46 protein-coding genes (2 of these 46 only partly in view) are annotated in these 56,931 nt (G+C 73.9%); 30 read left to right on the top strand and 16 right to left on the bottom strand.

Annotation, left to right across the window (positions count from 1 at the left end; all coding sequences use genetic code 11):
- Together ACZ6JS_RS08475 and ACZ6JS_RS08470 are read left to right on the top strand one after the other, a co-directional pair.
- On the top strand, window positions 1-2,396 hold the 3' portion of the coding sequence (locus ACZ6JS_RS08475; RefSeq protein WP_469296838.1) for an ATP-binding protein. It extends 427 nt beyond the left edge of the window; the window shows 2,396 of its 2,823 coding nt (coding positions 428-2,823); its start codon lies off the left edge, out of view; it ends in the stop codon at window positions 2,394-2,396.
- 841 nt (window positions 2,397-3,237) lie between these two features.
- The gene (locus tag ACZ6JS_RS08470) at window positions 3,238-3,738 is read left to right on the top strand and encodes a hypothetical protein (protein WP_030030746.1); all 501 of its coding nucleotides are present in this window, start codon (window positions 3,238-3,240) and stop codon (window positions 3,736-3,738) included.
- 70 nt (window positions 3,739-3,808) lie between these two features.
- Here ACZ6JS_RS08470 and kstD read toward each other — a convergent pair whose 3' ends face one another.
- The 3 genes from kstD to ACZ6JS_RS08455 all read right to left on the bottom strand — a co-directional run bounded on the left by kstD (window position 3,809) and on the right by ACZ6JS_RS08455 (window position 7,379).
- Entirely contained in the window at window positions 3,809-5,602 is a 1,794-nt protein-coding gene (kstD, locus tag ACZ6JS_RS08465) for a 3-oxosteroid 1-dehydrogenase (RefSeq protein ID WP_469296836.1), read from the bottom strand.
- Between the two features lie 123 nt (window positions 5,603-5,725).
- Window positions 5,726-6,118, bottom strand: coding sequence for an MmcQ/YjbR family DNA-binding protein (locus ACZ6JS_RS08460; RefSeq protein WP_469296834.1), 393 nt, complete (start codon window positions 6,116-6,118; stop codon window positions 5,726-5,728).
- A 136-nt stretch (window positions 6,119-6,254) separates the two neighbouring features.
- Complete coding sequence (locus ACZ6JS_RS08455) at window positions 6,255-7,379, bottom strand: aminoglycoside phosphotransferase family protein (RefSeq protein ID WP_469296833.1); 1,125 nt, start codon at window positions 7,377-7,379, stop codon at window positions 6,255-6,257.
- 229 nt (window positions 7,380-7,608) lie between these two features.
- On the opposite strand from ACZ6JS_RS08455, the gene ACZ6JS_RS08450 reads away from it, so the two are divergent.
- On the top strand, window positions 7,609-9,108 hold the full coding sequence (locus tag ACZ6JS_RS08450; RefSeq protein ID WP_469296831.1) for a DNA-binding protein NsdB: 1,500 nt from the start codon (window positions 7,609-7,611) through the stop codon (window positions 9,106-9,108).
- 231 nt (window positions 9,109-9,339) lie between these two features.
- On the opposite strand, the gene ACZ6JS_RS08445 is transcribed toward ACZ6JS_RS08450, so the two are convergent.
- Window positions 9,340-10,761 carry a PP2C family protein-serine/threonine phosphatase gene (locus tag ACZ6JS_RS08445; protein ID WP_469296830.1) on the bottom strand — a complete coding sequence of 474 codons (1,422 nt, stop codon included), beginning with the start codon at window positions 10,759-10,761 and terminating at the stop codon, window positions 9,340-9,342.
- A gap of 490 nt (window positions 10,762-11,251) precedes the next feature.
- On the opposite strand from ACZ6JS_RS08445, the gene ACZ6JS_RS08440 reads away from it, so the two are divergent.
- From ACZ6JS_RS08440 to ACZ6JS_RS08380, 13 genes are all read left to right on the top strand, one after another.
- Window positions 11,252-13,480: a xanthine dehydrogenase family protein molybdopterin-binding subunit gene (locus ACZ6JS_RS08440; protein ID WP_469296828.1), complete on the top strand. Its 2,229-nt coding sequence runs from the start codon at window positions 11,252-11,254 to the stop codon at window positions 13,478-13,480.
- 21 nt (window positions 13,481-13,501) lie between these two features.
- The gene (locus tag ACZ6JS_RS08435) at window positions 13,502-13,957 is read left to right on the top strand and encodes a (2Fe-2S)-binding protein (protein WP_469296826.1); all 456 of its coding nucleotides are present in this window, start codon (window positions 13,502-13,504) and stop codon (window positions 13,955-13,957) included.
- Between the two features lie 211 nt (window positions 13,958-14,168).
- Window positions 14,169-15,179, top strand: coding sequence for a helix-turn-helix domain-containing protein (locus tag ACZ6JS_RS08430; RefSeq protein WP_469296825.1), 1,011 nt, complete (start codon window positions 14,169-14,171; stop codon window positions 15,177-15,179).
- Window positions 15,180-15,230: 51 nt separating this feature from the next.
- Window positions 15,231-17,180 carry an APC family permease gene (locus ACZ6JS_RS08425; protein ID WP_469296823.1) on the top strand — a complete coding sequence of 650 codons (1,950 nt, stop codon included), beginning with the start codon at window positions 15,231-15,233 and terminating at the stop codon, window positions 17,178-17,180.
- A 359-nt stretch (window positions 17,181-17,539) separates the two neighbouring features.
- Window positions 17,540-18,103 (top strand): TetR/AcrR family transcriptional regulator, encoded by a 564-nt coding sequence (locus tag ACZ6JS_RS08420; protein ID WP_469296821.1) that lies wholly within the window; start codon window positions 17,540-17,542, stop codon window positions 18,101-18,103.
- 57 nt (window positions 18,104-18,160) lie between these two features.
- Complete coding sequence (locus tag ACZ6JS_RS08415; protein ID WP_469296820.1) at window positions 18,161-18,469, top strand: hypothetical protein; 309 nt, start codon at window positions 18,161-18,163, stop codon at window positions 18,467-18,469.
- 50 nt (window positions 18,470-18,519) lie between these two features.
- The gene (locus tag ACZ6JS_RS08410) at window positions 18,520-18,762 is read left to right on the top strand and encodes a helix-turn-helix domain-containing protein (protein WP_469296818.1); all 243 of its coding nucleotides are present in this window, start codon (window positions 18,520-18,522) and stop codon (window positions 18,760-18,762) included.
- Window positions 18,763-18,922: 160 nt separating this feature from the next.
- A complete protein-coding gene (locus tag ACZ6JS_RS08405) occupies window positions 18,923-19,336 on the top strand; it encodes a hypothetical protein (RefSeq protein WP_469296817.1) in 414 nt (137 codons plus the stop codon).
- Window positions 19,333-20,124 carry a transcriptional regulator gene (locus ACZ6JS_RS08400; protein ID WP_469296815.1) on the top strand — a complete coding sequence of 264 codons (792 nt, stop codon included), beginning with the start codon at window positions 19,333-19,335 and terminating at the stop codon, window positions 20,122-20,124. The genes ACZ6JS_RS08405 and ACZ6JS_RS08400 overlap by 4 nt, the downstream gene beginning before the upstream one ends.
- A 71-nt stretch (window positions 20,125-20,195) precedes the next feature.
- Window positions 20,196-20,615, top strand: coding sequence for a roadblock/LC7 domain-containing protein (locus ACZ6JS_RS08395; protein ID WP_469296813.1), 420 nt, complete (start codon window positions 20,196-20,198; stop codon window positions 20,613-20,615).
- A 109-nt stretch (window positions 20,616-20,724) separates the two neighbouring features.
- A complete protein-coding gene (locus tag ACZ6JS_RS08390; protein ID WP_469296812.1) occupies window positions 20,725-21,099 on the top strand; it encodes a hypothetical protein in 375 nt (124 codons plus the stop codon).
- Window positions 21,100-21,288: 189 nt separating this feature from the next.
- Window positions 21,289-24,864, top strand: coding sequence for a bifunctional glycosyltransferase/CDP-glycerol:glycerophosphate glycerophosphotransferase (locus ACZ6JS_RS08385; RefSeq protein ID WP_469296811.1), 3,576 nt, complete (start codon window positions 21,289-21,291; stop codon window positions 24,862-24,864).
- Window positions 24,865-24,989: 125 nt separating this feature from the next.
- Entirely contained in the window at window positions 24,990-25,472 is a 483-nt protein-coding gene (locus tag ACZ6JS_RS08380; RefSeq protein ID WP_469296809.1) for a VOC family protein, read from the top strand.
- Window positions 25,473-25,634: 162 nt separating this feature from the next.
- Here the strand turns inward: ACZ6JS_RS08380 and ACZ6JS_RS08375 are convergent, their stop codons facing one another.
- Window positions 25,635-26,372 carry an SIR2 family NAD-dependent protein deacylase gene (locus ACZ6JS_RS08375; RefSeq protein WP_469296808.1) on the bottom strand — a complete coding sequence of 246 codons (738 nt, stop codon included), beginning with the start codon at window positions 26,370-26,372 and terminating at the stop codon, window positions 25,635-25,637.
- Between the two features lie 163 nt (window positions 26,373-26,535).
- Between ACZ6JS_RS08375 and ACZ6JS_RS08370 the strand changes: the two genes are divergently transcribed.
- Entirely contained in the window at window positions 26,536-26,976 is a 441-nt protein-coding gene (locus tag ACZ6JS_RS08370; RefSeq protein ID WP_469296806.1) for a hypothetical protein, read from the top strand.
- Between the two features lie 266 nt (window positions 26,977-27,242).
- A complete protein-coding gene (locus ACZ6JS_RS08365) occupies window positions 27,243-28,097 on the top strand; it encodes a GNAT family N-acetyltransferase (protein ID WP_469297160.1) in 855 nt (284 codons plus the stop codon).
- A 71-nt stretch (window positions 28,098-28,168) separates the two neighbouring features.
- On the opposite strand, the gene ACZ6JS_RS08360 is transcribed toward ACZ6JS_RS08365, so the two are convergent.
- Entirely contained in the window at window positions 28,169-28,612 is a 444-nt protein-coding gene (locus ACZ6JS_RS08360; protein WP_469296804.1) for a subtilase-type protease inhibitor, read from the bottom strand.
- Between the two features lie 327 nt (window positions 28,613-28,939).
- Here ACZ6JS_RS08360 and ACZ6JS_RS08355 point away from each other — a divergent pair, with 327 nt between their 5' ends.
- Window positions 28,940-29,677 (top strand): ABC transporter ATP-binding protein, encoded by a 738-nt coding sequence (locus tag ACZ6JS_RS08355; RefSeq protein WP_469296803.1) that lies wholly within the window; start codon window positions 28,940-28,942, stop codon window positions 29,675-29,677.
- Window positions 29,671-32,121 (top strand): ABC transporter permease, encoded by a 2,451-nt coding sequence (locus tag ACZ6JS_RS08350; protein ID WP_469296801.1) that lies wholly within the window; start codon window positions 29,671-29,673, stop codon window positions 32,119-32,121. The genes ACZ6JS_RS08355 and ACZ6JS_RS08350 overlap by 7 nt, the downstream gene beginning before the upstream one ends.
- A 17-nt stretch (window positions 32,122-32,138) precedes the next feature.
- Here the strand turns inward: ACZ6JS_RS08350 and ACZ6JS_RS08345 are convergent, their stop codons facing one another.
- Both ACZ6JS_RS08345 and ACZ6JS_RS08340 read right to left on the bottom strand, forming a co-directional pair.
- On the bottom strand, window positions 32,139-32,600 hold the full coding sequence (locus tag ACZ6JS_RS08345) for a Crp/Fnr family transcriptional regulator (protein WP_469296800.1): 462 nt from the start codon (window positions 32,598-32,600) through the stop codon (window positions 32,139-32,141).
- Between the two features lie 348 nt (window positions 32,601-32,948).
- Window positions 32,949-33,251, bottom strand: coding sequence for a hypothetical protein (locus ACZ6JS_RS08340; RefSeq protein ID WP_030848599.1), 303 nt, complete (start codon window positions 33,249-33,251; stop codon window positions 32,949-32,951).
- A gap of 259 nt (window positions 33,252-33,510) precedes the next feature.
- On the opposite strand from ACZ6JS_RS08340, the gene ACZ6JS_RS08335 reads away from it, so the two are divergent.
- Window positions 33,511-35,454, top strand: a complete 1,944-nt coding sequence (locus ACZ6JS_RS08335; RefSeq protein ID WP_469296799.1) for a glycoside hydrolase family 5 protein — start codon at window positions 33,511-33,513, stop codon at window positions 35,452-35,454.
- On the opposite strand, the gene ACZ6JS_RS08330 is transcribed toward ACZ6JS_RS08335, so the two are convergent.
- Window positions 35,378-36,886: an MFS transporter gene (locus ACZ6JS_RS08330; RefSeq protein WP_469296797.1), complete on the bottom strand. Its 1,509-nt coding sequence runs from the start codon at window positions 36,884-36,886 to the stop codon at window positions 35,378-35,380. The genes ACZ6JS_RS08335 and ACZ6JS_RS08330 overlap by 77 nt on opposite strands.
- Window positions 36,887-36,965: 79 nt before the next feature.
- Here ACZ6JS_RS08330 and ACZ6JS_RS08325 point away from each other — a divergent pair, with 79 nt between their 5' ends.
- Entirely contained in the window at window positions 36,966-37,553 is a 588-nt protein-coding gene (locus ACZ6JS_RS08325) for a helix-turn-helix domain-containing protein (RefSeq protein ID WP_469296796.1), read from the top strand.
- A 193-nt stretch (window positions 37,554-37,746) separates the two neighbouring features.
- Complete coding sequence (locus ACZ6JS_RS08320; RefSeq protein ID WP_469296794.1) at window positions 37,747-40,485, top strand: DNRLRE domain-containing protein; 2,739 nt, start codon at window positions 37,747-37,749, stop codon at window positions 40,483-40,485.
- Between the two features lie 230 nt (window positions 40,486-40,715).
- Here ACZ6JS_RS08320 and ACZ6JS_RS08315 read toward each other — a convergent pair whose 3' ends face one another.
- The gene (locus ACZ6JS_RS08315) at window positions 40,716-41,288 is read right to left on the bottom strand and encodes a GNAT family N-acetyltransferase (protein WP_469296793.1); all 573 of its coding nucleotides are present in this window, start codon (window positions 41,286-41,288) and stop codon (window positions 40,716-40,718) included.
- A gap of 2 nt (window positions 41,289-41,290) precedes the next feature.
- The gene (locus tag ACZ6JS_RS08310; RefSeq protein WP_469296790.1) at window positions 41,291-41,746 is read right to left on the bottom strand and encodes a hypothetical protein; all 456 of its coding nucleotides are present in this window, start codon (window positions 41,744-41,746) and stop codon (window positions 41,291-41,293) included.
- A 90-nt stretch (window positions 41,747-41,836) separates the two neighbouring features.
- Here ACZ6JS_RS08310 and ACZ6JS_RS08305 point away from each other — a divergent pair, with 90 nt between their 5' ends.
- Entirely contained in the window at window positions 41,837-42,148 is a 312-nt protein-coding gene (locus tag ACZ6JS_RS08305) for a hypothetical protein (protein ID WP_469296788.1), read from the top strand.
- Between the two features lie 10 nt (window positions 42,149-42,158).
- Here ACZ6JS_RS08305 and ACZ6JS_RS08300 read toward each other — a convergent pair whose 3' ends face one another.
- Window positions 42,159-42,593, bottom strand: a complete 435-nt coding sequence (locus tag ACZ6JS_RS08300) for a hypothetical protein (protein WP_469296787.1) — start codon at window positions 42,591-42,593, stop codon at window positions 42,159-42,161.
- A 211-nt stretch (window positions 42,594-42,804) separates the two neighbouring features.
- On the opposite strand from ACZ6JS_RS08300, the gene ACZ6JS_RS08295 reads away from it, so the two are divergent.
- Together ACZ6JS_RS08295 and ACZ6JS_RS08290 are read left to right on the top strand one after the other, a co-directional pair.
- Window positions 42,805-44,076, top strand: coding sequence for an MFS transporter (locus tag ACZ6JS_RS08295; protein WP_469296785.1), 1,272 nt, complete (start codon window positions 42,805-42,807; stop codon window positions 44,074-44,076).
- Window positions 44,077-44,383: 307 nt separating this feature from the next.
- Window positions 44,384-45,163 (top strand): peptidoglycan-binding domain-containing protein, encoded by a 780-nt coding sequence (locus ACZ6JS_RS08290; protein WP_469296783.1) that lies wholly within the window; start codon window positions 44,384-44,386, stop codon window positions 45,161-45,163.
- A gap of 21 nt (window positions 45,164-45,184) precedes the next feature.
- Here the strand turns inward: ACZ6JS_RS08290 and ACZ6JS_RS08285 are convergent, their stop codons facing one another.
- Entirely contained in the window at window positions 45,185-45,928 is a 744-nt protein-coding gene (locus ACZ6JS_RS08285) for an SDR family oxidoreductase (protein WP_469296782.1), read from the bottom strand.
- 222 nt (window positions 45,929-46,150) lie between these two features.
- Here ACZ6JS_RS08285 and ACZ6JS_RS08280 point away from each other — a divergent pair, with 222 nt between their 5' ends.
- Together ACZ6JS_RS08280 and ACZ6JS_RS08275 are read left to right on the top strand one after the other, a co-directional pair.
- Window positions 46,151-47,227, top strand: coding sequence for an RNA ligase (ATP) (locus ACZ6JS_RS08280; protein ID WP_469296781.1), 1,077 nt, complete (start codon window positions 46,151-46,153; stop codon window positions 47,225-47,227).
- A gap of 561 nt (window positions 47,228-47,788) precedes the next feature.
- On the top strand, window positions 47,789-48,706 hold the full coding sequence (locus tag ACZ6JS_RS08275) for an NADP-dependent oxidoreductase (protein WP_469297159.1): 918 nt from the start codon (window positions 47,789-47,791) through the stop codon (window positions 48,704-48,706).
- A gap of 54 nt (window positions 48,707-48,760) precedes the next feature.
- On the opposite strand, the gene ACZ6JS_RS08270 is transcribed toward ACZ6JS_RS08275, so the two are convergent.
- The 3 genes from ACZ6JS_RS08270 to ACZ6JS_RS08260 form a co-directional block, all read right to left on the bottom strand.
- On the bottom strand, window positions 48,761-51,598 hold the full coding sequence (locus ACZ6JS_RS08270) for a poly(A) polymerase (protein WP_469296779.1): 2,838 nt from the start codon (window positions 51,596-51,598) through the stop codon (window positions 48,761-48,763).
- A complete protein-coding gene (locus tag ACZ6JS_RS08265) occupies window positions 51,585-53,369 on the bottom strand; it encodes an RNA ligase family protein (protein ID WP_469297158.1) in 1,785 nt (594 codons plus the stop codon). Before ACZ6JS_RS08265 ends, ACZ6JS_RS08270 begins: the two co-directional genes overlap by 14 nt.
- A gap of 70 nt (window positions 53,370-53,439) precedes the next feature.
- Window positions 53,440-53,589, bottom strand: a complete 150-nt coding sequence (locus ACZ6JS_RS08260; RefSeq protein ID WP_469296777.1) for a hypothetical protein — start codon at window positions 53,587-53,589, stop codon at window positions 53,440-53,442.
- Between the two features lie 584 nt (window positions 53,590-54,173).
- Between ACZ6JS_RS08260 and ACZ6JS_RS08255 the strand changes: the two genes are divergently transcribed.
- Both ACZ6JS_RS08255 and ACZ6JS_RS08250 read left to right on the top strand, forming a co-directional pair.
- Window positions 54,174-55,850 (top strand): NAD(P)/FAD-dependent oxidoreductase, encoded by a 1,677-nt coding sequence (locus ACZ6JS_RS08255; protein WP_469296776.1) that lies wholly within the window; start codon window positions 54,174-54,176, stop codon window positions 55,848-55,850.
- On the top strand, window positions 55,847-56,931 hold the 5' portion of the coding sequence (locus ACZ6JS_RS08250; RefSeq protein WP_469296775.1) for an ATP-binding protein. Its footprint extends 409 nt past the window's final position; 1,085 of the gene's 1,494 nt are visible here — the first part of the coding sequence; the start codon lies at window positions 55,847-55,849; its stop codon lies beyond the right edge, outside the window. The genes ACZ6JS_RS08255 and ACZ6JS_RS08250 overlap by 4 nt, the downstream gene beginning before the upstream one ends.

The following is a 56,931-nucleotide window of genomic DNA, read 5'->3' as shown; positions in this document are numbered from 1 at the left end:
TCCTCGACGACGCGCACTGGGCCGACCCCGAGTCCCTGAGCTGGCTCGCCGCCTTCGCCCCCCGTGCCGAACACCTCCCGCTGCTCCTCGTCGTCGCCTACCGCCCCGACGAACTGCCCGCGCACGCCGACGCCTTCCGCACGCTGCCGGGCCGGGCGGGACAACGTCCGCTGCCCCTCTCCCCGCTCACCCCGGCCGCCGTCGCCGCGCTCGTCCGCGAGGCCATCGGCGAGCACCCCGACGACGCCTTCTGCCACGAGGCCTGGACCGTCACCGCCGGCAACCCCTTCGAAGCCGTCGAACTCACCGCCAAGGTCCGGGGCAGGGGGCTGCGGCCCGTCGAGGAGAACGCACCGCAGCTGGCCGACCTCGCCGCCGCCCAGCGCGGCAGCGGCCTCGTCGCCCGCCTCGAACGCCTCGGCCCCTCCACCGTCCGCTTCGCCTGGGCCTGCGCCGTCCTCGGCACCGCCATCCCGCAGGACATAGCCGCCCGGGTCGCCGCCCTCGGCACCGAGGAGGCCGCCGACGCCACCGCACGCCTGCGGGACGCCCGCATCCTGTCGGCCGCCGGCTCCACGACGAACCGGGAACCGGAGACGGGGCTGGAGTTCGTCCACCCCCTCATCGCCACCGCCATCTACCGCGCCATCCCCGACGCGCTGCGCGTCGCCCTGCACGGGAAGGCCGCCGCGGCCGTCGTCGACGCGGGCCTCGGCTCCTCCGCAGCCGCCCGCCACCTCCTGGAGACCCACCCCGAGAACGACCCCTGGGTGGTGCGCACCCTGCGCGAGGCGGCCGGCGAGAACCTCCGCGCCGGCGCCCCCGACGCCGCCCGCCGCCAGCTCGCCCGCGCCCTGCGCGAGCCACCCGACTTCGGCGAACGCGCCGCCGTGCTGTACGAACTGGGCTGTGCCTCCCTGCTGACCGAGCCCGCCAACACCGTCAACCACCTGCGGGCGGCCCTCGCCGAACCCTTCGACGACCCCGCCCTGCGCCAGGGCATCGTCATCCGGCTCGCGCAGGTCCTCGCACACAGCGACCGCCTCGCCGAGGCATCGGAGACCCTCGCGCGCGAGATCGCGCAGACCCCGGACGTCCGGGCCCGACTGCGCCTGCAGTCAGAGCAGTTCATGTGGGACGCCTTCAACGCCGCCGAGACCGACTCCCCGGCCCGCTCCCGGCGTCTCACCCGGCTCGCCGACCGCCTCACCGGCCGCGACCTCACCGAGCGGTACGTGATCGCGCTGCGCGCCTGGGACGCCTGCCTGCGGGGCGAACCCGTCGACGTGGTGCTGCACCATGCGGGCCGGGTACTGGAGCGGCCCTTCAGCTGGGCGTACGAGGACCGCGGCTTCGAAGTCCCCGTGCTGACCGCCATGGTCCACATGTACGCCGACCGGCCCGGCCGCGCGGAGGAGCTGTTCGAGGCGGGCACCGCCGAGTTCGAGCGCCAGGGCTGGCGCGGAGCCCACCTGTCCTTCGCATACAGCCTGCGCGCCTACATCCGCTACCGGCGCGGACGTCTCGCCGATGCCGAGGAACTGGCCCGGTCCGGCCTGCGCCTCGCCGAACGCGTGGGCCGGCGCACCCCCGTCCACTGGTACGCCATAGCGATCCTCCTCACGACACTGCTCGCACGCGGCCGCGTCGACGAGGCCTGGGAGCTGGCCCAGGAGCACGAGTTCGGCGCTCCCTTCCCGGCAGCCGTGGTCTTCCCCGACTCGCAGACCGTCTACGCCGAACTGCTGCTCGCCCGGGGCGAGGTGAGGGCGGCCGCCGGTGAACTGGAGGCGGTGGAGCGGCGGCTGACGCCGCGCGGCATCCAGAATCCCGCCTGGTGCCCCTGGCAGCTGCACCTCGCGCGGGCCGTCGCCGCCGACGATCCGCAGCGGGCCCGCGCCCTCGCCGCCGACGCCGTCCGGCGGGCCAGGGCCTTCGGCGCCCCCTCCGCCATCGGCCAGGCCCTCAGGGTGGCGGCGGAGGTCGCCGAGCCACAGGACCGCACGGAGCTGCTCCGCGAGGCGGTCACCCTGCTCTCGGCGTCACCCGCCGGCTACGAACTCGCCCGCGCCCTGAACGCGCTCGGCTACCGGCTGCGCGACGCGGACCTGCTCACCGCGGCCGTGGTCACGGCCCGGGAATGCGGCGCGGACGCCCTGGTGGAGGAGGCCACCGAGACCCTGCTGGGCCTCGGCGGCGCGCTGCCCGGCGGATCGCCCCGGGTGGACCGGGTCACGGAGGAGGAGATCCGGGCCGCGGACCAGGCCGTGCGCAGCGAGAAGGAGCCCGAGCCGGCATCCCCCGACTGGGTGCTCTCCTCGGCCTGCCGCAAGCTGGGCACCGACCGGTCCGGGCTGCGCGCCGCACTGGAGTCGTTCGCCCGTAGCTCAACGTGATCGCGCGGCCGCCTCCCGGCGGGCAGGGCGGCCGCATGGACCACATCGACACAGTCCCCTTTTCCGGAAGCAGGCGGCTTTCGATCAGGGGGTCCGCCGGGCCTGCGACCGGGTGAGCCGGTGCCGCCGGCCCCGTCGTGTCCCGGCAGGACGGTCACCGAACCGGTCCACCACCTCGGCGGAGGGCACCCCTTCCGCGCGCGCGTCCCGCGCGAACGGCTCACGACCCCGCCGTTCCGCCCGCCCCGCCCTCCCGGGGTCCCGACGGCCCGACGCGCTGACCCAATGGTTCGCCCGCGGGCGCCGGGGAGCTCCCGCGCGAGCTGAGGCCGGACACCCGTCGGCACGTGGTCGACGGAGCGGACATCGGGCTTCTGGCTGCGGATGCGGCTGATCGAGCCGGACGTCCACCGCTGGGACGCCGAGTCCGCGACCGGCACCCCCGCCCCCTCGACCCCACCGTCGCCGTGGACGCCGTCACCCGGACCGCCGACACGATGGCCCCGGACCGCCACACCCGGCAGAAGGCACCGCCGGATACGGGGAGAGGTACCGCTTCCGGCGTACGGACGGCCCGGAATCCCGGACGGTCCTCTTCCCGGGTGACCAGGTGCTGCTGGGGACCGGCGCCGACGGCCGCCGAGGCCGCCGGCTCCGCCCCGGACCCGGCGCCCTTCCCGCGGCGCCGCCTCCGCCCGCCGCCCGGCACGGCACGGGGACACCCGCCTGCTCCCGCACGGGTTCACCCTGGTCCCACCCGTCTGACGGGCCCGCCCGCGCGCGGGGGTGGGATCAGGGGCCCCCGGGCCGTAAAACTCCTGCGGCCACGTACCATGGCCGCATGTCCTTCCTCCGCCGCCACCGCGCCGCCACACCCGCCGGCCCGGACTTCGATGTCCTGGCCATGGACCCGGGGGACTGGCCGGGCAATCTCGGGGCCGGGCTGCTGCCCGCGCCCGACGGCAGCTGCCAGGGGGTCTTCCTCCGCTACGACCTGTTCGGCGGACGCGGCCCCGCGATGATCATCGGAAACCTTCCCGAGGGATCCCCGGCCCGCGACCTCACCGACGGCCAGGTGCCCTTCGAGGTGGCCCAGCTCCTCGACGCGCTGGAGAACGACGAGGACGTCGAGGTCACGGGCGTCGAGGACTGCCCCGTCATGCAGGGCGACAACCTCCTCATCGTCCGGAAGATCAAGCTGTCGGAGTCCCGCATCTCCTGCGTCCAGTTCGACCGCAGCGACAACGTGCTGGTCACCATTGCCAGCTGGGACCGTCCGATCACCGACGACCTCTACGCCCTCCTGAAGCCGCTCCCCGCCGAGCTCTTCCAGCAGGGCTGACCCACCGGGTCGCCCGGACCGACCCCTCCCGGTCGCTCCGGGACGAACCCGCGCGGTCAGTCCCGCCCGGTCACGCGTCCGCGATGTCGTTCGCCGCCACGTAGCCGAACGTCATCGCGGGGCCGATGGTCGACCCGGCCCCCGCGTAGCTGTGGCCCATCACCGCGGCGCTGGCGTTGCCCGCCGCGTACAGGCCACGGATCACCGAGCCGTCCGCGCGCAGTGCCCGGGCCCGCGCGTCCGTGACGATGCCGCCCTTCGTACCGAGATCCCCGGGCACGATCTTGAACGCGTAGAACGGCGGCACCCAGATCGGGGCCAGACACGAGTTCGGCTGCACGTTCGGGTCCGTGTAGTAGTGGTCGTACGCGGTGTCGCCCCGGTGGAAGTCGGAGTCGGTCCCGCTCCACGCCTGCGCGTTGAACCGGCCCAGCGTCGCCCGCAGCGCCGCCGCCGGTACGCCGATCTGCCCCGCCAGCGCGTCCCACGTCCACGCCTTCTTCGCCGCACCCGCCCGGTACCACGCGTCCGGGAAGGGCAGCGTCGGCAGGATGTCCTTGAACAGGTACTTGTTGCGGTAGTTCTGATCCACGATCAGCCACGCCGGTATGTGCGAACCCGTCGCGCCGCGGTCCCTCTCGTACATCACGTGCACCACATCGCTGTACGGCGCCGCCTCGTTGACGAACCGTGTCCCGAGGGCGTTGACGATCAGCCCGCCCGGCAGGGTCCGTTCGGCCAGGCAGAAGTACGGCTCCCCGGGCAGCGGGATCGACGGCCCCCACCACGCGTCGTCCATCAACGCCAGCGACGCCCCGGCCCGCTGGCCCGCCAGGATGCCGTCACCCGTGTTCTCCTTCGCGCCCACCGACCACTGGGTGCCGATCGGCTGCTGCTGGTACTGCGCCCGCATCGCCGCGTTGTGCTCGAAGCCGCCCGAGCCGACGATCACCCCCTTGCGGGCCCGCACGACGCCCCGCACGCCCTCCTTGTCCACCACCACGCCGGTGACGGCGCCGCCCTCCTGGACCAGGTCCACCAAGGGGCTGTTCAGCCACAGCGGTACCCCGGCCCGCTGCAGTCCGGCCCGCAGCCCGGCCGCCAGGGCCTGGCCCATCGTCAGCGGCTTCTCCCCACGCAGTGCTGCCTCCGTACCGCGCGCCAGGCACTCGGTGGACACGGCCAGACCCCTGGCGCTGACCGCCGCGAGGTTCAGCCACTTGTAGTCCTGGCTGAAGACCACCATCCCGGCGGGCACCGGCATGTACGCCGGGTTCAGGCGGGCCAGTTCGCCGCCGAGGACGTTCCCGTCGATCTGGTCCGGCTCGATGGAGCGGCCGTTCGGCAGACCGCCCGGCAGGTTGGGGTAGTAGTCGCTGTACCCCTCCATGAAGCGGAAGCCCAGCGGGCTGTTGGCCATCACGAAGTCCAGCATGCGGGGGCCGTTGGCCAGGAACGCGGCCTGGCGGTCGGCCGGCACCTCGGGTCCGACGACGGCCGACAGGTACGTCGCCGCCTTCTCGGGGGTGTCGGGCACCCCGGCGGCCAGGATCACCGAATTGTTGGGCAGCCAGATGCCGGCGCCCGAGCGTGCGGCCGACCCGCCGAAGGTGGGGGCCTTCTCGATCACCAGGACGCTCAGCCCGCGCTTCGCGGCGGTGAGCGCGGCCGTCATCCCGGCCGCCCCGGAACCGACCACGACCACGTCGTACTCGCCGAGGGGAGGCCCGGCCCGGCCGGCGTCGGCCCGTGCGGTGCCGGACGGCAGCACCGCCGCGGCGAGCACACCGGCCCCCGTACCGGCGAGGACGGCGCGTCTGGACGGGAGGGGGGCGGTGGACGTGCGTGAAGCGCTTGCGGACATGGGCAGGCTCCAGCGGAGAGGGAAAGGAGGGTGACTCCAGCATGTCTGATACTGAGTCAGAAAAGGTGTTCGGGGGATCATGTGATGTCAAGCCATCCGACACCCGAGCACACGACCGTCGGCTCAGCCCTCCGGCCCCATCCGGGCGTCCAGCTCCTTCACGTGCCGCTTGAGGGCCACCGTGCGATAGCTCTCCTCCACCCACTCGCACAGCACCTGCACCGAGGGCGCACCCTCGTCCGCCAGCGGGACCGACACCCAGCCGGACCGGCCGAGGCCGTACCCGGTGGGCTCCGCCCCCGGCACGGTCATCGCGTGCCCGTGCAGCGCCTCGTCCTGGAGCTTGACGGACAGCCCGGGCTGTTGCGGCCCTTCGACGTTGCCCAGGAACACGAAGATCTTCTTGTTCACCTTCATCACGCAGTCCTCGGGCCCCCACGGATGGTCCTCGACGGCCTCCGGGAGCCCGAGGGCGAACTCCCGTACCGCCTCCCACTTGCGCACTCCGGACTTCATCAACGCCTCCTGTCGGGCCTCCGCCGCTCGTCGCTCCCACGCTAGCGGAGCCCGGCGCCGCGCTCGGCGGACCGCGAACGAGCGAAGTCCCGTGGCGGTGGGCGCCACGGGACTCGCGTCCGGGGGAGAGGCAGGGTCAGCGCGTGCCCACGGCCGCGCGGACCGCCCTGCGTGCCATACCCGCGTCGTCGTGCAGGCGGCGGAGCAGCAGTCGCTGCTCCTCACCGGAGGACAGCGCACCCGTCGGCAGCGGCTGGGCCGGGGTGGTCGCCAGCATCGAACGCTGCACCGCCGTCTCCGACATCCGGATCTCCCGGGTCAGCACCAGCATCAGATTGATCAGGAAGGCGTCCCGGGCCACCGGTCCGGCAGACTGGGCGAGCCGGCTGATCTGGGCGCGGGCGGCGGGGGCGTCACCGAGTACCGTCCACAGCGTGGCGAGGTCGTAGCCCGGCAGGTACCAGCCCGCGTGCTCCCAGTCGAGCAGCACCGGGCCGGCCGGGGACAGCAGCAGGTTCGACAGCAGCGCGTCGCCGTGGTTGAACTGCAGCGCCGTCCCCGACACCTTGACGCCGTGGAGCAGCTTCTGCAGGTCGCCGAGGTCCCGGTCGGTGAGCAGCCCCAACTCGTAGTCGCGGGCGATCCGCCGTGCGTAGTTCATCGGGGTCCCGAACAACTCCGTCGGCGGCTGCCACTGGTTGACCCGGCACACCGCGCCCAGCGCGGCGCGGAGGTCCACCCGCGGCGGCGGCTCCACAGGGTGCCGCTGAAGTGCCGCGACCCGGCCCGCCATCCGCTCCACCACCAGCGTGCAGTTCTCCGGGTCGGCGGCGATCAGCCGCGGCACCCGGACCGGGGGGCGGTGCCGGACGAACGCCCGGTAGGCCGCTATTTCGTGCCGGTAGCGCTCACGCCACTCCGGCGAGTGGTCCAGTAAAACCTTCGCGACGGCGGTCATGCGTCCGGTGGTGCCCACCAGGAGGACCGAGCGGCCGCTGCGCCTCAGCACCTGCACCGGCGCGAACTCCGGACAGATCCGCTGCACCGACGCCAGCGCGGTGCGCAGTTGCGCTCCCTGCGGCCCCGAGAGGTCGATTCTTCCGCTGACGGGCTGCGATCCCGCACTCGGCATCCGCCGCGCCCGGACGGTGCCCTGCGCCGGGGCCGCCTGGCGGCCGGGGTCGAGGTAGGGGCCGCCGCCCGCCGGGAGCGTGCGGTGCGACCGGACCGGTGCGGACACGGAGGACGTTGCTGCGTACATGGTGATACGGATCCCTTCGTGCGCCGACGAGTTGCGAACGCCGCCCCGCCGATCCCGTGCTTCACCCTGGGGAGTTCCGCCGGTGACCGGGGCGGGGAGGCGCATTCCTACCTGACACCCGGCGCAAGGTGGCGAACCATCGGGCGTGCCCTGGCGAAGCCTGGCGAATAGTCGCTGGGCATCTGACGGCGGGCTACTGTCAACTCAGCCGAGAACCTGGGGGCTTGACGTGAGCAAAGGTCCAAACACCCGCTTGAACGACCTGTTCGGCCTGGCCGGCTGGTCGAAGGGCGAACTGGCGAGGATGGTGAACCGGCAGGCGGCGGCCATGGGCCACCCCCAGCTGGCCACCGACACCTCGCGGGTGCGGCGCTGGATCGACATGGGGGAGAGTCCCCGCGAACCGGTGCCCACGGTACTGGCAGCACTGTTCACCGAGCGGCTCGGTCGTGTCGTGACCATCGAGGACCTCGGGTTCGTACGACAGCGGCGCACCTCCAGACGGCAGCCGGACGGGGTTCGCGAGAACCCCGAAGGCATGCCCTGGGCGCCCGAACGCACAGCCGCGGTCCTCACCGAATTCACGGGAATGGACCTCATGCTCAACCGTCGCGGTCTGATGGGCGCGGGCGCCGTGCTCACCGCCGGCTCCGCCCTCACCAACGCCATGTACGACTGGCTGCACACCGACCCCTCCCCGGCGAAGCGGACCCCCGGGCACTTCGGGGACTCCTTCCAGGCCGACCCGGCGGGATACGACCGCTACGAGGCCGCCCCGATCGGCTCCCAGGAGATCGAGGCGCTGGAGCGCTCCGTCGAGGTGTTCCGGGCCTGGGACGCCTCCAGAGGCGGCGGACTGCAGCGCAAGGCCGTGGTCGGCCAGCTCAACGAGGTGGGCGGGATGCTCGCCTACCACCACCCCGACCACCTCCAGCGGCGGCTGTGGGGCGTGGCGGCCAACCTGGCGGTCCTCGCGGGCTGGATGTCCCACGACGTGGGCCTCGAACCCACCGCGCAGAAGTACTTCGTCATCGCCGCGCACGCGGCCCGCGAGGGCGGCGACCGCCCTCGCGCGGGGGAGGCGCTGTCCCGCGCCGCCCGCCAGATGGTCCACCTCGGCAAGCCGAACGAGGCACTGGACCTGATGAAGCTCGCAAAGTCCGGCTCCGGCGAGCAGACCCTGCCGCGAACCCGCGCCATGCTGCACACCATCGAGGCCTGGGCACAGGCCGCCATGGGCAAGGGCCAGGCGATGCGCCGCACCCTGGGCGAGGCGGAGGAGCTCTTCGTCTCGGACAAGGGCGATGTGCCGCCGCCGAGTTGGATGCAGCACTTCGACGAGGCGGACCTGCACGGCATGCAGGCCCTCGCCTACCGGACCCTCGCCGACCACGATGCCACGGCGGCGCCGATCGCCGCGCGCCACGCCAAGGAGGCCCTGCGGCTGCGCGGCGAGGGCTACCAGCGCTCGCAGATCTTCGACTACATCTCCATGGCCTCCGCCTGCTTCATCGCCGACGAGCCGGAACAGGCCGACCGCTATGCGCGGCTCGCCCTCGTCTCGATGAACGAGACCTCTTCGCACCGGACCTGGGACCGTCTGCGCGAGATGTACCGGCTCACCGGCCAGTACGCCGGTTACGCGCGCATCGAGGATCTGCGGCAGGAGATCGAGCTGGCCCTCCCGGACTCCCCGGCACCGAGTGGCCTGCCGGCCACGGGAGTCTAGTCCCCCCAGCGCGGCCCCGCGGGTTCCGCACGGCATGCACGCCTCTCCCGCGGCCGGCACGAGGGCGAGGACCGGCACGTCGGGACCTGGTACCCCGACGACAGCCACAGACGAGAGCCGTCAGCCCACAGACGAGAAAGGCCGCGCCCTCCGGCGCGGCCCTGAAGTCCGTGCGACTGTTCGTGCGACTGTCCGTACGACCGGCCCTGTGGCCGGCCGTGACCGTCGTTGCTATCCGCCGACGCGGGCGACCAGCACGCAGGCGTCGTCCTCCCGCTCGCTGTCCCCGAACTCCTCGACCACGAGCCGTACGCAGTCCTGTGCCGACCGCGCCGCCGAGAACCGCGGCGCGAGTGCCAGCAGCCGCTCGGTGCCGTCCGCCCGGCTGAACTCGATGCTGCGCGGCGTCAGACCGTCGGTGTGCAGCACCAGCAGGTCGCCCACCTCCAGCCGCTCCTCGGCCTGCCCGTACGAAGCCCCGGAGGTCGCGCCCAGCAGGACGCCCTCCGGCGGGGTCAGGGCACGGCCCGACCCGCGGCGGAACAGCAAGGGGGCCGGGTGGCCCGCCTGGGCCCAGGACAACACCCGGCGCACCGGGTCGTAGCGGCAGCACACGGCCGAGCCGAGCGCGGGCTGGACGGAGGTCTCGAGGAGCTGGTTGAGCCACCCCATGAGCGGCCCCGGCGCGATCCCGGCCATGGCCATGCCGCGCAGGGCGCCCAGCATCATGGCCATCCCGGAGGTGGCGGTCACGCCGTGCCCGGTCAGGTCGCCGACCGTCAGCATCGAGCAGCCGTCTGGCAGTTCGAGCGCGTCGTACCAGTCCCCGCCGATCAGTGCGCTGGTCGCGGAGGGCAGGTAGTGCGCGGCCACGTCGAGCGTGCCGGCGTCGCTGTGCGGGAACCGCAGGGAGCCGCGCCACGGGGGGAGCACGGCTTCCTGCAGCTCGACCGCGAGCCGGTGCTCGGTCTGCGCGATCTCCCGCTGGCGCTGCAGCGAGTCACGGGACTCGCGCACCGCCCGCTGGCTCCGCCGCAGTTCACTCACGTCCCGCAGTACGGCCCACATGGACGCCGTGCAGCCGTCGGGGTCGAGTACCGGCTCGCCCCTCATGTGCAGCGTCCGGACCCGGCCGTCGGCACGGACGATGCGGAACTCGCCGTCGATCGGCCTGCCGTCCACCAGGCAGGCGGTGACCCACGCGGTGAGCAGCGGCTGGTCCTCGGAGAACAGGGTGGAGCCCAGCTCGTCGAGGGGGAGCGCACCCGCCTCGGGGGACCGGCCGAAGATCTGGAACAGCTCGTCGGACCAGCTGACCTCGTCGGTCAGGAGGTTCCACTCGGCGCTGCCGACCCGTGTCTGGACCTCGGGCGCCACCTCGGGGGCCGCCTGCGGGAAGGCGACGGCCTCGGGTACCGGGGGCAGGCCCTCCTTGAGCTGGCCGAGGTGCTCGCGGAGGTCGTCGAGGTGGTGCACGGCGAGGTCGCACAGCGCGCGCTGCCAGCGGCCCTGGGCGTCGTCGTCATCCACGACGGTGTCGCGGCGGACCGCGTCCACGTCTCCCCGAAGGCGCCGGGTCTGGGAGATCAGCGCGTCCACCGACCCCGGCTCGGGCGGCTGCGCGGGACGGTCCGCGAACAGGTGGGACGGCATGAGAACTCCGATACAGGCGCGGCACGGCCAGGTCTGAAGGAAGGACCGGTAACGACTGTTGCACAGGCAGCGACACTGTGTAAGGCGTTTGGCAACATCCGCCACGTTCTTGCTTCGGGCATATGCCGCCGTCCTGCCGGGGCCTTCGCCGCGTGCGAACGAATCCGGTCAGAGAGGGTTCGGCGGCTCGCAACGCATCCCAGCCGGTGGGGCGCGTGGTGCGTCCGGGGCGGGTGACCGGAATCCGGCCATCCAGCCTCCTGTGACTCGATCAAACGCCCGATGCGTACGAGGTGTTCACGCGGACGCATTCGCGCGGTACCCGGTTCAGCGCCCTCCCCGAGATACCCCCGAACGGATGACCCGGGGAGGGCGAGGCGGCGAAATCGAGGCTTCCCCCCAGAGCCCCTGGTCGCTACCGTACGTGCCGGTAATAAAACGGGGGAGGTCCGCACGGGCGGGCCCGCGCAGCGCTGGGGACACAACGACATTGAGCGGGCAGCACCACGCCACCGGCCGGAGCCGGCGTTCCTTCCTCACCTACCTCGTGGCGGCGCCGACCCTCGCGCTGGTCACCCGCGCCGGAGCCGATGCCGCGGCCCCCCAGGCCGCCCAGGCGGTGGTGCCGTCCCTGCCGGCCATCGCCGACGTGGTCGACCTGGGCGACCTCTTCATCCTGGCGGGCGCCCCCACCTCCGCCCTGCTCGCCCTCGCCGTGGAGACGGACGGCACCATCCGCTTCCGGCTGCCGCGCGAGGAGGTCGGCCAGGGACTCACCACCGCGGTGGCCATGCTGGTCGCCGAGGAGCTTGACGCGCCCCTGGCCGACGTACGCGTGGAACTCGACGACGCCCGGCCCGAGCTGCTGTTCAACCAGCTCACGGGCTCCTCCAACTCCATTCGCTCCCTCTACGGGCCGGTCCGCCAGTGCGCGGCCACCGCGCGGGCCCGCCTCGTCGCGGCCGCCGCCCACCGCTGGAGCCTCTCCCCGGCGTCGCTGACCACAGCCGACGGGTCCGTCCGGGCCCCCGACGGACGCACCGCCCCCTACGGCGAACTCGCCGCGGCCGCCGCCGCCCCCGGCCTCGTCGTCCTCGGGACCACCCCCAAGAAGGCCGCGCAGCACGCCCTCGTCGGCCGGCCGACGAGCCGGATCGACGCCCGCGCCATGGTCACCGGCGCTCAGCGGTACACCCTCGACCTCGACGTGCCCGGCGCCAAGCCCTGCGTGGTGCGCCGCCCGCCCACCTTCGGCGGCACCGTCCGCACCGTCACCAACCTCTCCGCGGTCCGGTCCATGCCCGGGGTGCTGGACGTGGTCACCGTCCCCACCGGCGTCGCCGTCGTCGCCGAGACCTTCGGGCAGGCCCTCACCGCGAAATCGGCCCTCCAGGTCACCTGGGGACCGGGCCCCGCCGACCAGCTCTCCGACGCCCAGATCCGCACCAGGCTGCGCGCCGCCACCCCGCCGCTGCTGGTGCCGCCCCTGCTCACACCGTACGTGGACGCCGAGTTCGACTTCGCCTTCGTCAGCCACGCCCCGATGGAGACCAACTGCGCCATCGCCGACGTGCGCGACGACCGGGCGGAGATCTGGTCCGGCCTGAAGTCCCCCATCGTGGCCCGCCAGACCATCGCCGCCGACCTCGCACTGCCCCTGGACAAGGTGACGGTCCACGTCGTCCAGGCCGGCGGCTCCTTCGGCCGGCGGCTCTTCTTCGACGCAGCCCTGGAGGCGGCCCGGATCTCCAGGGCCTGCCGCCGTCCGGTCAAGCTGATGTGGACCCGGGTGGACGACACGCGCCACGGACGGATGCGGCCCGCCACCCACCACCGGATCCGCGCCACGCACCTGCTGGGCGAGGTCCTCAGCTTCGAGCACCGTGTCGCCGCCGCCGAGACCGACTTCCGGCACGGCCTCGGCGAGATGATCACCGCCACCGCGGCGCACCTGCCGCTGGGCATCGGCAACGCCACGCTCGCCCAGACCCTGTTCCTGACCACCGTGAAGTCCCCCTACCACTTCGGACTCACCACCCAGGCCCTCACCGAGGTGCCGACGGGCATCCCCACCGCCTCGTGGCGCTCGGTGTACTCCGCCAACACGCGAGGGGCCGAGGAGATCGTGGTCGACCAACTGGCCGCGGCCACTGGCAAGGACCCGTACCGCTTCCGGCGCACCTTCCTGAAGAGCGACGCGCAGCGCGCCGTACTGGACAAGGTCGCGACGGAGGGGAACTGGGGGCGCGCCATGGAGCCCGGCTGCGCGCAGGGCATCGCCTTCCACGAGGAGTACAAGTCCCGCACGGCCTGTCTCGTCGAGATCGACACCCGGGACCCGCAGCGCGCCCGCGTCACCAAGGCCGTCATCGCCGTGGACGTGGGCCTGCCGGTCAACCCGCGCGGACTGGAGGCCCAGATGATCGGCGGCCTCACCGACGCGATCTCCACCACCCTGCGCGCCGGACTCCACATCGACAAGGGGCTTCCACTGGAGGGCAGTTACAGCCAGTTCCACTGGGCGCAGCAGCGCGACACCCCGCGCGACCTCAGGGTCTTCGTCCTCCCGGCCACCGGTACGGAGCCGGGCGGCGCGGGCGAGCTGGGCGTGCCCGCCGCGGTCGGCGCCATCGCCAACGCCTGGGCCCGGGCCACCGGTTCGAAACCGCGCAGCTTCCCCCTCGACTTCGACGTCGACTTCACCCCCTACCCCCGATAGCCGCAGAGCCAGGAGTACGCCGTGCCCTCGCACACCTTCACCGTCAACGGGCGGAGCGTCACCGTGGACGCCCCCGACGACCTGCCCCTGCTGTGGGTGCTCCGCGACATGCTGGGCGTGCGCGGCCCCAAGTACGGCTGCGGGGTGGATGTCTGCAAGGCCTGCACCAGCCACCTCGACGGGGTCGACGTCCGTCCGTGCGTGGTCCCCGTGTCGGCCTGCGCGGGCCGGGAGGTGACCACCATCGAGGGCCTCGCGAACGGGGACGACCTGCACCCCGTGCAGGAGGCCTGGCTCGAACAGGACGTCGCCCAGTGCGGTTTCTGCCAGCCCGGTCAGATCATGGCCGCCGCGGCGCTGCTCAAGCGCACCGCTGAGCCCACGGACGAGGACATCGACGCCATCGCCAACATCTGCCGGTGCGGGACCTACTTCCGCATCCGGGAGGCCATCCGCAGTGCGGCCGCGAGGATGTGAGCGGCGGATCCCGGTGCCTCCCCCGTGCTGCTTTCCATGGACTCCGGGACCCGTCCGCTCGTGGACGAACCTACGCGGGCGCGGGCCCGTACGCAGGGTTCGCCCTGCCCAGTGACCGGGCGAGACCGGTATCACAGCGCACAGTGTGCGGCGGGTGGTTGAATGCGCCGGTGTCACGGTCCGACGACGTACTCAAGGTCCACCGGCGCTGATGAACGGCAGGCTCTCCACCGCCCACCAGATCGCCGAGGCGCTGCGGCCGCCCCTGCCCGACCCGATGCGCATGTACGTCGCGGAGTGCCGTACGGGTCGCCGCACCGAAGTGGCGCGACTGTGCCGGGAATTGACCGGTGGCCGGGCCTGGGTCGTGCGCTGCCCGGTCTACGTGCACCACCTCATCATCCTGGTGCCGGCCGAGGCGTCGGCGGTCTCCTGCGACCAGGACCCCCTGGCCGGGGCGCTGTCGGCGGTGGCCCCGGACTGCGCGGTCGGGGTCAGTGCCGAGCTGGCCCTGAGCCAGGCCCCGACCGCCTACACCCAGGCCTTCCACGCCCTCGCCGTCGCCCGCGGCCGCGGCGAACGGCACGCCCGCTTCGGCCCGGGCCCGGAGCTGGCGCTCGCGGCCCACGAGGCCGGCGCCGGCTGGGCCGGGGCCCTGCTCGCGCCCCTGCACGCGTACGAGCCCCGGCGCCCCCAGGACCCCGGCGGGCGGGAACTGCGCGCCACCGCCCACGCCTGGCTGAACTTCGGCCCGCATGCCACCCGGCTGCTGAAGGTCCACCGCAACACCCTGTCCGCCAGGATCCGGCTGGTCGAGACCCTGCTCGGCCTGGACCTCGCGCGCCTCGCAGACCAGGCCGCACTCTCGCTGGCGCTCCGGCTGACCCCGGGCGGGGAGCGGGGGAGCGGCGCCGCGGCCCCGGTGGCCGCGTCCGGGCTCGACGCGGTCCTGCGCGATCCGCGACTCACCGAGTGGGCGCGGTCCCACCTGAGCCGGCTGACCGGCCCGGACGCCCCGGCCGGCGCCCGCGACACCGTCCGTACCTGGCTCGCGCACGACGCCCGGCTCGCCCCGGCAGCCGCCGCCCTCGGCGTCTCCGTCCCCGGGGCCCGCAAGCGGCTGGCCCGCATCGAGGCCCTGCTGGAGCGCTCGCTGCTGCAGTCCCCGAGCGTCCGGTACGACCTGTGGCTGGCCCACCGGGCCGAAGAGCTCGCCGAGTGACACAAGCCCGAAAAGGGGTGTTCGTCGGAAAGAATCCACGATCATGCCCGAATGAGGCGTATCAGTGCGAAGCGCGTGCTCGTCGGTGAACCCCTCGACACCGCGCGGCTCGGCGAGACCCTGCTCCCCAAACGGCTCGCCCTGCCGATCTTCTGCAGCGACCCTCTCTCCTCCGTGGCCTACGCCACCGAGGAGATCCTGCTGGTCCTGGCCCTCGGCGGCGTCGCCCTCCTGCACCTCACCTGGTACGCGGCAGCCGCCATCGTCTTCCTGCTCGTCGTCGTCATCGCCTCCTACCGCCAGACCTGCCACGCGTACCCCGGCGGGGGCGGCGCGTACGTCGTCAGCTCCGAGAACCTCGGGCAGACCGCCGCGCTCACCGCCGCCAGCGCCCTCCTCGTCGACTACGTGATGACCGTCGCGGTCTCCGTCGTTTCCGGAGTCTCGGCCATCACCTCGGCCGTCCCCGCCCTGAACGACCACGAAGTGGCCCTGTCGGTCGCCTTCGTGGTGCTGCTGACCCTGATGAACCTGCGCGGGGTCAGGGAGTCGGGCCGGGTCTTCGCCATCCCCACCTACGGCTTCGTCCTCGTCGTCTACCTCATGTTCGCCGTCGCCGCCGTGCGGCTCGGCACCGGCCGGACCATCCGCGCCGAATCCGCCGACCTGCCGATCACGGCGGAGGGCACGTACACCGGACTGGCCCTCGTGTTCCTCGCGATGCGCGCCTTCGCCTCGGGCTGCACCGCGCTCACGGGTGTGGAGGCGATCAGCAACGGCGTTCCCGCCTTCCGCAAGCCCAAGGCGAGGAACGCGGCGACCACGCTCGCCGCGATGGGCTTCCTCTCGGTGACGATGTTCGCCGGCATCACCGCCCTGGCCATGACCTACGAGGTGCACGTCGCGGCCGACCCCACCGAACTGGGCCTGCCCCCGGGGACCGCGACCTCCACCGCCCTCGCCCAGATCGGCCGGGCCACCTTCGGCAGCTGGCACTTCCTCTTCTACCTGCTCCAGGCCGTCACCGCCGGAGTGCTGATCCTCGCCGCGAACACCGCCTTCAACGGCTTCCCGATGCTCGCCTCGATCCTCGCCCGGGACCGGTACGCGCCCCGCCAGCTCTCCAACCGCGGCGACCGGCTCGTCTACTCCAACGGCGTCGTGCTCCTCGCCCTCGCCGCCGTGGCCCTCATCGTGGCGTTCGACGCCGAGCTGACCCGCCTCATCCAGCTCTACATCATCGGCGTGTTCGTCTCCTTCACCCTCTCCCAGTCGGGCATGGTCCGGCACTGGAGGAAGGCGCTCGCCTCGCCCGCCACCCCGCACGAGGAGCGGATCCACATCCACCGCAGGCTCGCCATCAACGCGGTGGGTGCCACCCTGACCGCCCTGGTCCTCGTCATCGTCCTGGCCACCAAGTTCACGCACGGGGCATGGTTGGTCGTCATCGCCATGCCCCTGCTGTTCCTCGGCATGAAGGGCGTGCGCCGCCACTACGACCAGGTCGCCCGGCAGGTCGACGTCACCGCCGGCGCCAGGCCGCGCAGGCCGGCCCGCCATCACGTGCTCGTCCTGGTCGCCGCCGTGCACGCCCCCACGCTCAAGGCCATCGGCTACGCGCAGGGGCTGCGCCCCGACACCCTCACGGCGGTGACGGTCGCCGCCGACGAGGTGGAGGCGGCCCGGTTGAGAGAGGCCTGGGAGGAGCACGACCCCGGGCTCCCGCTGAAGATCCTCCACTCGCCCTACCGCGAGGTGATGGGCCCGATCCTGGCGCACGTCGAGGAACTGGCGGCCGAACCGGACACGGACATGCTGTCCGTGGTGATCCCGGAGTACGTCGTCGGTCACTGGTGGGAGCAGCCCCTGCACAACCAGAACGCCCTCCGGCTCAAGGCGCGCCTGCTGTTCACGCCGGGCGTCGCGGTCATCGACGTGCCGTACCTGCTGGAGTCGGCGAAGGCCGCGAAGGCGGCCGAGGCCGCGGGACGGGAGGGCTAGGGCCTTCTTCGGGATCGGGCCGGAACAGGCCAGGGCCGGATCAGGGAGCGGCGTCCGGTGCCGTGGCATCGCAGGGCGGAGGAGGGAGTCCTGCGGAGCATCGGCGACGGACAACAACGCGGCGATGCGCGGTTCCGGACGTCACGAGCCCGGCAAGATCCGCAAGAGAAGTCCTGGGGGCAGGGACGGGAAGTCCGGCGGAGGGGAGGGGCGGCGGTGGGAGAGGGGGCGGCGGGGAGGCGGGACGGGCCGGAGCCGGGGAGTCCGCTACCGTGGGCAAAGCACTGCGTCTGCAGTGATTCCGCCGACCGGGAGGCCGGTCGGGAAAGCCGGCCCGCACCGACCCAGGGACCCGCCCCATGCGCCAGAACCCGCAGCGCCGCGCCGCGCTGCTCGACGCCGCCATCGAAGTCCTGGCGCGCGAGGGCTCGCGCGGCCTGACGCTGCGCGCTGTGGACGCGGAGGCGGCGGTGCCCATCGGCACCGCCTCCAACTACTTCGCCAACCGGGCCCAGCTGCTCGTGCAGATCCTCCACCGCACCCGTGAGCGACTGATCCCGGACCCGGCGGATCTCACCGGCCCGCTCGACACGAAGGTGCTGCTCGGCCGGCTCCTGGAGCGCATGCGGCGCGAACGCAGCGTCCACGTCGCGATGCTGGAGCTGCGGCTGGAGGGCCTGCGGCGCCCGGAGCTCCAGGCCGAACTGGCCGCCTTCCAGGGTGCGGAGCTGGAGGCGAACATCGACTGGCACACGGAGGCGGGCCTGCCCGGCGACCGGCAGGGCGTGGTCCTCCTCTACCTGGCGATGCTCGGGCTGATCGTGGACGACCTGACCGTGCCGGCGATGCTGGAGGCCCACCCGGTGGAGGGGCTCATCGAGACGATGGTCGAGCGGCTCCTCCCCCAGGAGTCCGGGGACTGACCATCGTGCCGGTGGGGCAAGCGCCGACATCGCGGGAAGTACCGTGGGGAGTGCAGGATGGCCGATACCGCCGAGAGCAGGACCTGCGGGCTCCGGTGGCTGGCGGACTGGGGCGAGTGGCTCGCCGGCCTCACCTGCGTACTCGGCCCGGACGGCGCGAACGCCGGACCGGGCGAAGAGGCGGACGGGGACCGCGAGCGGCGCACCCTCGCCGTCCTGGAGGACCGCTTCGGGCCGGCCCTGCCGCGCCACCTGATCGCGGACACCCCGCTCCCGGCCCACGTCACCTGCACACGCCGGTCCGCCCCCGGGTCCGGTGATCTTATGCTCGGGTTTACGCGAGTCCGCTGGTTTTGGGGGCGGTGAGGCACTTTGATGGGTCTGCCAGGCGTCGTACCGGAGCAGGGGGACCATTCATGGGAACCGACCGCATCCAGAAGGACAGCACACCCACTCTGATCGGTTCCGTGCAGCGGGCCCTGCGGCTCGTGGAGGCGATGCACGCGGAGGGCGGTGCGACCGCCAAGCGGCTCGCACGGGTCACCGGGATCCCGCTGCCGACCGTCTACCACCTGCTCCGTACCCTGAGCCACGAGGGCTACGTCGAGCGGGAGAGCGGCTCGTTCCGTCTCGCGGACGATCTTCCGCTGGCTTCGTGATCAGATTCCGACGCGTTCCGGCCAAGCTCTTACACCCTGAATGGCATGTTCCAGCGGAAAATGCCAGAACGCCCTTTCGCACTGAGGAACTTGAGTAAGTTCCCTCCTGTCGCGCCGCACAACCGTGCACACCGCACGTCCGGCCGGGAGGGGAGCCCGCGTGCCCGGGATCGACGAATGCCTGCTCGAAGCCATGGCCTTGCCTGGTGCACGGGGGGCCGCGCTGGTCGACTGGAGCAGCGGGCTGGCTCTCGGCACGATCGGGGAATCACCCGTGGGGGACCACGAGACCACCGCCGCCGAGACCGCCGAGCTGGCCCGTGCGGCCGCGGAGTACGAGTCCTTCGCCCCCGCGGAGGCAGGCCCGGACCAGGATGACGCCGCGGGCGCCGCCGGTCCCCCCGTCGAGGACCTGATCGTCACGACCCGCAGCGGCTACCACGTCCTGCGCTTCGTCGAGACGAGCTTCGACAGCAGCGTCTTCCTGCATGTCTGGCTCGACCGGGCCGACGGCAACCTCGCCCTCGCGCGCATCAGACTCAGGGCCCTGGCCGAAGGGCTGGTGCTCCGATGACCACCCCGGCAACGGCCCCGAACGCCTTCGCGGCCGTCTCCCCCCTCCTCACCCGGCTCGCAGCGGAGCGAGCCACCGGCGCCCTGCTCCGCGACCGCGGCACCCTCTTCCTGGAGGACGGCCGAATAGTCCACGCGGAGAGCCCGGCCACCCCCGGCCTCGACGTCCTCCTCACCACCGGCGGCGGCCTCGCCCCCGAACGATGGCGCGAGGCTGTGGACCGGGCCGGGGCCCGCCGCCAGGTCGCCCGCTTCCTCGTGGACAGCGGCGGCCTCGCCGACGGAGAGCTCGAGATATGCCACCTCGCCGCCATCTTCGACGCCGCCTTCTTCGCCCTGTCCCCGGGCAGCGGCCCCTCCCGTTTCCGCCGCGGGGCCACCCACTGGATCGGCTCCGTCCGCTCCGTTCCGGCGGCCGCCGTCGAACGGGAGACCCGGCGCCGCCGCGAACTGCTCGATGCGGTCTGGCCGTACCCGCTGCTCGACACCGCCCCCGTGGTGCCCCGGGCGGCCGCACCGGGCCAGACCGTCACCACCCGGCAGCGGATCCTGCTGGAGCGGGCCGACGGCATACGAACCCCGGCCGACCTGGCCTGGGTGCTGGGCCGGCCGGCCTTCCACACACTGCTCGATGTCCGCCGCCTCGCGGCCGCCGGACTGGTCGAGACGCCGCACAGCCCGGCCCCCCCGCCGGTCGAGGTACCCCTGCCCGACTGGATGACCCAGGCCCAATCCCCGGACGTGGCGCTGCTCCGCCGGTTACGCGACGCACTGGAGGCAAGCCTGTGAGGCTCCCGCTGCGACCGGCCCTGCGCGCCGACCGCTCCGAGCGTAGGCAGCCCGAAAGGAGAAAGGCCGACATGAGTACGGTGCCCCCCGAGGCGGAGGCCGAGATACTCGCCGAGCTCCGCAGGCTGCGAGCCCGCGTACCCCAGCTCACCGGCGCCCTCGCCGCGAGCGCCGACGGCTTCGTCCTCGCCCAGGACAGCGCCGCCGCGGAGGCCGAGGCCGTCGCCGCCCTGACCGCAGCCGCCCTCGGCGTGGCCCAGCGGCTCAGCGACAGCACCGGCCAAGGCGCGTTCCGCGAACTGCTCGTGCGGGGCGCCGACGGATACGTGGCCACCTACGCGGCGGGCGCGGCGGCCGTCCTCACCCTGACCGCCGAGCCGCGCGTCAACGTCGGGCGCCTCCATCTGGAGGCGCGGCGTTCCAGCGTGCGCATCGCCGAACTCATCGAACACGTGCTTGCGCGCCGGGGTTCCGGCGCCGGGCCCGCCTGATCCGCGACCCGGCCCACCGCACGGCGGGCCCGTCGGAATCAGGACAACTACAGATGGTCACACCAACACAGCAACCGGTTACAGCGAAAACAGGAAAGAGGCACCTCTCATGGTCAACGTGGAGACCGCGCTCAAGGAAGCCACCACCGTCATCGAGGGCGCGATCGGCGCGGCCCTGGTGGACTACGGCAGCGGCATGGCGCTCGGCACCATCGGCGGCGGCAAGGACCTCGACCTCGCGGTCGCCGCGGCCGGCAACACGGACGTGGTGCGCGCCAAGGTCCGCACGATGGAACTCCTCGGCCTGAAGGACGAGATCGAGGACATCCTCATCACGCTCGGTAGTCAGTACCACCTGATCCGGCTCATGAAGGGGCGCACCTCCGTGGGCTTCTTCCTCTACCTTGCCCTCGACAAGAAGCGGGCCAACCTCGCCATGGCACGCCATCAGCTGAAGAAGATCGAAGCAGAACTGGAGATCTGAACGGGTCATCGACCGGGACGGGCCCGTCCCACCGCAGCGTCAAAGTGGCGGACGGCTGAATTCTTTGCCGTCCGCCCCGGCGATCAGTTCCCTATGCCCCATATGGGTGGAGTTTATGGCTCTGTTACAGAGTAAGATGCTGTGAGCTGATCATCGAAAAAGCAAAAAACGCTGGAGAAACCGCCACCCATGCCCCCGCGCCTGAGCATCGTCGTCCCCGTCTACAACGTCGAGCTCTACCTCGACGAGTGCCTGGAATCCATCGCCGCTCAGACGTTCGGCGACTTCGAGGCCATCCTCGTGGACGACGGCTCCACGGACACCAGCGCCGTCATAGCCAAGGCCTTCGCGGCGCGTGACAAGCGCTTCCGGGTCGTCATGCAGGAGAACGCCGGCCTCGGCGCAGCCCGCAACGCCGGCGCCCGCCACATCCACCCGGACAGCGAGTACCTGGCCTTCGTCGACAGCGACGACACGATGCCGGACTACGCCTACCAGCGCCTGATCGAAGCCCTCGACCAGACGGGCTCGGACTTCGCCGGCGGCAACGTCAAGCGCTTCCGCTCGGTCGGCATGAACCAGTCGTGGGGCCACCGGGCCGCCTTCGCGAAGACGCAGCTGGCAACCCACATCTCCAAGTTCCCGGCGCTGGTCACCGACCGCACCGCCTGGAACAAGGTCTACCGGCGGACCTTCTGGGACGAGCACGGCTTCCAGTACCCGGAGGGCATCCTCTACGAGGACGCCCCGGTCAGCATCCCCGCGCACTACTTCGCCTCCAGCGTCGACATCCTCAGCGACTGCGTCTACCACTGGCGCGTCCGCGAGACCGGCGAGCGCTCCATCACCCAGCGCTCCACCGACCCGATCTCCCTCATCGACCGCGTGAAGTCCGTCCGCCTGGTCCGCGAGTCCCTCAAGGCCAAGCAGGGCGCCAAGTACGAGCGCTACCTGCGCGACTACGACTACAACGTGCTGAGCGAGGAGCTCCCGCTCATCTACAAGTACGTCGCCGAGGGCGGCCCCGACTTCCGCGCCGCGTTCGTCAAGGAGGTCGGCGGCCTCGTCCGCGAGATCGGCACCGGCCCCTGGCCCGACCTGACCGTCGCGGACCGCCTCAAGGCCTACCTCGCCGGCGAGGGCCGCGTCGAGGACTTCATCGCGCTCCTGAACCACCAGCGCGACTACCACTACAGCGTCCCGGTCAAGGGTCTCGCCCGCCCGCAGGCCGACTACCCCTTCCTGCAGGGCCGCCCGCCGGTCCCCGCCAAGATCCTCACCCTCGGCGCGCGCGAGCGCCGCGTCGTCAGCCGCCTGGAGCAGGCGGCCTGGTCCGACGGCAAGCTGCTGCTGCGCGGCTACGCCCTGCCCGGCCACCTCGGTGCGGAGAGCCGCCTCGGCTCCCGCAAGATGCTGATCTTCCGCGAGGGCGGCAAGCGACGCCGCTCCGTCGTCAGCACCCGTACGGTCGCCTCCCCGATGGCCACCGTGAAGTCCCCGCACCTCGCGCTGCGGCACGCCGACTGGGCAGGCTTCACCGCCGTCGTCGACCCCTCGATCTTCCAGTCGGGCGGCAAGTGGAACGAAGGGATATGGACCACCTCGATCGCCGTCACCGGCGCCGGCGGCCTGCACCGCGCCCGGCTCCGCGGCGGCGAGCACGACACCGGCCAGAATCCGCCCCCGTACTGGGTGGCCCCCGACGTCCGGATCGTCCCGGCCGTCTCCGGCGCCCTCACCATCCAGGTCGAGATCGCCCGCGCCCGCGGGCTGGACGCCCGGCCCGCCGGTGACGACGCCGTCGAGATCATCGGCGAGCTCTCCGCCGGGGTCGATGCCGCCCGCCTCAAGGCCGTCCACGTCACCACCGGCACCGCCCTCGACTTCCCGCTGGAGACGGGCGCCGCCATCGCCGGCCGCACCCCCTTCACCGCCCGGGTCGCGCTGGCCGACCTGGCCGCCGTGCCGGACGCCGAGTGCGAGCCCGGCGAATGGGCCCCCGAGCCGTGGAGCCTCTCCGTTGTCGGCGCCGACGGCACAGAGCACCGCCTGGCCCACGACGAGCGCGGCGGTTTCAACGGCCTCGTCCTGCCCCTGCCCGGCGGGACCGCGGGCCGCTCCCTGTTCGTCAAGCGCGGCAACACCGGCCACCTCACCCTCTCCGTGCAGCCCTCCCCGCCGCTCGTCGACGAGGTCGGGGCCGAGGACGGCACCCTGACCCTGCGGGGCCGGTTCGTCGCGCCCACCGACGAGCCGTACGAGCTCGTCCTGCACAACGCGCACGGCATGGAGTTCAGCTACCCCGTCACCCGTGACGGCGAAGCCTTCGAGACCACCTTCCGGCCCGTGCTCCCCGAGCCGTTCGCGGGCCGCACCACGCTCCCCGAAGGCCGCTGGTGGCCCACGCTGCGCCCGGCCGCCCAGGGCGGGACCACCGCCGGCCTGCTCGGCGTCGACCGCGGCGCCCCGGTCCAGATGTCCCCGGACCTCCTCTTCTCCGGCCCGCACCCCCTCACCGCGCAGGGCCGCCGGATGCGGATCGAGACCCGCTTCCACGACCGTATGGCGCTCGTCGCCGACCCGCTGCTGAGCCCGCACGACCGCTCCCGCTACGCCCAGCGCGTCGCCCGCTTCGAGACCTACCCGGCACAGCGCGCCCTGCCGGTCAAGGACATCGTCGTGTACGACACCTTCCAGGGGCACGGCGCCGGCGACGCGCCCCGCGCCATCCACGAGGAACTGCTGCGCCGCGGCGAGAAGCTCGAGCACGTCTGGCTCGTCAAGGACGGCCGCGCCGAGGTCCCCGCGACCGCCCGCGCCGTGCAGTACGGCAGCGTGGAGTCCTGGGAGGTCATGGCCCGGGCCCGCTACTTCGTGACCAACGACAGCGTGCCGGCCCTGTTCCAGCGCCGCGCCGGCCAGGTCGTCGTCCAGACCTGGCACGGTACGCCGATCAAGCAGATCGGCCACGACTTCGTGCACGACTACTACACGAGCCCGGAGATCCTGGAGGGCCTCGCGCACGACAGCGCCCAGTGGTCCCTGCTCGCCTCGCCGAGCTCGTACGCGACGCCCGTCCTCAAGCGAGCCCTCGGCTACGACGGCGAGGTCATCGAGGCCGGCAGCCCGCGCACCGATGCGCTGGTGAAGCCCGACGCGGAGCGGATCGCCGAGGTCCGGCGCCGGCTCGGCCTGCCCGAGGGCAAGAAGGTCGTCCTCTACATGCCGACCTGGCGTGAGAACTGCGAGGGCTGGACCGGTGGTTACAAGCTCGACCTGCGGATCGATCTGGAGCAGGCCCGCCGCGAGCTGGGCGAGGACCACGTCCTGCTGATCCGTGGCCACCACCACGTCACCGAGCAGGTCCGCGAGGGCGTCCGCGACGGTTTCGTCGTCGACGTGTCCCGCTGGCCCGACGCCGCCGACCTGCTGCTGGTCGCCGACGTGCTGATCTCGGACTACTCCTCCGCGATCTTCGACTTCGCGCTCACCGACCGGCCCATCCTGCTCTTCACGTACGACCTGGAGCACTACCGCGGCACCCTGCGCGGCTTCAACTTCGACCTGGAGGAGAAGGCGCCCGGACCGCTGCTCTCCGACTCGGCGAGCCTGATCGAGGCCGTGCGGAACGCGGACGCGATCGGAGCCGAGTACGCCGGGGCGCGTGCGGCATTCCGCGAGGAGTTCTGCGACCTGGACAACGGCGACGCCGCCGAGCGGGTGGTCGACCGGATGCTCGCCATGGGCGCGGAGCCCGCGAAGTAGGCCGTACGGTCGAATTCCCGGCCGAATGAGGACCGGCCCCGGGCCCACCGATGAATTTCGGGCCCGGGGCCGGTCTGTATGTGCGGAGCGGTATCCACCGTCCACGCACCGGCCTGGAGGCAGAGATGAGCGGCAACGGATTCACCACGTGTCTGTGGTTCGACGGCGACGCGGAAGCGGCAGCCGACTACTACCTGTCCGTGTTCAAGGACGGCAGGCTGGGCCGGATCGCGCGCTACACGGAGGCGAACCCCGAGTCGGAGGGTTCGGTCATGACCGTCGAGTTCGAGATCAACGGGCAGAGGTTCGTCGGCCTCAACGGCGGCCCGCAGTTCCATTTCACCGAGGCGGTGTCCTTCCAGATCGACTGCGCCGACGAGTCCGAGGCGGACTACTACTACGACGCCCTGACCAGGGACGGCGGCCAGGAGTCCGCCTGCGGCTGGGTCAAGGACAGGTTCGGGGTGTCCTGGCAGGTCATCCCGCCGGGCGCCGTCGACCTGGTCAGCGACCCGGACCCGAAGCGGGCCGCACGGGCCATGGCCGCGATGATGAAGATGAAGAAGCTGGACGTCGCGGAGATGCGCCGGGCGGCCGACGCGGGCTGAGGGCCGTCCCACGGGATCCCCGTGGATCGGCGCGCGGCGGCGGATGCGGTGCACCGCAAGGCGGAGGAGCGTCCTCGTGGGGGCGTATCAGGGTGTTCCCCCTGCGCAGCGAGGCGCGTCCAGTCGTCGTGCGCCCGGCCGGGGCCTTGCGGGACATTCCCTTCAGCCACCGGCTCCCGCGGCGATCCGGGTCAGGAGGGCCGGGAGGGCGGTGCCGATCGGTTCGCGGACGACCTCGTCGGCGAGAACGTCGTACGGGGTCTCCTGCGCGTTCACGATGATCAGCCGGGCGCCCGCCTCCGCGGCCATCCCCGCCAGTGAGGCGGCCGGCTGCACCTGGAGCGTCGAGCCGACGGCGACGAACACCTGGCACCCCTTGGCCACGGCCATCGCCTGCCCCAGCACCACCGGGTCGAGCCGCTCGCCGAACATCACGGTGGCCGCCTTGAGGATCCCGCCGCACGCCAGGCAGGCGGGATCCGGTTCGCCGGCGGCCACTCGGGCCAGCGCCTCGTCCATCCCCGACCGGGCGTGACACGCCGTGCACACCACCGACCGGGCGGTGCCGTGCAGTTCGAACACCTTCCGCTCGGGCATCCCGGCGAGCTGGTGCAGGCCGTCGACGTTCTGGGTGATGACCCGGACCGGGGTGCCGCCGCGTTCCAGTTCGGCCACGGCCACGTGCGCGGCGTTCGGCCGCGCTCCGAGCGCGCCGATCTCGGCCCGCATCAGCCACGACCGCCGCCGGATCTCCGGATCGGCCATGTAGTACTCGTAGGTCACGAGCTTCTCGGCCTCGGGCTCACGGCGCCACAGGCCCTGAGGACCCCGGTAGTCCGGAATTCCGGAGTCCGTGGACATCCCTGCCCCACTGAACACTGCGACGAGCGGCTTTCCCATGCGACCGACCCTACGTACGACCGCCGCTCGCCCGCGACCCCATTACCGCGCACCGACCGCACGGGGGAGGCAGGGGCGTTTCTGCGGTGAATCCCGCCCTCCACAGGAGTGAGATCCGCGCCGCGCACTCCCGGTGGACCGGCCTGCCGGGTACAAACCGCACATGATGCTGAAGCCCTACAGCCTTGGTGCCCTGCTGCTGGCCCTGTCGGCGCTGCCGGTCGTGCCGTCCGCCCCCGCCGTAGCCGCCCCTGCCGCCGCCGTAGCCGCGGCCGTGCCGGAGGGGCACACCGCGGATCAGATCGGGCGCTTCCTCGTCCGCTTCTACGGGGACCACGGCCCGTCCGACCACGACCGCCGGCACCACGTCTCGCAGGTGCTCCAGGAAAGACAGCAGGTGAACACGGAATCGGACGTGCTGCTCTGCGCGCAGAACGAGCCGCAGGACATCGGCATCGGGCCGGTCACCGTGGCCCAGGCGGCCGGGGTCGGCTGGGCCACGGTCACCACCCACTGGGGCTCGGACGAGACCGACACCTTCACGGCGTACGTCCGCCTCGACTCCAAGCCCATCCGGGTCGACGACGTCATCTGCGCGGGCTGAACGGCCCGCAGGGGGCCGGGGCCTGCACGAGGGGAGCTGCCCGGAACAGTGCTGACCCGAGCCCGGCGGGGCAGCTCGACCCGTGCACGCCGCCTGCGGGTTGCACGGTGCAGGGACGCCGGCCGGGTGGGGCTGCTCCGGCAGGCGGGGCCGGAGCAAGCCCTGCCCCGAAGCCGCTGACAGGCCGCGGCGCAGGCGCGCGAAGGCGGTCCGCTGTGCGCCGGAACACCTCCGCGCACACCATCCGTATCTGGTACAACACCGCTATGACGGGATTCGAGATCACCGGGGCGAGTGCCGCCGACATGGAGATGATCCGGGGCTGGGCCGCCGAGGAGGGCTGGAACCCGGGGGACTCGGACCGTTTCGCCTTCGCCGTGGCCGACCCCGAGGGCTTCCTCGTCGGGCGGCTCGACGGGGAGCCGGTGGCCTGTATCTCCGCCGTCCGTTACGGAGCCGGCTTCGGCTTCATCGGCTTCTACATCGCCCGCCCCGCCCACCGGGGCCACGGCTACGGCATCCGGCTCTGGCGTGCCGGGATGGAACGGCTCGACGGCCGGCTCGTCGGCCTGGACGGGGTCGTCGAGCAGCAGGACAACTACCGCAAGTCCGGGTTCCGTTCGGCCTGGAACAACGTTCGCTTCGAAGGCGTGCCCCAGGGCGGTGCGGCGGGCGGTGACAGGGCAGGCGTCGAGATCGTGGACGCCGCCACGCTGCCCTTCGGCCGGCTCGCCGCCTACGACCGGCGGTTCTTCCCCGCTCCGCGGGACGCCTTCCTGTCCGCCTGGACCGCCCTGCCCGGGCGGACCGCCCTGGCGGCGGTCCGCGACGGGCGGATCGAGGGCCTGGGTGTGATCCGCCCGTGCAGCGCCGCCCACCGGATCGGCCCCCTGTACGCGGCCACTCCCGCGGTGGCGGAGGTCCTGCTGCGGCGGCTGGCGCGGCACGCGTCCGGCGGACCGGTGGCCGTGGACGTCCCCGACGCGAACCCCGAGGCGACCGCGCTCCTCAAGGGCCTCGGCCTGGTCCCGACCTTCGAGGCGGCCCGGATGTACACCGGCCCGGCCCCGGACCTCCCCATGGCCGAGCTGTTCGGCGTGACCAGCCTCGAACTGGGCTGAGCCACCGCGGACCTGCGCGGTGGCCGGGCGGCGGTCGCACGGCGCCGCCCGGCCGGTTCCGTCACGCGGGATCAGAAGCCGAAGAGGGCACCCGCGGTGTTCCGCAGACCGCACGGATTGGCGAACGTGTAGCTGTAGTTGAGCCGGCGGCCCTGCCAGACCCCGTCGGCCGTGACCGTCATCGGGTCCCACTCCCTGGTACAGACGGCGTCGGCGGCCGGCGCCGCGAGCGGGTCCAGCTGCGCGCCCGCCGCGCGTAACTCACGGCACGCGGCAACCGGGTTCGGGTGGGTCCCGCCGGGCCCGGGCGCGCAGACGAGCGTCACCGCCCGCAGCACCGTGCCGGTGTCGGCGTCCGGGCCTGCCGTCACGCTGAGCACCAGCGCGGACGGCGCGTACAGACTCTGCTCACCGCTCGGCGCGGCGCCGGCCGTGCCGGGCCAGGCCAGCGCCGTGAGCGCGGTGAGCGCCACGGCGGTGGAACCGAGTCCGAGACCCCTTGCGATGGACCGCATTTCGAACACTCCCTTGGGTTGGCGTTTCGGATAGCGGACGCAGTCTTGCCGACGCGCGCCGCGAACGCCCGTTCGCACCCTCATTTCTCGTCACCGATCGTGTACGAATGACTGCAGACCGCAGCCGTGCCGAAGGGTTGACCTGTAGGGGAGCGGGACCGGGAATCGGCCGAACACCGACCGGGAGACGTCCCCGAAACATCCGCGGCGCCCTCCTCGGCCACCCGGCACGGGGCCAGGGCGGAGCCGGGGGGTAGGGCCTGCCCCACCCCCCGAACACCCTCCAGGCCCGCTGTGCCGAGCCGTCCCGCCCGGTTGGGTTGGAGCATGGAAAAAGACGCGATCCAACTCAGGGACGTCAGCAGGGTCCACACGGCCGGCGGCCATCCGGTCACCGCACTCGACCAGGTGTCCCTCGGCTTCCCCCGCGGCACCTTCACCGCCGTCATGGGCCCCTCCGGCTCCGGCAAGTCCACCCTCCTGCAGTGCGCGGCAGGACTCGACCGGCCCACCTCCGGCACCGTCACCATCGGCGGCACCGACCTGGGCCGGCTCGGCGAGGCCCGCCTGACCCGGCTGCGCCGCGAGCGGATCGGCTTCGTCTTCCAGGCCTTCAACCTGCTGCCCGCCCTGACCGCCGAGCAGAACGTCGCCCTGCCGCTGCGGCTGGCGGGCCGCCGCCCCGCCCACGCGGACGTCCGGGAGGTCCTGGCCCGAGTGGGACTCGCCGACCGGGCCCGGCACCGGCCCGCCCGGATGTCCGGCGGTCAGCAGCAGCGCGTCGCCCTGGCCCGCGCCCTGATCACCCGGCCCGAGGTGCTCTTCGCCGACGAACCCACCGGCGCCCTCGACTCGCGGACCGGCCGCGAAGTCCTCACCCTGCTGCGGGCCATGGCCGACACCGAACAGCAGACGGTCGTCATGGTGACCCACGACCCCGTGGCCGCCTCCTACGCCGACCGCGTCGTCTTCCTCGCCGACGGCCGCCTCAGCGGCGAACTCGCCGGCGCTGACGCCCAGGACATCGCCGCCCGCATGACGGCACTGGAGGCCGCCCCGTGCTGACCGCCGCCCTCCACAGCGCACGCACCCGCTGGGCCGCCTTCGCCGGGAGCTTCGTCGCGCTGGCACTCGGCGTCGGCCTGATCGCCACCATGGGCCTCGCACTGGCCGCCACCCTGGAAGCCCCGGAGCGCGGACCGGAACGCTTCGCCCTTGCGCCCGTGGTCGTCAAGGGCAACGACGTCCTCCGCGTGCCGACCCCCCTCGGCGACCGTACCCGCCCCCTCGCCCACCCGGGGCCCCTCGCTCCCCAACTCGTGCACCGGCTCTCCGGCCTCGGCCCGACCACCCAGGACCGCTCCTTCCCCGTCCGCGCCGGCGGCGGACCGCAGCAACTGGTCGGCCACCCCTGGTCGGTCGCCGCCTTCGTCCCGTACACCCTCGACGCCGGCCGCGCCCCGAGCACCGACGACGAGGTGGTCACCACCGGCTGGGCCCGGCCCGGCACCCGGCTGACCACCGACCACGGCCCCGTCACCGTCGTCGGCACCGTCGCCGGCCGAGGCTTCGAGAACGCCGTGTTCTGGACCGACACCCGCGCGGCCCGGATCTCACCCGCCGTCGACCAACTCGTCGTCGCCGCCGACCCCGCCGCCGTACGGGCCGTCGTGGGCGGGGACCCCGACGTACGGATCCTCACCGGCCGGGACCGCCGGTACGCCGATCCCGACCCCGAACGCGACACCCGGGCCCTCCTCGCCGTCAACGCCATGCTCGGCACCGCCGGCGGGGTCACCGGCTTCGTCTCCGTGTTCGTCGTCGCCTCCGCCTTCGCCTTCGCCGTCGCCCAGCGCCGCAAGGAGTTCGCCCTGCTGCGCACCGTCGGCGCCACCCCCGGCCAGGTCCGGCGCATGGTGTACACCGAGGCGCTGGCCCTCGGAGTGCTGGCCTCCGCCGCCGGCTGCCTGTTCGGCGCGTACGGGGCACCCCTGCTCGCCCGCCGACTGGCCGAAGACGGCACCGCGCCGCACTGGTTCGCCATCGGCGACGCCGTCTGGCCCTACCACCTGGCCTTCTGGACCGGGCTGCTCGTCGCCCTCGCGGGAGCCGTCAGCGCGTCCTGGCGGGCGGGACGCGTCCGTCCCGGGGAGGCCCTGCGGGAAGCCGCCGCCGAGACGGAGGCCATGACCCCGGGCCGCTGGGTCTTCGGCGCCGGACTGCTGCTGGCCGGGCTCGGCAGCCTCGCGTACGCACTGCTCACCGATCCGTCGGACCTGCTCCACCGCAAGACGTACACCAGCCGCCCGATGCTGTTCATCGTGGCCTTCGCCCTCTTGGCCCCGGTCCTGGTCCGGCCGCTGGTCCGGCTCGTCGCCCTGCTCCCGGCCCGGCTGCCGGGCGCCGGCGGGATGCTCGTCCGGGAGAACGCCGCCGCGGGCATCCGCCGCACCGCCGCCGTCGCCGCGCCCGTGCTCGTCACCGTGGCACTCGCCGGCTCCCTGCTCGGAACGACCGCCACCCTCGAGGAGGCCGGGGCCGAGGAGATCCGGCAGCGGACGACCGCCGACTTCGTGATCACGGGCGGCCCCGGCGGATTCGGCCCGGCCGCCGTGGAACGGGTGAGAGCGGTACCCGGCACGGAGGTGTCCGCCACCGCCGCGACCGAGCTCCACGTACTGGAGGACGGCGTCGCACTCATCCGCTCCGAAGCCCGCGCCGCCGACCCGCGCGCCCTCGCCCGGACCGCCGACCTGCCCCTCGTCGCGGGCCGGGTCGACGACCTCGACGACGGATCCGTGATCGTGACGCAGGAGTGGGAGCGGCACACCGTCGGCCAGGCCGTCGAGGTCCGACTCGGCGACGGCACCCCCAGGACACTGCGGATCGCCGCCGTGATGAGCATCGGAACCGGGAGCAACGGCGCCTACGTCACCCCGGCCAACGCCCCCGGAGCGCCGGTCGACCGGATCGACGTACGACTCGCCCCGGGCGCCGACGCCGCGCGGGCCGCCACCGGCCTGGCCGAGGCCGCCCGGCAGGCCGGGGGCAGCCTCCTCACCAAGCAGCAGTGGGTGGCGGACAGTTCGCCGCGCACCAAGCGCACCACGCGGACCGGCTTCCTGCTGGTCCTCGGCATCGCCCTGCTCTACACCGGCATCGCGCTCGCCAACACCCTTGCGACGGCGACCTCCGACCGGGCCCGCGAGCTCGCCCTCCTGCGGATGGCGGGTGCCACCAGGTGGCAGGTGCTGCGGCTGGTGGCGGGGGAGGCCCTCACGGTCGTCCTCGTCGGCGCGGTCATCGGCACCCTGGTCGCCGCCCTGAACCTGGCAGGGATCCAGGGCGCGCTGCGGCTCCTGGACGCCGGCGGCGGGATCGTGATCCCCTGGGACGCCCTGGGCGCGACGACGGGCGCCTGCGCGGCCGTCGCGGTGGCCTCCGCGATCGTCCCGGCCGCCCTGTGCCTGCGCCGCCGCGCCGTCGACCTGGCCGGGCTGCGCGACTGAGCCGGGGCGCGATCCCCTCAGCCGGCCGCGCCCAGGCGCGGGGCGTACAGATCCAGCAGGCGGGTGCGGGTCTGCTGGAGCCGCATCGCGAGCACGCGCCCCACCCAGTGCCCGATCGCGGAACCGAAGGCGGGATCGGCGTCCATCAGCATCCGTACGGCCGCCGCGTCGAACTCGTAGGCGCGCACCGGCGTCATCGCCTCCGCACCGAGCTGCCACACGTACGGAGGGAACAGCCAGGACCAGCCGACCAGCTCGCCGGGGCCGAGGTTCTCCACCTGCGCGGGCCGCCGGCCGGCCACCGGGACCTCCAGGGTCACCGTGCCGGAGCGCACGATCCAGAAGGAATCCGCCCGGTTGCCTTCATCGAAGATCCGTGCGTTCTCCGGGAAATTGACCTCACGGGCCTGCGCCATCAGCCGCCCACGGTGTTCCGTGGACAGCACGGCGGCGATTCGGATGGGGGAAGGTGTGCTCACGACGGCCTCCGATCGGACCCCCCGCGACGCTCCTGCTGCTCCCAGTGTCGCCGAAGCGGCCCGAACGGGACCGGGCCGAGACGCTCCTTTTCTCAAAGTCCCGTCGGGCCCGCGGCGCTGCCGCCGATGCGGCCCAGGGGGTGGCCGGCCCTGCCCCACCGGACACCCTGGGCCTGCGCGATCCCGGGAGGCGCGCGACGACAGCCACGGCGCCTCGCCGCATTGCCGGAACGCCCCGATGCGCCCGGTTCCCGACGCTCCTCCGCCTCGCCACATGCACCGCCCCCGACGCCGCGGCCGATCCACCGGGGGTGGCCGATCCCCGGGGGTCGACGTGACAGCCGGCCCTCAGTCCTCGGCGTTCGCCTCCATGCACGCCAGCTCCATCGCGTCCAGCACCGCTTCGTGGCTGCGCCCGCTCAGCTCGGCGACGTTCTCGATCTGGGCCGTGGCCCAGGCCGCCAGCGTCATCACCAGGACCCGGAGCCCGTCGGTGCCGTACTCGGCCAGGACCGCGTCGGCCACGACCATGGCCTCCTCCGGCACCTGCTCCGGCGGCTCCAGACCGGCGAGGCCGCGCAGCATGACGAGGGTGCGCCGGGAGATCTCGGGCGTCATCCCCGCCAACCGCATGTCCTCTTCCTCGTTCATCCGCCCCGCCCTCCGCTGCCGAGCCCCCGTTCCCTCAGGGCACGGTAGAGGGACGCGGCGCCGTGCGGGGCCGTTTCCGCAGGGTGACGCTGCGTGAGCGGGCTGCGGCGGCCGGATCCGGCGGTTCCGGCCCGCGCCGGGGCAGCCGTGCAGCAACCGCCGAAAGCGTGCGGGCGTTCGCCTTCCCCCGGCAGCGACCCGCCGGTAACTTGACCCGCGGCAACCGCCCGGCCGGGCGGCCGGACCCGGTAGGAGCGAGATGAAGAGCCTGTTACGCGCCGTCCTGTGCGCCCTCCTGCTGACGGCCGGCGCCCTGCCCGCCGGGGCCGCCCAGGCACGTCCGGCCGGTCCGGCCGCCGCGGCCACCGAGGCCGTCACGGCCGCCGGCGCCGCCGGCGCCTGGACCCCGCCGCTCTCGACGCGCGGCCGGTACATCGTCGACGCGCAGGGCAACCGCTTCCGCCTGCGCTCGGGCAACTGGGACGGAGCCCAGGGCTCCTGGAACGGCTCGGGCGACCGCAACGACCCGTCGACGCACCACAGCGGCCAGAACGCCAACGCAATCCCCCTGGGCCTGGACCGGGTCCCGCTGCCCACCCTCCTCGCCGACTTCCGAGCCCTGGGTCTCAACAGCATCCGGCTGCCCTTCTCCAACGAGATGCTGCGCACCACCACCCCGGTCCCGGACGCGGCCGTCGCCGCCAACCCGGCCCTGCGCGGACGCACCCCCCTCCAGGTCTTCGACGCCGTCGTCGCCGCCCTCACCGACGGCGGTTTCGCCGTCATCCTCAACAACCACACCGTCACCACCCGCTGGTGCTGCGGCCTCGACGGCAACGAACGCTGGAACAGCGGACGTTCCACATCCCAGTGGGCGGACGACTGGGTCTTCCTCGCCCGCCGCTACCGCGACAACCCGCGCGTGGTCGGAGCCGACCTCTACAACGAGGTCCGCCGGGACGTCTGGGACGACCCCAACTGGGGCCTCGGCGACAACCACGACTGGCACGCCGCTGCCCAGGAGGCCGCCGACCGCATCCTCACGGAGGCCAATGCGAACCTGCTCGTCGTGGTCGAGGGCATCAACTGGTTCGGCCTGCCGATCGACGGCTTCCCGCACGGCCGGCCCACCCTCACCCCCGCCCGGACCCTCTCGCACACCCTGGTCGTCTCGAACAAGCTGGTCTACTCGGCCCACTTCTACGGCTACACCGGCCCCCATCACAGCGGAGCCACCGGCATCGGCGAGACAAGTGACCTGCGCTACCAGGACATGACCGCGGCGCAGCTCGAACAGACTCTCCACGAGCAGGCCTTCTTCGTCTCCGCGGAGACCGGCGCGCACTTCACCGCCCCCGTCTGGATCAGCGAGTTCGGCATCGGGGCCGACGAGAACGGCGCCGCACCGCGCACCTGGTTCGACCGTCTCACCGCGCAACTGGCGCGCAGCGACGCCGACTTCGCGTACTGGCCACTGGTCGGCTGGAGCACCACCGCCCAGGGCGTCCCCGGCGGGGACACCTGGGCGCTGCTCCGCTACGACGCGGCCGGCCGACGCTCCGGAGTCCTGGACGCGGGGGACTGGCGCACCGCCCACTGGTCCGGGCTCCTCGCGGCCCCCGGCCGCACCGGCCCCGTCCCCGCCGGCACCGCGTGGTACCAGCTGACCACCGACCACCGCGACCACAACGCCTCGCTGCTCACCCGGGCCGGCGGAGACTGGGACGGCGGGGCCCGCAAGGCCGTCTGCCCCGACGGCGCCCGCCTCACCGGCCTCGCCCACACCGGCGGCCGCGGCCTGTGCACCAGCTCCGGCCTGCGCGCCCCTACCGGGACGAACACCGTGGTCCGCGACGAGAGGTACGTCCCCGCCGGCGGCGACTGGGCCGGCGGCTACACGAAGTTCCAGTGCCCGGCGGGCCAGTTCGTGATCGGCTACAGCCTTCGGGGCGAGCGGGTCTCGGCCGCCCTGTGCGCACCGGCCCACACCGCCCTGCCGGCCGGCGGCCGCACCCTCTGGTTCGACCGCGGCGACAACCGGCCGCCCGGCGGACCCGGTGGCGACTACGCCCTCGGCCACTACAAGGGCCAGTGCCTGCCCACGGAGTACGCGGCGGGCATCGCCTTCACGACCCGGGTCGCGTCGCGCCCGTCCCCGGCCGCGCTGCTGTGCCGCCCCCTGCCGGGGGCCGGGGCGGAGTGAGTCCCCGCCCGCGGGCGGCGCCGGACCGGGTCCGCCCGGCCGCGGCGACGGCGAGCGCGAGGAGGACCAGGGCCGCCGCCACCGCGAAGGTGATCCGGGTGGCGGCGGCCACCGCCGCCGGGGACGCCGTCGCGACGTCGCCCGCGTCCGCCGCCAGCGTGAACACCGCGCCCATGGCGGAGGCGCCCGTGACGAGACCGAGGTTGCGTGCGAGGCCCAGTGTGCCGGAGACGACTCCCCGCCGGTCCGGCGGCACGTCCGCCATGACGGCCGTGTTGTTCGCCGTCTGGAACACCGCGTACCCGGCGGTCAGCACGGCGAGCGGGGCGACGTAGCCCGCCGGGCCGAAGTGCGCCGGCACCAGCGCCAGGGCGAGGGCGCCGGCGGCCATCACCGCGAGGCCGAGGGCCGTGGTGCGGCGCGGACCGAAGCGGTCGGCGAGTCGCCCGGCGGGCACCCCGGTCACGGCGGCCACCAGCGGTCCGACCGCCAGGAGGAGCCCCGTGAGGGCCGCGTCCAGCCCCAGTGCACGCGACAGCTGGAAGGGCCCGACCACCAGCGTCGTCATCATCACCGTGGAGACGAGCGCGCTCGTGGCGAGGCCCGCGCGCAGGCCCGGCGTGCGCAGGAGCGCCCGGGGGACCAGCGGCGACGCCGCCCGCCCCTGCGACCGTACGAAGAGGCCGGCGCCGAAGGCGGCGCCGGCGAGCAGCGCCGCGTTCAGGTGGCCGAAACCGCCGTGGCCCGGGGTCATGGCGAGGGCGTAGGCCGCCAGCGCCAGGGCGAGCAGCAGTGTGCCGGCTCCGTCGAAGCGGCCCCGGCCGGCCACGGCGGACGCCCCGGTCCCGCCGCGCGGCCGGTCTGCGGGCAGGTGGCGGCGTACCAGGAACAGGGTCAGCGCGCCCAGGGGCACCAGGGCGAGGAACAGCGCCCGCCAGCCGAACCCGGCGATCAGGGCGCCGCCCAGCGGGGCCCCGAGGGCGGTGCCGACCGCGGACATCGTGCCGAGCAGCCCCATGGCGCGACCGATCCGCGCCTTCGGGACCGCGTCAGCGACGAACGCCATGGCCAGGGCCGTCATGACGGCCGCCCCGGCCCCCTGCGCCGCCCGGGCGCCGATCAGCAGCCAGAGCGAGGTGGCTGCGCCGCACAGGACCGAGGCGCCGGTGAAGAGCGCCGTGCCCGCCACGAGCAGCCGGCGGCGGCCGAGGAGGTCGCCGAGCCGTCCGGCCCCGACGACCAGGCCGGTGACGGCGAGGAGATGGGCGAGGACGATCCACTGGACCTCCCGGAAGGAGGCGGAGAAGGCGTGCGCCAGCGTGGGCAGGGCGGCGGGGGCGGCACTGGTGCCGAGCGAGGCGAGCAGCATGGAGAGCGACAGGCCGGCGAGGGCCCGGCGGGCGGCGGACGCGGGGACCGCGGTTGCGTTCATGGCGGGCAGCGTCCTTCCGGCGGCGCCCCTTCGGCAAAGCATGTTGCCGATTCCGGGACGGCGCAGTGGAATGGCGGGTATGGACACACCGCCGGACCACCAAGCGGTCCTCGACGAGGTCGCCCCCCGCCTGCGGCGCCTGCGCGCCCAGAGCGGCCTCACCCTCGCCGCGCTCTCCGAGGCGACCGGCATCTCCAGGAGCACCCTGTCGAGGCTGGAGTCCGGCGGGCGCCGGCCCAGCCTGGAACTGCTGCTGCCGCTCGCCGCCGCCTACCGCGTACCCCTCGACGAGCTGGTCGGCGCTCCCGAGGTCGGGGACCCCCGGGTGCGGCTGAAGCCCCGGACCATGCCGGGCGGCGGCACGGTCGTGCCGCTCACCCGCGGCCCCGGCCCGCTCCAGGCGTTCAAGATGCTCATCCCCCACCGCGGCGCCGAGCCGGATCCGCGGACGCACGAGGGCTACGAGTGGCTGTACGTGCTGGACGGCCGGCTGCGCCTCGTCCTCGCCGACCACGACCTGGTCCTCGGGCCGGGCGAGGCGGCTGAGTTCGACACCCGGCTGCCCCACTGGTTCACCAGCGCGGACGAGGGGCGGCCCGTCGAGATCCTCAGCCTGTTCGGGCGTCAGGGGGAGCGCATGCACGTCCGCGCCAAGCCGCGGGGATGATGCCGCGGACGTGCCGGCGGCCCCCGGTTCTGGCGCGATCTCGTCGCCGAAATGCGCCAAGTGGGGTGAACGGAGCGCCGAACCGATCTAAGGTGCGCCCGTAAGCATCGTCGCGGACACCTGTTCGGCGGTTTCCGGCCATGCCTCACCAGTGGCGCCGTCCGGCCGCACCGCACACTCAACTGGGGGGTTCATGCGCAGATCCCGAAGGCCGGCGGTCTCTCTCGCCCTGTCCTTGTCCCTGACCGCAACCGGAGCGGGGCTGGGCCTCGCCCTCGCCCCGCAGGCGGCGGCCGTCACACCGCCCGTCGCCTTCACCGCCGACGCACTGTCCACGTGGCAGCCCAACGGGGTCGTATGGGCCCTCGCCGAGGCCGGTGGCCAGGTCTTCGCCGGCGGCACCTTCTCCACCGTGCGCCCGCCCGCGGGCGGGGCCGGCAGCGAACAGCAGGCCGTGAACTTCGTGGCGATGGACGCCGCGACGGGCGCGCCGACCTCCTGCAGACTCTCCTTCACCGTGGCATCCGGCACCGCGACGGTCCGGGCACTCGCCCTCTCACCGGACAAGACGACCCTCTACGCCGGCGGCTACTTCGGCGCGGTGAACGGCACCCCCGTCTCCAGTCTCGCCGCGATCGACGTGGCGAGCTGCACGGTGAAGACCGGCTTCCGCCCGGCCTTCGCGGCCACCGTCCGCGCGCTCGCCGTCACCGGGGACACGGTCTACGCGGGCGGCGACTTCCTCACCGTGGCGGGCCAGCCCCGCCAGCGCTTCGCCGCCGTCGGCGCCGCCGACGGAGCCCTCAAGCCCTTCACCGCCGACGCCGACGAGCCCGGCCGCGCCGTCGAGGTCACCCCGGACGGCCGGAACGTGGTCCTCGGCGGCGACTTCTTCACGGTCAACGGTGCGAACACCCACGCCCTGGCCGTCGTCGACGCGGCGAGCGGCGCGCTCACCAAGACATACCCCGGCTTCATCGACACCAACTCCGTCGTCAAGGACATCGCGACCGACGCGACCGGCTTCTACACCGCCAACGAGGGCACCGGCGGCGGCGTCTTCGACGGCCGGATCGCGCTCGACCTCCCGGGCTTCGGTCAGCGCTGGCGCGACACCTGCCTGGGCGCCACCCAGGCCGTGCTGCCCCACCAGAACGTGCTCTACAGCGCCTCGCACGCGCACGACTGCTCCCTCGTGGGGGAGTTCCCCGACGGCCGGCGCCACCACCTGCTCGCCCAGCCCACCGGCAGCATCGGCAAGCTGGGCTGGTCCCCCGACACCAACGACGGCATCGGCGAGGGCATCGGCCCACGCGTGATGACGGTCGGTTCGAAGAACGGCGTGCAGTACCTGTGGGTCGGCGGTGAGTTCACCACGGTCAACGGCGCGGCGCAGCAGAGCCTGACGCGGTTCGCCTCCACCGGGGACACCGGCGCGCCCACGGTGCCCGTGGCGAGCGCGGCGAGCTTCACACCGGGCGAGGTCCAGGTGCGCTGGCGCACCAGCCTCGACCTCGACGACAGTGCGCTGACCTACCGGATCTACCGCAACGGCTCGGCCACACCGATTGCCGCGGTCACGGCGGACTCGCTCTTCTTCAAGCGCCCGCAGGCCTCGTGGACCGACACCACCGTCGCGGCCGGCCAGTCGTACACCTACCGGGTCACGGCCTCCGACGCGGCCGGCAACACCAGCGCCCTCTCCGCCACCGCGAGCGTGACCGTCCCGACGAAGACCGACGGCTACCCGAGTCGGGTGCGCGCCGACGGGGCCCAGCTGTACTGGCGCTACGACGACCCGGTCCTGCCCTACGTCGCCGACTCCTCGACGGGCGGCAACCAGAACGGCGTGCACATGAACGCCCCGGCCCTGCGGCAGACGCCGGGCGCGGTCTCCGGCGCGAGCACGGCGATCGGCTTCAACGGCACCGACACCCGGATCTACGCGGACAAGCGGCAGACGGTGGGCAGCGCCTACACCGTCGAGACCTGGTTCAGGACGGACACCACCCGCGGCGGCAAGCTCTTCGGCTTCGGAAGCAACCAGGACCGCGGCAGCAATCAGTACGACAAGCACCTCTACATGACCAACGACGGCCGGGTGGTCTTCGGCGTCTACACCGGTGCCACCCGCACGATCACCACCGCCGGCTCGTACAACGACAACCAGTGGCACCATGTCGTCGCGACCCAGGGCCCCGGCGGCATGACCCTCTACGTGGACGGCGTCCAGCGGGGCACCCTGGCCGTCTCCGCACACGAGAACTACAGCGGCTACTGGCACGCGGGCGGCGACAGCCTCGGCGGCTGGCCGGACCGCCCGGCGAGCGAGTTCTGGGCGGGACAGCTCGACGAGAGCGCCGTCTACCCGACCGTCCTGAGCGCGGCGCAGGTGCAGAACCACTACGCCCTGGCCACCGCGCCGGCCGACTCGGTGGTCCAGGTCACCGCCGCGGAGGACACCTACGCCAACGCGGGCGCCCCCGGGACGAACTACGGCGCCTCCTCCTCGCTGGCGGTGCGCGGCACCTCCTTCTACGCGAGCTACCTGCGCTTCGACCTGCCGGCCGCGCCCGCGGGCACGGTGCTGAAGTCGGCCGTGCTCAGCGTGAAGACGAGCACGACGAGCGGCGCCGGTACGACGGACACCGTCTCGGTCGTCCCCATCACCGGAGCATGGAGCGAGGGCGGGACGACCTACGACAACCGCCCCGCCCTGGGGGGTCCCGCCCTCGGCGCCTACCCGGGCGTCCCGGACGGCTCGCAGGTGCACACCGCCGCGCTGACGACGGGATCCGTCGCGGGGGCGCTCGGCGGCAGCCTCGGCCTGGCGCTCAGCAGCTCCGGCACGGACGCCCTGTGGCTGTGGTCCTCCGAGGCCCAGGCCAACGAGGGCACGCCGCAGCTGACGCTCACCTTCGGGGCGCCGTGACCTGAGGCCGACGGTGCCGGGGGCGCGGACCGCAGCCGGTCCGCGCCCCCCGCACGTCCGGAAGCGGGTCAGGCCAGGGCCGCGAGGTCCCCGGTGCCGGAGCCTGGCACCACCTCGAAACGGCAGACGGTGCCGCCCGCGTCGAAGGTGCCCGCCGACACAGTTCGGGGCGGCGGGCACGCGGGCGCTCGCCGACGCCGGATCCCCCGACGCCGACGGCTGGGTCCGGATCAGCCTCGCCGTCGAGTCCGAGGCCGTCGCCGTCGGCGGCCTCCTGCGCCGGGCACGGAGGCCGAGGTGCTCGGCCCGCCCGAACTGCGTCGCGTCCTCGCCGAAACGGTGACCGCGCTCGCCGGCCGCTCCGCGTGGGCCTCCGGCCGGGCGCCGGAGGACTGCCAGCGCACCTCGCCCTCCTCGCGGTGTCCGGTCGGGCGGAGGCCGCAGGCCCTCGCCACCGACGCGGCATGGTCCGGATGGATGTGGGCGATGCGACGGTCGACGGGCAGCCGCTCCAGCCGGGCCGAGAGCACGCGGGCGGCCTCCGAGGCCAAGCCCTTGCCCTGCCGGCGGACACCGACGACCCAGGCCGGCTCGGCGAGGCCCTGCGCGGGGGTGACGGCGGCCTGGACCGTGCCCACCAGCCGCCCCGTCCCGCGCAGCCGCAGCACCCAGTCGGCCCGGACGACCGCCGGGTCGGGGGAGCCGGCAGCGAGCCGCTCGTAGCGGGCGCGGAGCGCGTCCCGCGTCAGCGGCGCGCCGCCTGCCCGGACCGCCCGGACCGACCCGACGGGCCCGACCGGCACGCTCAGCGTGGGGGTTCCACCTCCAGGAAGCGCCGCCGGCGAGGTCCCCGGTACAGCAGACACACCCAGCCCAGCTCCTCCAGCACGGCCGCGCAGGCCGTCAGGCGCTCCCGCTCCTCCTCGGCCGCGCCACCGCCCGGCGGGCCGACCCAGGTCACCTCCACACGTCCCGGCCCGGACCCGGCGGCCACGCGGTAACCCGTCCGCGTACGCCGCCCCTCCGCGTCCAGCGCCGACGGCGTGATGCCCGCCGCCTCCAGTACGAGAGCCACGGCACGCGGCGCCTGCCGCACCTCCCATGGCGCGGGAATCCCTGCGCCGGCGGGGCCGTTCACCAGACGGCGGATCTGCCGCAGCCCCTCGAACGCCGTGTGCAGCTCGGCCTCCCGACGCCCGGGCGGCGCGGCCGCACCGTCACCGGTCGCCGGTTCGAAGCCCCGCCCCGGATCCGTCACCACCCCGTCACCCGCCCGTCTGAGTACCTCACGCCCAACGGCCTGAGTATCCGCCCCGATTCCCCGGGGCGGCGCCGCTGGTCGAATGAGGCCATGAACAACGACGCCCCGCGCAGCGCGACCGTCCGCCCGCGCATGCAGCACGTGACCACCGCCGGCTCGGCCCTGGCCGTGGCCCTGGTCCCGCTCGTGGTCGGCGTCCTGTTCGCCAAGGCGATGGCCGCCGACCCGATGACCCCCGTCAACGCCCTCATCGCGGGCGGCGGACAGCGGGCCGCCCTGCCGCGGGGAGAGTGGAAGCGGCGCGGCCACACCACCCTGCACCGGCTGCGCACCGCCCGGCGCGACACGGCCCGCCGCTGCGTCCGCGCCTGCGGCCGCCGCCCCCGCGTCCGCACCGGCTGAGGCCGGCCGGTCAGCGGTCGTACTGCCGCAGGCACAGGTCGACGATGGACGGCGGTACGCCGCCGGCGGCCGCGCACAGCTCGTCCGGGCGGGGCGGTGGCGGCGGCCGTCGGCGCGGGTGCGCGGTCGCGGCCCCGGGCACCCGCGTCCGCCGGGGCGGCGGCTTCGCGCGCGCCCGCTCACGGGGCGGGCCCGGGACGGACGCCCCGTCCGGGTCCGCGGCCGGACGCCGGGCGGCGTCGGGTGACGGCTCGGGCGCGGCGGACGCGGGCAGTTCCCCCAGCGGCAAGGCCGGTGGCGCGGCCCGCTCGGGCGCACCGTCCGACGGCACGGACCCCCGTTGGGGAGTCGGGACGGCAACCGGGTCCTGCGGGCCGACGAAGACACAGCCCGCGCTCGCCAGGAGCGCGACCAGGGAGAGGGGCAGGGCCCGGCGCAACTGCATCCGACCACCTTGCCGTACGGCCCGGCACCTCCCGCTCCCCGCCTCACGCGTCCGGGTGAGGCGGGGAGCGGGCGGCGCAGGGCACGGATGCTGCGTGTGGCAGATTGGCGTGGACGTACGGGCGGTGGGGGAGGCGCGACCTCCGGCGCCCGTGCCGTCCCGGACCGGGTCCTGTTCCTGCCGCCGATCGACCCGTACGGAGCACCGAGCCATGACAGCAGCCGCCGCGCCCGGCAGTCCCGCGCCGTCCCCCGAGCCCGATGGATCCTCCGCGACCGCGCCGCCGCCCGCCGCCGGGGCCATACCCGGCCGGGCGGGGTCGGCGCCCGCCCCCTGGAAGGGCTGGGCGGCCGTCTGGGCGGTCGCCCTCGGCATCTTCTGCCTGATCACCTCCGAACTGCTGCCCGTGGGGCTGCTCACCCCGGTCGGGGCAGACCTGGGGGTGTCCGACGGGACCGCCGGGCTGATGGTCACCGTGCCCGGGCTCGTCGCCGGGTTCTGCGCGCCGCTGGTCACCGTCGGAGCCGGCCGCCTGGACCGGCGGCTCGTCCTGTGCGCGCTCATCGCGCTGACGGCCGCCGCCAACCTCGCCGCCGCCCTCGCCCCGGGCTTCGCCGTCGTGCTGGCGGCGCGCCTGCTCGTCGGCGTCGGCGTCGGCGGATTCTGGGCCATCGCCGGCGGACTCGCGGTCCGGCTCGTCCCCGAGCGCCACGCCGGCCGTGCCACCGCTCTCGTCTTCGGGGGCGTGCCCACCGCCTCCGTCCTCGGCGTCCCCGTCGGAACCCTGCTCGGCGAACTCGGGGGCTGGCGTACCGCCTTCGCCGCGGTCGGTGCCCTCGGCCTCGTGACGCTCACGGCTCTGGTCGTCCTGCTGCCCCCGCTCCCGTCGACCCGTCACGTCACCTTCCGCCAACTCCCCGTCCTCCTCCGGGACAACCGTGCGGTCCGCGCCGGGGTGGTCGTCACCTTCCTCGTGGTGACCGGGCAGTTCGCCGCCTACACCTTCGTCCGGCCGATCCTCCAGGACGTCTCCGGCATCGACGCCGGGTTCGTCAGCACGCTCCTCCTCGGCTACGGCGTCGCGGGCGTCGCGGGCAACTTCCTGGCCGGGGCGCGCGACGCGTACCGGACGCTGCTCGTGATCAGCGCCGCCCTCGCGGTGATCCTCGCGCTCATCGCGGTCGTGCCGGGACCGGCCGCCGGGACCACCCTGCTGCTCGCCTGGGGTCTCGCCTACGGAGGGGTCTCGGTGAGCGTGCAGGGATGGATGATCAAAGCCGCTCCGGCCGCCACGGAGGCGGCCTCGGCGCTGATGGTGGCCATGTTCAACTTCGCCATAGCGGCCGGCGCGCTGTTCGGCGGCCTCGCGGTCGACGGCATCTCGGCCGCCGCCGCCCCACTCGGTGGCGCTGCCCTGATGCTCGTGGCCGCCGTCACCGTCCAGGCTGCGGCGATCCGCCGCCGGCCCGACCGCCTCGGCTGACGAATCGAGCCCGACAGAACGGACGGAGTGGAGCACAACGGGCAGGGGGCTTGACCAGGCCCGGGCCGGAGGGCGAGAGTGCGCCCGATCAAGCACCACAGTTCGAGCCGCACCTCGGAGATACGCAGATGTCCATACCGGTACGCTCACCGCTCGCCCGGCCCGTGATCTGCGGTTCTCCGGCACCCGGCACGCCCGGCGCCCGCGCGGCCCAGGCTCCCGCCGCCCGGCGGCGCAGAGCCTGACCGGCCGGGCGGGGGCCGGCACCGCACCGCCGCGCCGGCCCCCGCCCCGCCGGGAGACAGTCATGTCCCAGCATCCTGATGAGAACGGGCTCGCTCCCGACGACGCCCCGCTCGTACGCCCCTACGTCGCCCCCTCCGGTCCGCCGGGCCGGGTGGAGGCTCCCGCCTGGCCGCAGACCGGCCCGTTCGCCTTCCCCGGGCCGGCGCACGGGGCCGAGCACGGCGCCGGACACGGCTCCGCGCACCCCTACGGATACGGCCCGGAAGCCGGAGTCGGGCCGGCGTCGGGCGTGCCCACCGCGACTGCCGTGCCCGCCGCTCGCGAAGCCGCGGCCGCCGGCCGGCGCAGCCGGCTCCCGGTGGCCGTGGCCGGCGTGCTCGGCCTCGCAGCCGTCGGTGCCCTCGTGCTCCTGCTGACCGGCGCCGACCCGGAGCCGCACCGGGCCGAGCCGCCGGCCGACCTGTCCCTCCCGGCCCTCCCGGCCCGCAGCCCGGACGCCGGTACGCAATCTCCCGGCACGGACCCGTCCGCCCGGTCCGCCGGACCATCGGCCTCGGTCACCGGTGCGTCGACGGGCCCGGGTACGAAACCGCCCACCACCCCGAGCGCATCGGCCCCGCGCCCGTCGAACGCGTACGTGACCCTGCGCATGGGTGACAGCGGACCCGAGGTGCGCGCCCTCCAGCAGATGCTCTACGAGCAGGGGTTCACGTACGTATCCGTCACCGGCGTCTACGACGGCCAGACCAAGCGCGGCGTCGGCCAGCTCCAGCGCGACCGCTCCGTCAAGGGGGACCCGCAGGGCGTCTACGGGCCGAACACGCAGGCCGCCATGCGGTAGCGGGCGTCCCGGGCCGGTGGTTCAGCGGCCGCCCGCGACCCGCAGCACGGTGCCCGTCGTGTACGAGGCGTCCGGGGACAGCAGCCAGGAGATCGCCCCCGCGATGTCCTCGGGCCGTCCGGGCCGCCCGAGCGGGGTCGCGGCTCCGATGCGGGCCGCGCGGCCGGGGTCGCCCATGGCGGCGTGCATGTCTGTCTCGACGGTGCCGGGCGCGACGGCGTTGACCCTGATCCCGTCCGGGCCCAACTCCTTGGAGAGCCCCACGGTCAGGGCGTCGGTGGCCGCCTTGGTCGCCGCGTAGTGCACGTACTCGCCGGGACTGCCCAGGGTGGCCGCCGCCGAGGAGACGTTCACGATCGCGCCGCCCGAGGACTGCGCCATGTCGCGGGCGGCCCGGCGGCAGCACAGGAGGTAGCCGAGGAGGTTGACCTCCACGACCCGGCGCAGGTCCTCGGTGCGGGCGTCGGCGAGCCTGCCCAGAGGTCCTGTCACCCCCGCGTTGTTGACCAGGCCTGTCACCGTGCCGAGTTCGGCGCCGGCGATGTCGAAGAGCCGCTCGACCGCGCACTCGTCGGCTGTGTCGACCCGCACCGTCGCGCAGCGGGCCCCGGCCGCCCGTACGCGCCCGGCGACGGCCTCGGCGGACGCCTCGTCACGGACGTAGCCCAGTGCCAGGTCGTGCCCGTCGGCGGCCAGCCGCAGACACGTCGCCGCACCGATGCCCCTGCTGCCTCCCGTGACGACCGTGACCGGACGATGTGACATGTAAGCCTCCTGCGGGACACGGATCGTGGCGCGAGCGCGAGCGCGAGCGCGAGCGGGTGCGGGTGCCCGTCGCGTCGCACGGTGCGGCAGGCTAACACCGTGATAATCGCTGGACCAGCGAAAATGGTGGAACGGAGAGTGGCGTCACCGATGCGCCGCACGACCTGACGGCCACAACCGGGCGTGTCGGAACCGTCCGTGACAACCCGTTGGAGGCCCTCCATGTCGACCCTGCGCGTTACCGCCGAAGAACTGACCGTCCACGAACACCCCAACGCCGACGCCTTGGAGCTGGCCCAGGTGGGCCTCTACCGCGCGGTGGTCGCCAAGGGCGCCTACCGCAGCGGTGACTTCGCGCTCTACATACCCGAACAGGCCGTGCTACCCGCCGATCTGATCGAGGAACTGGGGCTCACCGGACGGCTCGCCGGCGGCAACGCGGACCGGGTCAAGGCGGTCAGGCTGCGCGGCGAACTCTCGCAGGGCCTGGTGTGCCGCCCCCGCGCCCTCGCCGACGTCGACCTGGCGCAGGCGGCCGAGGAGGGCACGGACTTCGCGGGCGTCCTCGGCATCACCAAATGGGCCCCGCCGATACCGACCACCATGAGCGGCGACATCGAGGCCGCCGCCGACCTGCTGCCGTGGGTGGACATCGAGAACCTCCAACGCTATCCCCACATCTTCGAGGTCGGCGAGCCAGTCGTCCTCACGGAGAAACTGCACGGAACGGCCAGCCTGTTCACGTACGTCGTCGAGGGCGGACGCTCCATCGTCTCCTCGAAGGGCTTCGGCGCGAAGGGACTCGCCCTCAAGGAGGACGAGCGCAACCTCTACTGGCGCGCGGTTCGCGGCCACGGAGTGCCGGCCGTCGCCGAGGCGCTGGCCGAACGCCTCGGCGCGACCCGGGTCGGGATCTTCGGCGAGGTGTACGGCGCGGGCGTCCAGGACCTGGCGTACGGAACCGACGTACGCACCGCTGACACGCCGCCCGGATACGCCGTCTTCGACGTGTCCGCGGAGATCGACGGACAGGTCCGCTGGCTGGACCCGGCCGCCGTCCTCGCCGACGGCGAACTGCCGCTGGTGCCGCGGCTGTACGAGGGGCCGTACGACCTGGACACGGTGCTGGAGCACGCGAGCGGCCGCGAGACGGTGTCCGGGCGGGCCGCGCACCTGCGCGAGGGCGTGGTCATCCGCCCGGCGGCCGAACGGTACAGCCCGGTCGTGGGCGGCCGCGCCATCGCCAAGGCGGTCAGCCCCGCCTACCTGACCCGCAAGGGCGGCACCGAGTACGAGTGATCACCCTCTCGCGTGATCCGATGCCTGCCCCCGATGCCCTGGCCAGGGCGCTCGAAACCCCCGGGGGAGCCCCGGTGCGGCCGCTGCCGCCGGCGGTGCCCGCACTGCTGCGCACGCCGGCGGCCCCGCCCGGGCCGCCGCGCCCGCGGCTCGCGCACGGCTTCCCCGAGGGCACCTGGCCCGCTTCCCCGCGACCGGGGCCACCTGGCGCGGGAGCTCCGCGTGCGTCGAGGAACTGCTGGTCAGCGCGGCCGGCAGGGTGTGGAAGGGCAAGCGAGTCCAGATCTGGAGGACCTCCTGGCGTGGTGGCCGTCCCGCCGCGGCGACCCGGCGCCGAGCGCCGGGCCGCCTACCTGTACCTCGAAGGGGTGCTCGGAGAGATCGCCGAGAGGGCGGGCGGACGGCTCGGATTCCGGGCGGCCTGTCCCGTGCGCCCTTGAGCGGGCGGCCGTGTCCGACCTGCCGGGGCGCCGCGCGCGTGATGGGATGGGCGGGGCGGGGTCCACCAGCACACCGGGAGGTCGGTACATGTCCGAGTCGGGCCGGAGCGGCCAGGAAACCATGCGGGCGATGGCGTACGACAGGTACGGCGGGACGGAGGTGCTCTCCGAGACCCGGCTGCCGCTGCCCAAGTTCGGCCCCGGCGAGGTCCTCGTCCGGGTCAGGTGCGCCGCCGTCAACCCCGTCGACTGGAAGATCATGGCGGGCGGGCTCGACCCCCTCATGGACGTCGTGTACCCCGTGGTCCCCGGCTGGGACGTTGCGGGCACCGTCGAGAAGGTCGGCATCGACGTACCCGAGTACGCCGAGGGCGACGAGGTCATCGCCTACGCCCGCAAGGACTACGTGCACGGCGGGACCTTCGCCGAGTTCGTGACCGTGCCCGTTCGCGCCCTGGCGCACAAGCCCGCCTCGCTGAGCTGGGCCGAGGCGGCCGGACTCCCGCTCGCCGGGCTCACCGCCTACCAGCTGCTCACCCGGCTCGGCACCGGCAAGGACGACACCGTTCTCATCCACGGCGCCGCCGGCGGCGTCGGCTCCCTCGGGGTGCAGATCGCCCGCGCCCTCGGTGCCCGCGTCATCGGCACGGCGTCCCCCCGCAACCACGACCGGGTACGCGAACTCGGCGCCGAGCCCGTCGAATACGGGGACGGGCTGGCCGACCGCGTCCGCGCCCTCGTGCCCGACGGGCCCACCGTCGTCGCAGACTTCGTGGGCGGGGTCGGCGGTGTCACCAGGGAGGTCCTCCACGACGACGGCCGCCACGCGTCCATCGCCGACCCCAGCGTGCTCGGATCCGGCGGCGAATGGATGTGGGTCCGCCCCGTCGGCAGCGACCTGGCCGAACTGGGCCGACTCGCCGACAGCGGTCAGCTGAAGGTGCCCGTCGCCAAGACGTTCCCGCTGGCCGACCTCGCGGCCGCCTTCGAGCTCAGCCGGGGCGGCCACACCCCAGGAAAGATCATCATCGAGGTCTGACCCACACGACACGGCCTGGACCGTGTCCGCGCAGCCGCGCCGGCGGCCCGCGGTTCAGGCGCCGAGATCCGGCACCTCACCGCCCGCCGCCCAACACACCTCCACCCCGCGCAGGCCGGCCCGCCAGCGGTCGGCCGGCCCGGCCAGCCGCGCCGCGTCCGGCGGCGCGGCACCCAGGCCGATCGCGTACCGGGCGAGGCCCGGCCCGGACTCGAAGGGGCGGGGCCACGCGTGCGCTCCGGTGACGCCGGCATCCTCCAGCGCGCCGAGGAGCGCCCGCAACCGCCCGCGCACCCGTCCCCGCACCTCCTCGAACTCCTCCTCGGCCGCCCGTACGGTCACCACCGCCCAGGCGGCGTGCCGGCGGTGCGGCGACGGCGCGGCCGCGGCCAGGGCTTCGGTGCCGACCCCCGACTCCAGCAGCTCCCAGGCCCCGTACAACTCCTGTACCAGGAGGTCCCGCAGACCCGGCGTCACCTGGGCGGTACAACTGCGCACCGGCTCCGACGGGGTGAGGACCGTCACCGCGTCCGGCCCCGCGGCGGCTTCCACCCATCCGACCGGCTCGCGCCAGTCCCAGGCGGCCCACCTCCCGAAGAACTCCCGCACCAGGGCGTCCGGCGGCAGGGCACCCGCCTCCCGGACCGTGCATGCCGCCAGGACCGACCAGGCGACTCCCGGCAGGCCCCCGAACGGCGCCGAGTCCAGGCCCCTGGCCCGCGCCCACGCCTTCACCCGCCGTGCGAGACCGGCGAACGCGGCGTGCTCCGCACCCACCGCCTCCCGTACGGCGTCGGCGTCGCTCACCGCGCTCAGCGCGACGGCGGCGGCCTCACCCAGCTCCGCCCGCCGCGTCACCGCCAGCGCCGGATCGAGGTCGCCGGTGGCGACCAGCACCACGTCGACGGACAGCGGCCCCGCACAGAAGCGCAGGCCCGGCACGCGGGCCCCCGTCACCTCTCGCAGCCCGCGGGCCTGCGGCAGTGCGGCCGCCAGCCGCTCGCGCACCCGGGCCACGTCCAGCGGCCCCGGCAGCGCCACCACCAGGTCCAGATCGGCCCCCGGGAGGTCGCAGCCCATCCGGCGCGAGCCGGCCACGTGCACCCGCGCGTTAGGCAGCGCGACCCCGACGCGCGCGGTGACCGACTCGGCGTGATCGGCCCCGGGCTCCCACCGGTCCTCCGGCAGGGGCTCCGGGACCCAGCGCACCTCGCCCGTCCCCAGCGCCACCGTCGCCCGTACCCGCATCGGCCCGTCCCCGCGCCGGGAGAGCACGGCCAGCTCCCCGACCCGCGCGGACACGCCCCCGCCGAGGCGCGCCTCGAACTCGGCGACCGCCCGCTGCGGATCGCGGCTGCGGCCCAGCGTCAGATGCGGGGTGTAGCCCCCGTACGCGCCCGAACGCCCGCGGCATCCGGGGAACCGCTCCTCCATGGCGCGCCGCAGCTCCTGCCACGGCGCCTCACCGGCGGCCGCCGGATCCAGCCAGACGGTGGCCTCCTCACGGTGCCCGAAGCTGTGCACGCCCTCCAGCCGGGCCTCGAACGGAGCGGTCCCCGCGGCCGCTTCGGCCAGCAGCGCGACGGCCTCGGTGAAGGAGGACTCCGGTACGAAGCCGAAGAGCAGGTTCACGTGCGCGGGCCAGCGCCCGTACGCCGGGTCGTGGTCCCGGCGTACCTCCCGCACCCCGGCCGGGAGGCCCGGCGGCAGCCACGCCACCGCCGTCCGGACCGTCGCCGGCACCTCGAGCCGCGCCGGGCCGTCGCCGGGCGTCCCGAACTCCACCGTGGCCTCCACCCCGAAGTGGTCCGAGACGAACAGCCCGTCGAGGGCCGGGGAGTCGCCGCGCAGCGCCGCCCGCGCCACCCGGGCCGGGGTGGAGCCCAGCAGGATCCGGTCCAGCCGGCCCGCGCGGCCCGTCAGCGATCCCACCGCGGCCAGCGGGTTGGCCACCGGATCGAAAGTCGGCGTGGCGTCCGCCGACCCGTGCACCTCGCACCAGGCGTCCCGCATGCCGAGCGCGGGCGCGGGCCCCTCGGCCCCGTGGCGGCCGTCGTTGAAGTCGCCCAGCAGGGCCACACCGGCTTCGACGCCGCCCAGGCCCTCCGCGAGCCGGGCCAGCTCGCTCTCCCGCCGCTCGTGCCCGTTCTCGCTGTGGTCGCTGGTCAGGTGGGTGGCGGCGACGACCAGCGGCCCGGCCGCGGTGTCCACCGTCACGGCGGTGACCGCCTTGTGCGCGCGGAACACGTGCAGACCCGCCTCCCGCACCGGCAGCCGGCTCAGCACCAGCAGCCCGCACTCGGCGACGTCCCGGCCGCCGGGGTCCGTGCCCAAGGTGTACCCGGCCCGCACCCACGGCGCCGCCAGCAGCATGCCGAGCAGCTCCGGCTCGACCTCCTGGAGCGCGATCACGTCGGCGTCCGCGACGGCCAGATCGTCCAGCAGGAGCGGTCTGCGCCGGGCGGTGGCGATGCGGGGGGCGTCGTAGCGGTCCCACAGGGTGTTCCAGGTCAGCAGCCGCACCGAGGACGGCGCCGCCCCCGCGTCCGGGGACGCGGCCCGGGCGGGACGCCACGCGCCGCCGCCCGCCGGATCCCAGGCGTACGGGGTCCGCGCGGTGAAGAACGGGGCCCGCAGCAGGCGCGGATCACGGACCCGGCCCGCAGCGGTCACGTCGATCAGGTCGACGCCGGTGGCCCGGTCCCACACCAGCTCGCCGTCGGCCTCGACGAACAGCACCCGGTGCCAGGGGATGTCCCCGCCGGGCACGAAGGAGGGCAGCGGGACGCGCTTGGGCGCCGCCCCGCGCTGGAGCAGGCCGAGCACGAACCGTGCCGGATCGAACCGGGGGTCCCAGCGGACCTGGTGATAGAGCTGCTCACTGGTGCGCATCGGAGCCCCCGCCGGCCGTGAGCGGGCCCGCCGCCAGGGTGCCCGCCGTGTCCTCCACGTCCCCGCCCGCGCCGACGTACCACGTACGGTGCGCCCGGCCCGCGTACGGTGGGCTGAACCGGTGCAGCTGCGAGGCCAGCACCTGCGGCGGCACCGGGTGCGGGCGCACACCGTTGCGGCGCTCCAGCTCCGCCTCCTCGACCAGGACCACGGCATGGGTGACCAGCGCGTCGCGGCGGCGAGCGACCGAGCCGGCCAGGCCGCGCTGCTGGTCGGTGAGCGAAGTGGCGTCCCACACGACCGTCCCGCCGCGGGCCAGGGCGGCGTCCAGCCGGTCCAGGCCCTCACGCAGCACGTCCGCGTTGGCCCGCTGGTCCGTACGCGACCCCCGGGCGGTGCGCAGGTCGTCGAGGCACACGTACGCGTCCACGCCGGGCAGGCCGCGGCCGAAGGTGCTCTTCCCGCTGCCCGAGGGACCGCACAGCTGCACCAGCCGGGGAAACGATCCGTCGCGCCACTGCCACGTCGCCGCCACGGCCTCCTCCACCGAGGCTCCGGAGATCCTGCCGTCCGCGAACGCGCGCCGGGCCTGCGCCCAGCAGCGGTCGGCCGCGTCCGCGTCCAGCCCGGCGAGGGACTCCCGCAGCGCGGCGCGCAGGGCCTCCAGCGGATCCGCGCCGCCGAGCAGGCCCGCCTCCTCGGCCCACAGTGCGGACCACTCCGCCTGCTCGCGCGCCCGGGGCCCGTCGGCCAGTGCCCCGGCGAGCGCGTGGAGCACCCCCAGATCGGCCGCCGCGGCCATCCGTACGAGCCCGGCCCGCCGGTCGGCGTCGGGGAACGGCCGCTGGAGGGACGGGTACAGCCCGAGCAGGTCGCCGACCCGCCGGGCGAGACCCATCCCGGCCGGTCCGGCCGCGAGCCGTGCGGCGACGCGCGCCCGCGGTTCGCGGCGCAGCGCGGCGGCGAGCACCCCCGCCAACCGGTCCTCACCGGTCCGCCCCGACGCGTCGATCCGGGCAGCGGCCTCGGAGACCTCGGCCACCGTGTCCGGGTGCGGGTGGGTGCCCGGATGCGTGCCCGTCCCCGTGCCGACGGCGGTCGACAGGGCCGCGACATCGGGCTCGGCTCCCGAACGGACCGCCCACAACGGGGCCGCCGGACCGAGCCCGTTGGGCACGACCTCCGCGTACATCCAGTGGGTGTCGGTCTGCACGTGTCCGCCCCGCACCCACTTGGCCACGCACTGCCCGAAGTCCGCACGGGCGAAGCCGGCGACCGCGCGCACGACGTAACCCTCGTGCCGGGCGGTGTCGAGCCTCAGCCCCCGCAACGCGCGTTCGTCGAACGTGCCGCGCCACAGCACGCGCGGGGTGGGCACGCCCAGGCCCCGCAGGAACCGCACCGTCCGGTCCCAGTCGAGACACTGCTCCCCGTCCCACACCGAGAAACCGTAGAACCAGCTGTCGAGGTCCTCGTAGGGGATCGAGTGCCGGGCGTAGAGGTTCTCCCCGCACACCCGCCACCCGGCCGGAATGCCCGGCCCGATCCGCCCCTGAAGGCCCTTGACCCAGGCCCGTGAGGGGTGGTGCCCGGAGTCGAGCGAGCGGGCGTGCAGCCCGTCCGCGTACAGGGTGGTGTTCTCCCCGTCGAGCTTCTCGGTGACCACGACCTCCCGTCCGGCCAGCCCCGTGGACCCGACGGCCCGGACGTCGTCCGCCGAAGCCCCCGGCGACCAGGGCAGATGGGGCGTACGGGGATAGTGGGTGCGCATGATCCGCTCCGGCTCGACGGCAGGGTCCGCTGTCACTGTAGGTATCCGGGACCCGGCGGATCCACCCAATTCAGCGGCAGAGGGCCACGATGGCCGGTGACACGGTGCCCTTGGCCGCCTCGCACAGCGGAGCCATGTCGTACGAACGGCCCGGGGCGGGCACGGACTTCCCCGGCGCCGCCGACTGCCGCCGGGCCTTCGGCCGGGGCGCGGACCTCACCGGTTTCACGGTTCTCACGGTCCTGGGCGAGTCGGCCCGGCGCGGCGGGCGCACCGGCCGGGCCGGCAGCTCGGCGGCGGCAGCCGGCCGGGGCGGCGCCGGTGCGGAGACGGGTTCGTCCGGGGCCGGCGCGGGTTCCCCCGACCGCACCGACGGCAGCCGGACCAACGGCCCCGCTTCGGAAGCGGGTTCACCCGGCAGCCCGCGGTCCGCGGCGGGAGTCGGCTGCGGCGGATCCGGCGCGGGGGCCGGAGCGGGACGCACCGTCACGCATCCGGAGGCCATGACGAGCGCGGCGAGTGTCAGGGGCAGAGCCCGGCGCAGCTGCATCCGACCACCCTGCCGTACCGGCGCCGCGCGGGCCGTGCCGATCACACGGTCGGGTGACTGGGGCCCTGCGACCCGAAACCCTCCGGCCAGCGCACCGGCGAGACCGCCACGTGCGCTCGACACGCACCGGGCGAGCACGCTGCGTGACGGCCCTCTCCGGAGCCGGAGCGGATCCGGACGATCGAACATACGATGGGCGGGAACCGGCGCGGCGGCTCGCCGCGCCGCCGGACCGGGCCGCCCCTGGGAGACGCATGGCACAGGCCGCCGAACCGGCTCGGACCGTCATCCTGACCGTGGACGACGATCCCGGAGTCTCCCGTGCCGTCGCCCGCGACCTGCGGCGCCACTACGGTGCCGGGTACCGGATCGTGCGCGCCGAGTCCGGCGAGTCCGCGCTGGAGGCACTGCGCGAGCTGAAACTGCGCGGCGACCTGGTGGCGGTGATCCTGGCCGACTACCGCATGCCGCGGATGAACGGCATCGAGTTCCTCGAGCAGGCCCTGAACGTGTACCCGGGCGCGCGGCGCGTGCTGCTGACCGCCTACGCCGACACCGACGCGGCGATCGACGCGATCAACGTCGTCGACCTCGACCACTACCTGCTCAAGCCCTGGGACCCGCCCGAGGAGAAGCTCTACCCGGTCGTCGACGACCTGCTCGCCGCGTGGCGGTCCAGCGACTACCGACCGGTTCCCGCCACCAAGGTCGTCGGGCACCGCTGGTCGGCGCGCTCCTCGCAGGTGCGGGAGTTCCTGGCGCGCAACCAGGTGCCGTACCGCTGGTACTCCTCCGACGAACCCGAGGGACGGAGGCTGTTGGAGGCGGCCGGGGCCGACGGACACCGGCTGCCCCTCGTCGTGACCCCCGAGTGCACCGTGCTGGTCGAGCCCGAGGCGGCCGACCTGGCCGCCCACGTGGGGCTCGCGACGACACCGGCCGCCGACTTCTACGACCTCGTCGTGATCGGTGGCGGCCCCGCCGGGCTGGGCGCGGCCGTGTACGGGGCCTCCGAAGGCCTGCGGACCGTACTGGTCGAGCGGTCGGCGACCGGCGGGCAGGCCGGGCAGAGCTCCCGCATCGAGAACTACCTCGGCTTCCCCGACGGCGTCTCGGGAGCCCAGCTCACCGAACGCGCCCGCCGCCAGGCCGGAAGGTTCGGCGCCGAGATCCTCACCGCGCGCGAGGTCACCGGACTCGAGGTCAACGGCCCCGCACGCGTCGTCCGCTTCTCCGACGGCTCGTCCGTCGCCGCGCACAGCGTGATCCTGGCGACCGGAGTGTCCTACCGGCAGCTGCAGGCGCCCGGCTGCGACGACCTGACCGGCCGCGGGGTGTACTACGGCTCCTCGCTGACCGAAGCCGCCTCCTGCCAGGGCCACGACGTGTACATCGTGGGGGGCGCCAACTCCGCCGGCCAGGCGGCGATGTACCTGTCGCGGGGCGCGAAGTCGGTGACGCTGCTGGTGCGCGGGCAGTCCCTGGCGGCGTCGATGTCGTACTACCTGATCCAGCAGATCGAGGAGGCGCCGAACATCTCGGTGCGCACCCGGACCGTCGTCGAGGCCGCACACGGCGAGGAGCACCTGGAGCGGCTGACCCTGCGCGACGTCGACAGCGGTGGGACGGAACTCGTCGACGCGCAGTGGATGTTCGTCTTCATCGGCGCGGCCCCGCTGACCGGCTGGCTCGACGGCACGGTGCTGCGCGACGACCGCGGGTTCATCCTGGCCGGCCCCGACCTCACGTTGGACGGGCGGCCGCCCGCCGAGTGGCCGCTGGACCGGCCGCCCTACCACCTCGAGACCAACATCCCCGGCGTGTTCGTCGCGGGCGACGCGCGGGCCCAGTCCGCGAAACGCGTCGCCTCCGCGGTCGGAGAGGGAGCCATGGCCGTCATGCTCGTCCACCGCTACCTGGAGCAGTCATGAGCGGGCAGTCCGTGCACTGCGACCCCCAGGAGATCGCCTCGCTGTTCCTGTTCGAGAAGCTCACCCCGCAGCAGCTCGGGCAACTGTGCGCCGAGGGGCGGGTGGAGCGCTTCGACACCGGCCCGGTCTACACCGAGGGCGACCCGGCGTCCTGCTTCTACGTGATGATCCAGGGCACCGTCGTACTGTCCCGCCGCGTCGGCGGCGACGACGTCGAGGTGAGCCGGACCTCGCAGCGCGGCGTGTACGCGGGGGCCATGCAGGCCTACCTGGGCGACCGGGTGCCCCAGACGTACACCAACTCGATGCGGGTGACCGAGCCCACCCGGTTCTTCGTGCTGCCCGCGCAGGCGTTCTCGGCCTTCATGCAGGAATGGTTCCCGATGGCCGCGCACCTGCTGGAGGGGCTGTTCTTCGGGGCGAAGAACACCCAGCGTGCCATCGGACAGCGGGAACGGCTGCTGGCCCTGGGCTCTCTGTCCGCCGGTCTCACCCACGAGCTCAACAACCCGGCCGCGGCGGCGGTCCGGGCCACCGCGACCCTGCGCGAACGCGTCGGCAAGATGCGGCACAAGCTTGCCGTCATCGCGCAGGGCCACTACTCCCGCGAGGCGATCGCCGACCTCATCGAGGTCCAGGAACGCACGGTGGAGCGGGTCGCCAAGGCGACCGCCCTCAGCCCCCTGGAGGCCTCCGACCGGGAGGACGAGCTCGCCGACTGGCTCGACGACCACGGCATCGCGGAGGGCTGGCGGATCGCACCGACCTTCGTCCAGGCCGGCCTGGACGCCGACTGGCTGGAGCAGGTCGCGGCGGCCGTGGACGACGACATCCTCCCCGGAGCCATCGGCTGGCTCAACTACTCGGTCGAGACCGAGCTGCTGATGGACGAGATCGACGACGCCACCACCCGCATCTCCCGTCTCGTCGACGCCGCCAAGCAGTACTCGCAGCTCGACCGGGCCCCCACCCGGGTCGTCGACGTCCACGAACTCCTCGACAGCACCCTGCTGATGCTGTCCGGCAAGATCGGCCCCCGGGTGCGGGTGGTCAAGGACTACGACCGCACCCTGCCGGACGT

The organism is Streptomyces sp. NPDC046349 (genome assembly GCF_055587885.1).
This window is presented reverse-complemented; position numbering and strand designations above follow the sequence as displayed.

What these genes read in the sequence shown, in the direction of transcription:
- ACZ6JS_RS08305 (WP_469296788.1), top strand. Translation starts at nt 41,837, where the DNA reads ATGAACAACGACGCCCCGCGCAGCGCGACCGTCCGCCCGCGCATGCAG.
- ACZ6JS_RS08415 (WP_469296820.1), top strand. Translation starts at nt 18,161, where the DNA reads ATGGCCGATACCGCCGAGAGCAGGACCTGCGGGCTCCGGTGGCTGGCG.
- ACZ6JS_RS08400 (WP_469296815.1), top strand. Translation starts at nt 19,333, where the DNA reads ATGACCACCCCGGCAACGGCCCCGAACGCCTTCGCGGCCGTCTCCCCC.
- ACZ6JS_RS08460 (WP_469296834.1), bottom strand. Translation starts at nt 6,118, where the DNA reads ATGAAGTCCGGAGTGCGCAAGTGGGAGGCGGTACGGGAGTTCGCCCTC.
- ACZ6JS_RS08375 (WP_469296808.1), bottom strand. Translation starts at nt 26,372, where the DNA reads ATGGGAAAGCCGCTCGTCGCAGTGTTCAGTGGGGCAGGGATGTCCACG.
- ACZ6JS_RS08320 (WP_469296794.1), top strand. Translation starts at nt 37,747, where the DNA reads ATGCGCAGATCCCGAAGGCCGGCGGTCTCTCTCGCCCTGTCCTTGTCC.
- ACZ6JS_RS08380 (WP_469296809.1), top strand. Translation starts at nt 24,990, where the DNA reads ATGAGCGGCAACGGATTCACCACGTGTCTGTGGTTCGACGGCGACGCG.
- ACZ6JS_RS08385 (WP_469296811.1), top strand. Translation starts at nt 21,289, where the DNA reads ATGCCCCCGCGCCTGAGCATCGTCGTCCCCGTCTACAACGTCGAGCTC.
- ACZ6JS_RS08455 (WP_469296833.1), bottom strand. Translation starts at nt 7,379, where the DNA reads ATGTACGCAGCAACGTCCTCCGTGTCCGCACCGGTCCGGTCGCACCGC.
- ACZ6JS_RS08355 (WP_469296803.1), top strand. Translation starts at nt 28,940, where the DNA reads ATGGAAAAAGACGCGATCCAACTCAGGGACGTCAGCAGGGTCCACACG.
- ACZ6JS_RS08445 (WP_469296830.1), bottom strand. Translation starts at nt 10,761, where the DNA reads ATGCCGTCCCACCTGTTCGCGGACCGTCCCGCGCAGCCGCCCGAGCCG.
- ACZ6JS_RS08300 (WP_469296787.1), bottom strand. Translation starts at nt 42,593, where the DNA reads ATGCAGTTGCGCCGGGCCCTGCCCCTCTCCCTGGTCGCGCTCCTGGCG.
- ACZ6JS_RS08270 (WP_469296779.1), bottom strand. Translation starts at nt 51,598, where the DNA reads ATGCGCACCAGTGAGCAGCTCTATCACCAGGTCCGCTGGGACCCCCGG.
- ACZ6JS_RS08265 (WP_469297158.1), bottom strand. Translation starts at nt 53,369, where the DNA reads ATGCGCACCCACTATCCCCGTACGCCCCATCTGCCCTGGTCGCCGGGG.
- ACZ6JS_RS08275 (WP_469297159.1), top strand. Translation starts at nt 47,789, where the DNA reads ATGCGGGCGATGGCGTACGACAGGTACGGCGGGACGGAGGTGCTCTCC.
- ACZ6JS_RS08410 (WP_469296818.1), top strand. Translation starts at nt 18,520, where the DNA reads ATGGGAACCGACCGCATCCAGAAGGACAGCACACCCACTCTGATCGGT.
- ACZ6JS_RS08295 (WP_469296785.1), top strand. Translation starts at nt 42,805, where the DNA reads ATGACAGCAGCCGCCGCGCCCGGCAGTCCCGCGCCGTCCCCCGAGCCC.
- ACZ6JS_RS08285 (WP_469296782.1), bottom strand. Translation starts at nt 45,928, where the DNA reads ATGTCACATCGTCCGGTCACGGTCGTCACGGGAGGCAGCAGGGGCATC.
- ACZ6JS_RS08325 (WP_469296796.1), top strand. Translation starts at nt 36,966, where the DNA reads ATGGACACACCGCCGGACCACCAAGCGGTCCTCGACGAGGTCGCCCCC.
- ACZ6JS_RS08430 (WP_469296825.1), top strand. Translation starts at nt 14,169, where the DNA reads ATGAACGGCAGGCTCTCCACCGCCCACCAGATCGCCGAGGCGCTGCGG.
- ACZ6JS_RS08425 (WP_469296823.1), top strand. Translation starts at nt 15,231, where the DNA reads ATGAGGCGTATCAGTGCGAAGCGCGTGCTCGTCGGTGAACCCCTCGAC.
- ACZ6JS_RS08330 (WP_469296797.1), bottom strand. Translation starts at nt 36,886, where the DNA reads ATGAACGCAACCGCGGTCCCCGCGTCCGCCGCCCGCCGGGCCCTCGCC.
- ACZ6JS_RS08335 (WP_469296799.1), top strand. Translation starts at nt 33,511, where the DNA reads ATGAAGAGCCTGTTACGCGCCGTCCTGTGCGCCCTCCTGCTGACGGCC.
- ACZ6JS_RS08255 (WP_469296776.1), top strand. Translation starts at nt 54,174, where the DNA reads ATGGCACAGGCCGCCGAACCGGCTCGGACCGTCATCCTGACCGTGGAC.
- ACZ6JS_RS08340 (WP_030848599.1), bottom strand. Translation starts at nt 33,251, where the DNA reads ATGAACGAGGAAGAGGACATGCGGTTGGCGGGGATGACGCCCGAGATC.
- ACZ6JS_RS08370 (WP_469296806.1), top strand. Translation starts at nt 26,536, where the DNA reads ATGATGCTGAAGCCCTACAGCCTTGGTGCCCTGCTGCTGGCCCTGTCG.
- ACZ6JS_RS08470 (WP_030030746.1), top strand. Translation starts at nt 3,238, where the DNA reads ATGTCCTTCCTCCGCCGCCACCGCGCCGCCACACCCGCCGGCCCGGAC.
- ACZ6JS_RS08360 (WP_469296804.1), bottom strand. Translation starts at nt 28,612, where the DNA reads ATGCGGTCCATCGCAAGGGGTCTCGGACTCGGTTCCACCGCCGTGGCG.
- kstD (WP_469296836.1), bottom strand. Translation starts at nt 5,602, where the DNA reads ATGTCCGCAAGCGCTTCACGCACGTCCACCGCCCCCCTCCCGTCCAGA.
- ACZ6JS_RS08390 (WP_469296812.1), top strand. Translation starts at nt 20,725, where the DNA reads ATGGTCAACGTGGAGACCGCGCTCAAGGAAGCCACCACCGTCATCGAG.
- ACZ6JS_RS08420 (WP_469296821.1), top strand. Translation starts at nt 17,540, where the DNA reads ATGCGCCAGAACCCGCAGCGCCGCGCCGCGCTGCTCGACGCCGCCATC.
- ACZ6JS_RS08280 (WP_469296781.1), top strand. Translation starts at nt 46,151, where the DNA reads ATGTCGACCCTGCGCGTTACCGCCGAAGAACTGACCGTCCACGAACAC.
- ACZ6JS_RS08395 (WP_469296813.1), top strand. Translation starts at nt 20,196, where the DNA reads ATGAGTACGGTGCCCCCCGAGGCGGAGGCCGAGATACTCGCCGAGCTC.
- ACZ6JS_RS08365 (WP_469297160.1), top strand. Translation starts at nt 27,243, where the DNA reads ATGACGGGATTCGAGATCACCGGGGCGAGTGCCGCCGACATGGAGATG.
- ACZ6JS_RS08290 (WP_469296783.1), top strand. Translation starts at nt 44,384, where the DNA reads ATGTCCCAGCATCCTGATGAGAACGGGCTCGCTCCCGACGACGCCCCG.